The organism is Lysobacter sp. TAB13, assembly GCF_052113885.1.
Taxonomy (GTDB): Bacteria; Pseudomonadota; Gammaproteobacteria; order Xanthomonadales; family Xanthomonadaceae; genus Lysobacter; species Lysobacter gummosus.
Genome location: NZ_JBFRDR010000001.1, coordinates 461,372 through 519,042, shown reverse-complemented (window position 1 = coordinate 519,042; position 57,671 = coordinate 461,372). Strand labels below are relative to the sequence as shown.

The following is a 57,671-nucleotide window of genomic DNA, read 5'->3' as shown; positions in this document are numbered from 1 at the left end:
TTTCCAGGTTGTAGTCGTCGAGGTTGCGGCGGGTGTAGTTGGCCGAGCCGGCGATCAGTTCGATCTTGCCATCGCGGTCGCTGCGCAGCAGCAGTTTGGCGTGGCATTGCTCGCCGTGGGTGTCGCACCAGCGCAGCGGCACGCCGGCTTCGTGCAGTTCGGAGGCGACCTGACGGTTGGGCACGCCGTTCTTCTTGCGGCCGAAAGCGTCTTCGTTCGGGTCGAGCAGCACGCGCACGCCGACGCCGCGTTTGTGTGCGGCGACCACGGCATCGACCAGTCGGCGATGGGAGAAATAGAACACCGCGATGTCCAGCCGGTCGCCGCCATGGGCGCCGTCGATCGCGGCGAGCAGGCCGTCGCGGATCTTGCTTTCGGTGAGGATCTGCACGCGCGGCGCCGAGGTGGTATCGACGATGCTTTCGCGCGGCACCGCGGTCGGCAGGCCTTGCGGCCAGGCGCCGCCCGACAGCGCGACAACGGCGCGCTCGCTGGCCAGCAGGTCCAGCGCGGCGGCGCCGCTGAAGCGCAGCGCGACGTTGCCGTGCAGGCTGCTGGCGTCGTGCGGATTGGCCGAGGCGACCAGCGCGGTCCAGTCTTCGCCCTGATCGACGATCAGGGTCTTGCGATGGTTGGCGTTTAGGTTCAGCAGCGCCAGCCAGCTGCGCAGGCTGACTTTGCCCGGGCCGAGCGGATTGGGCAGCCAGCCGTCGGCGTCGCTGTTGCCGGCCCAACTGCAGCACAGATGCCACAGGCCCGACCAGGTCGGGTTGGGCGTGCGCAGGCTACGCAGATCGGTGATCACCACTTCGACCCCGGCCGCGCGCAGCGCGTCCAGGCGCGGTGAGGGCAGACCGCCGTAGACGGTGTTGATCGGGTCGGTGATCAGCACCGCATGCAGGTCGGGCTGCGCGCGTTTGCGCGCGATCAAGGCATCGGCCAGTTCCTGGCTGAGTTTGCGGTACTGCGCGCCACTGGTTTCGCTGCCGAAATCGTTGAACAGGAACTGGTCCGCGACGATGACGCGCTGGGCCTGTCCGATCAGGCGCAGGGTTTCGTCGAACACGTGCTGATCGCTGTGGCGCACCTGCCCAGCGTCGGTCCAGGTGATGTCGGTCAGCAGTTCGACGTTCGTGGCCGTGCGCAGCGGGCCGGACTGACTGACTCCGGCCGGCAGCGGTTTGTAGACCTGATAGATGCCCATCGCGATCCAGGCCAGCAACAGCGCGGCGAACGCGCGTTTGAGCCAGCGGCGGAAGCGGCGCGGCGGCGGGGCGCCTGCGGTGGAATCGAGTGCGGAATCGGAAAACGACGACATGCGGATGATGAGAAGGTCCGGCCGGGGGAGGGATGCGGCCATGGTGTGAACCCGGGGCGGGTTATGCAACCACCCTCGGCCGGCGTCGCTGTGAAGCCCGACGCAACCAAGGAGCTGGCGAAGCACCACCGCCTCGCCGCGAACCCCTCGGCCCGCGCCTGAACGCCCCTGGCAGGGCCCCGAGAACGGTTTCCCACCCGATTCGGCAGTATTTTCAAGGTTTTGCGCCGATCCGCCACAAATCGGTCATCCGCCCGGCCTAGGCTGGCCGGATGAACATCCTGATGCTGTCGGACGTGTACTTCCCTCGGGTCAACGGCGTTTCGACCTCGATCCGCACTTTCGCCCAGTCGCTGGCGCGCATGGGGCATTCGGTGACCCTGGTGGCGCCGGACTACGGGCCCGGCAGCGGCCAGGAACTGCACGAGAGCGGCGAGTTCGAGATCATCCGTCTCGATTCGCGGGTGATCTTCTTCGATCCGGAAGACCGCCTGATCCGCGCGCCGGAGCTGCGCCGGGTGATGCCGCAGCTGACCTTGCGGCATTGGGATGTGATCCACATCCACACCCCGTTCCGCGCCCATCGCCTGGGCGTGCAGCTGGCCGAGCTGACCGGACGGCCGACGGTGGAGACGTATCACACCTATTTCGAGGAATACATCGGCCACTACCTGCCGTGGGCGCCGGTGGCGCTGCTGCGGCTGGTGGCGCGGCGGCTGTCGCGGTTCCTGTGTCACGGCGTGGATCATCTGATCGTGCCGACCGCGCAGATGGTCGAGGTGCTGAACCGCTACGGCATCACCACGCCCTCGACCGTGCTGCCGACCGGCATCGACCTGAGCGAGTTCGCGCAGGGCGACGGCGCGCGCTTTCGCGCCGAGCACGGGATCGAGGCATCGAGACCGACTTTGGTCACGGTCAGCCGTCTGGCGGTCGAAAAGAACATCGCTTTCTTGTTGCAGGTCGCCAAACGGTTGGTCGCGGATTTCCCCGAGCTGATGTTCATCATCGCCGGCGAAGGCCCGGACGCCGAGCGGCTCAAGCGTTTGTCGAAGGACTACGGTCTGGAGCGCAACGTGCGCTTCTTCGGCAATCTCGACCGGCGCACGACCTTGCTCGACGCCTATCGCGCCGGCGATGCCTTCGTGTTCGCCTCGCCGACCGAAACCCAGGGGCTGGTGCTGATCGAAGCAATGGCGCTGGGCGTGCCGATCGTATCGACCGCGGTCATGGGCACCGCGACGGTGCTGCGCGACGCGCACAGCGCGGTGATCAGCGAAGAGGACGTCGAAGCCTTTGCCGGCCATGTGACCCGGGTGCTGCGTTCGCCGCAGTTGCGCGCGCAGTTGTCCGCGGCCGGGCCGGTCGATGCCGGCGGCTGGAGTACGCAGGGGTTGATGGAGCAGGTGGTGGCGCTGTACCAGCGCCTGGCGCAGGCCGCGCCGCAACGCGCGTTGGCCTCGCAGCAGGCGACGCAGACCGCGCGCTAGGCGCGCGGCCTGACCCGCGCCGCCAGCAGCAATCCCAACAGCGCCAAGCTCATGGCGATGGCGAATCCGCACACGTAGGCCATCGTGTGCGAGCGGCTCAGCAAGGCGGCGAACAACGAACCGCCGATCGCCAGCGCGGTGGCGGTGTAGATGGCGTCGCCCAGATGCAGCGCCGAGGAATTGACGCCCTGCCGCTCCGGCGGCGACAGCTCCAGCATCAGCACGGACAAGGTCGGATAGAACAGGCCCATGCCCAGGCCGGCGAGAACCCAGCCGGCGATGCCGAGCATCAGCGGCGTTTGCGGCGCGATCAGCGTGGCGACCGCGCCGATGCCGAGCGCGACCATCGCCATGCCGGCCTGCAGGAACCGCTGCGGCTTGCGCGCATCGGTGGTGCGGCCGCGGAACCACGCGCCGCACGACCAGCCCACCGCGCCCAAGGTCAGCACCAGCCCGCTCCAGGTCGGCGACAGCGCGCGTTCCTGCGACAGCAGCAAGGGGATGTAGGCCTCGGTCAGGAAGAACGCGCCCGAGCCGATGCCGCGCAGCGTGACCACGGTCGGCAGCCCGCGCGCGGCGCGCAGGGTGCCGCTGGGCAACAGGCGCGACGCGGCCAGGGCCAGCGCGGCGGTCGCCGGCAACAGCCACAGCGGCGCCGTCCAGCCGCGCTGTTGGCCGCCGTAGTGCAGGGCCAGCAGGCTGGCGGTGGTCAGCAGCGCCCACAGCAGGCGCGTGGATTGTTCGCCGTTGGACAGCCCGCTGCCGGCCGCGGCCGAAGGCCCCAGGCCGCGCAGCGCCGGCAACACCAGCGCCGCGGCGAGCGCGGCGGCGATCGGCACCGACAGGAACACCCAGCGCCAGCCGGCGTGTTCGACGATGGCGCCGCTGATGGCCGGGCCGACCACCGCAGGAACCACCCAGGCGGCGGCGAAGGCGGCGAAAATCTTCGTCCGCAACTGCGCCGGGTAGACCCGTCCGACCACGACGTACAGCGCGACCGAAATCAATCCGCCGCCGAAACCTTGAACCACGCGGCCGGCGATCAACCAGCCCATCGACGGCGCCAGCCCGGCGGCGATCAGACCCACGGCGAACCAGGCGATGCCGTGGCCCAGCGGCGCGGCCGGCCCGCGCGCGTCGGCCCAGCGGCCGGCGGCGACCATGCCGATCACGCTCGCGGCCAGCGTGCCGCCGAAGGCCAGCGCGTACAGCGACAGGCCGTTGAGCGCGCGTGCGACGGTGGGCATGGCGGTGGTGATGGCCAGCGCTTCGAACGCGACCAGCGCGACCAGGGCGATCGCGCCGATGGTCAGGCTGCGGTAGCGCGGGGCGAACAGGCTGCTGTGTTCGGTTTCGTCCGTGTTCGCGCGGTCCGGCGCGGTGTCGGTGGTTGCATTCACTGCGAAGTCTTGTGTTGTTGAGGCGTCGGGACCGGTGTCGCCGGGGCCGCGAGCGTCGGCTTGGGTCATCGGATCGCGCGGCCGTGGCGAAGAAGGGGCGCCATCATCGTCGATCGCCGGTGGCGGCGTTGTATGCGTTCGATTCGCTGCCCCAGGCGCTCCAGCCGCGACCGGACCGCTCCGCAGCGCCAGCGTGCTTTCGTCGGGTGTCGGGGCTGGAGCGCCTGGGGCAGCGGACTGCGCGGATGTTTCACTATCGCCGATGGACGCGTCGAGCGGCCGCGCGCGATCGAGCGCATCGGCGTTCATGCGCTCAACCTCAGCAACGGCAGCGGTATCGCCTCGTAGACCATCAGCACCACCTTGCCGCGCGCCGGGCCGCGTTCCACCGCGCGATGCGCTTCGGCGGCGCGGGTCAGCGGAAACATTTCGCGCACGTGCACCAGCAGGCCGTGGCGTTCGTGCAGGCTCGCCAGTTCGGCCAGGCGCTCGCGGCTGCGCTGGCTGCGCAGGGTCCGCAAACCCAGGCGGCGCGTGCGTTCGCAATCGCACAGCGTGACGATGCGCGCGGCGTCCGCGCCCATGCCGATCCAATCGGCGAAGGTTTCTTCGCCGCAGGCATCGAACACCGCATCCATGCCGCGCGGCGCCAGCGCGCGCGCCTGGGCGATGCCGGCTTCGCCGTCGCCCACCGGATGCGCGCCGAGCGAATGCAGATAGTCGTGATCGGCCGCGGCGGCGCTGGCGATCACGCGCGCGCCCCAGATCCGCGCGAGTTGCACGGCCACGCTGCCGATGCCGCTGGCGGCGCCGTGGATCAACACCGTTTCGCCCGCGCTCACGCGCAACTCGCGCAAGGCGGCGTGCGCGCTCTGGCCGGTGGAGGGCAGGGCGCCGGCCACGGCCCAGGACATCGTCAGCGGTTTGCGCACCACTTGCGCGACCGGCACGGTCAGGGCTTCGGCATAACTCATCGCCGCGGCCCAGCCCATGACTTCGTCGCCGAGAGCGAAGTCGCGCACGCCGTCGCCGAGCTGATCGACGACGCCGGCGAATTCGTTGCCCAGGCGGCGCGGAAACGCGGTCAGCGCGTCGCCGCGCGCGGCGTCGTTCGCGCCCGGGCCGCGGCGCAGGGCGATATCGCCGGGACGCACGCCGGCGGCGCGCACGCGCACCCGGATTTCGCCGGGACCGGCCTGCGGCATCGGCAGGTCGATCGCGCGCAGCACATCGGCCGGGCCGTAACGGTCGAATACCACCGCCTTGACTCGCGGCGGCACCGGCGCGGTGTGAGATGCGCGCGGCTCAGCATGATGAAGGGCCATGACTTGACGCCGTGAGGGGATGGCCGCCAGGATAGAACCTCAATGTAACTTGAGGTCAAGCGCCAATGTGTCGCACCTTCAGTCCGCATCCGCCCCATGCCGGCAGCGCGCGCCGATGAGCATCGCCGCCGAACTCAGCGTGGGCCAGGTGGCGGAACGTTCCGGCGTGGCCGTGTCGGCCCTGCATTTCTACGAAGCCAAGGGCCTGATCCACAGCCTGCGCACCGCCGGCAACCAGCGCCGCTACGGCCGCGACACCTTGCGCCGCATCGCGATCATCCGCGTCGCCCAGCGCGTGGGCATGCCGCTGGCGACGATCCGCGAAGCGCTGGACACCTTGCCCGACTCGCGCGTGCCTTCGCGCGCGGACTGGGCGCGGCTGTCGGCGTCGTGGAAAGACGAACTCGAACAACGCATCGCCAACCTCAGCCTGATGCGCGACACCCTGGACCAATGCATCGGCTGCGGCTGCCTGTCGCTGGATCGTTGCCGTCTGGCCAATCCCGACGATACCTGGGGCGACCAGGGCGCCGGCGCGCAGCGCTGGGCGGCGGCGTTGAAGCAGGCCAAGCCGCGGCGGGGCGCGAAGAAGGCGGATTGAGCCCGGCGGGGGTGCGCACGGCGAGGTCGTTGGCCTTGCGAAGACGGGCGTTTGATCTGCGAGCGCGCGCCGCGTCGTACCATGGGCGCTTCCCTCCGCCTGACGATGTCGCCATGACCCTTTCGATTCACTCCGCCTGCGTTCCGGTGTTCAAGCAACTGCTCGGCAGCCTGAGCGAGATTTTGGCCCGCACCGAGGCCCACGCCGGCGAGCGCAAGATCGACCCGGACGCCTACCTGCAGGCGCGCCTGTTCCCGGACATGTTCCCGCTGCTGCGCCAGGTGCAGATCGCGTGCGATTTCGCCAAGGGCGTCAGCGCGCGCCTGGCCGATGTCGATGTGCCGGTGTACGACGACAAGGAGCGCAGCTTCGCCGAGTTGCAGGCGCTGATCGCCAAGACCCAGACCTTCATCGACGGCCTGGAGCCGGCCTTGTTCGAAGGCGCGCAGGATCGCGAAATCGTGCTGCGTCCGGGCACGCCGAAGGAACGCCGCTTCGGCGGACACGACTATCTGATCCATTACGGCCTGCCGCAGTTCTTCTTCCACGTCACCACCGCTTACGCGATCCTGCGCGGCAACGGCGTGGAAATCGGCAAGCGCGATTTCATGGGCAAGTACTGAGCATCGCCGCGCGCAACGCGATGGATTGAAACATCGCGATCGCGTCGCCCCAAAGCCCGCTTCGGCGGGCTTTTTCGTGGTCGCGACAAAGCCTTCGGACGGCGATTTCTTCGCCCCGAAATCGACGTGTTCGAAGACGATTTTTTCGATCGCCGTCGCCTCTGATCTCGGCCTGTGCGACGCCTTGCTGCGATCATGTTTTCCCGTTGACGACAGGACGTCGTAAGCGGGTCCGGACACTCTCAGGACCTCGACCGCGGAGCGGTCGGCGCAAGGACGCGCGGTCCGGAATCCCCCATCCGTTGCAACCCAGAAGGAGTTGGCATGCCGTACAAGAGTATCCAGGGGCCCTTCGTACTGAGTCTGGCGCTCGCCGCGCTGGTCGCCGGTGCGTCCGGTGCCCCGCAGTTGGACGATGTTCGCAAGCAAGCGGCGCAGCCGCTGCGATCGCAGTCTGCCCACACAGCCTCGCAGTCTTCGCGCGATGGCGGCTTCGACACCTCCGCCCTGGCGCCGATCGAGCGCGACCTCGCGCGCCTGCGCCGTTACGAGCCGCTGGCCGCGTCGGATCTGGTCACCAACAGCGTCGATGGCGCCGATTCGACCATCGCGCTGCGCGGTTCGATCGGCAACGGCGATGCGCTGAGCTACAGCCTGGCGGTGGCGCCGCGCCATGGCCGGGTCACCATCAACAACGGTCGCGCCACCTATCGGCCCGATCCGGACTTCGTCGGCGTCGACACCTACACCTACCGCGTGCATGCCGGCCAGGACAGCGCCGAAGCGGTGGTGGCGGTGACTTCGATCCGCGAACGCAGCCTGCCGGCGACGGCAGCCGCGGCCTTGTAACGGCCGCTCACCTTGCCGCCGCCGCGCGCACCGCGGCGGCGCTACCGGTACCCCTCGGAAAGGGGTAGGGGACGGCTTCGGGCGCTGGGCGCGCGAGCCGATACGCAGTGCTTCGGACCGGTCCGCGCGATGCGCGGCCGTTTCGCCGGCCCTCTCGTCGTGGTGATGGCCGGGCCGATCGCGCCGGCGCGTCAGCCGCGGATCGGGACGAGGATTGCGCGATCCCCGGTGTCGGCCGGTCCGCGGCGTTCGCAGGTCTTCCGCCTGCGGCGTCGCGGCCCGGTACGGACCGAAACCGGCGGGCACGGCCCGGTCGGAGAGATTCGAGTCAGGACGCCTTTCATCTCCTCGTCAGTGATGAAAGTCGAAGCGGGCAGGGACGCCCGCGTGTCGGCGGCTCCGGTCGCCGCCCGCCGCACTGGGCTTGCGGCGCGGCGGCCGGAGCCGGGGCGGTGCGATGCTCGCCGCCGGCAGGTTCGCGATGAACCATCCCGCGGCGCACAAAGCCGCGCCGCCATCGCGCGATTGCGCGCACAGGCGCACGGCGTGCGGCGAACGACAGCGGATTAGCCGAATGCATCGCAGATTCGCGCSGGGGGCTTGCATCTTGCCGCCGGCGCGACGACGATGCGGCCTCGGCTTGGGGAGGCCCTGAACGATGGAACTGCTGACGCTGGAACACTTCGCCGGGCATGTGAACGAGACCTACTCGGCGCAACTCAACGACAGCGAGGTGCCGTTCGTGCTGGTCGAGGCGCGCGCGCTGAGTACGCGGCCGCAGCAGGCGGCGCGGGCGCCGTTCTCGCTGCTGTTCCGCAATACTTCGGCGTTCCTGTTTCCGCAGCAGATCTATGTGATGCGCCACGATTCGATCGGCGAGGTCGGCATTTTCCTGGTGCCGGTCGCGCGCGAACGCGAAGGTTTTCTTTACCAGGCGATCTTCAACTGAGATCGGATCGGGCCGATCCGCGGATCGGCCTGTTCGAAGATTTTCATCGATGACCGCCGCGTGCGCGGATCGCGGCGCGCAGTCGTATCGCGCGCGGCCGCGGCCACGCGCTTGCCGGCGATCGATTGCCGGCGTGCCACTCCCACTCAACGCATATCCGATTCCCAGCGCATCAACGCATGCGTCGGCATCGCGTCCACCACCACGAAGCCCAACCGCTCGTACAGACGCCGCGCGCCGTGATTGCCGTGTTCCACATGCAGGCGCATGCCGCGTCCGAGCGCGCGCGCCTCGTCCTGCGCCCACACGATCAGCGCCCCGCCGATACCGCTGCCGCGCGCGGATTCGTCCAGGCTGATATCGACCAGCAGATGCTCCGGCGCGGTGCGTTGCAGATAGATGCGTCCGAGCCGCTGGCCGTCGCGTTCGACCATCAGGAAATCCGCGCGCTGGTAATGGCGGATGTAGTGCACGTGCTGCATCGTGAACTGTTGGTCCAAGAACGCATGCAGCGCCTGCGCCGGCCAGCCCATCGGCGCGAACTCCTGCGCGCGCAGGCGCCGGTACATGCCGCGCAGCCAGTCGATGTCGTGGGTGCGCGCCGCGCGCACGGCGATCCCGCGTCCGCTCAGGGACGCGGGAAGCTCCAGGGCGCCGCCGTGCGCGTCGGGAAACGCGAGCGGCGGAGCGGACTGCAAGGCGTGCATCCGGCTCAGGGGAACGAGGGGAAGATGCCTTCCAGCGCGATGCAGAAATTCATCGCGAGGTAGGGCTGCCGGTTTTCGTGCGGCTGGCTGTTGCCGGTGGGCAGTACCGTGGACGGCGAGAACGACGTGTTCGGCGTGCCCGGGGCGAAGGCGAAGCTCGCCGGCGTTCCCAGGCTGTTGCCCGAACTCGGCGAACCGGCGCGCTTGCTGGTGTCGTTCTGGCCGTAGAGCTGGACGATGTGGTTGTGCGCCGGCATTTCGTTGGTGGTCAGGGTGACGCTGTTGGAGCCGAAAGTCTCGCCCATCGAGCGCGGGCTCAAGCCCGGGCCCTGGCCTTGTTCGCAACCGGTGCGGTTGACGAAGTTCGGCAACTGGAACGTGGTCGTGCCGTTGCCGCCGTACTGGGTGCCCAGCAGCGCGAACAAGGCGGTGTTCTGCTGGATCGGCAGGGTCTGGCCGGCGCAGAAGGCCCATCCGCGCGGGGCGAAGTTGAAACCGAAGATCTGGATCTGGCCGATGAAGGGCTCAGTCATGGGTGTGTCCTCTTGAATCTGTCCCGGGCCGCGCGCAAGGCGCGCCGGCCGGAGAGCGGGCGAATGGGATCAGGACTGCGACGGGAAGATGCCGGCCCAGGCGATGCAGTACTGCACCGTCAGCGTGGGCATCGTGTTGTCGTGCGGCTGGTTGTTGCCGATCGAGCTCGTGCAGTTGGTCGCCATCGGAATCGGCACCAGTCCGGTGATGTCGGTGACGTACATGGTGTCGCCGCTCAACGCGCCCAGTTGCAGATTCGTCGCCGGTACGTTGGCGGTGGCCGCGGTGGTGGTCGCGAGCAGCGTGTGCGTGTGCGCCGGCATCTGAGTGCCGATCAGGGTCACCGACTCGCTGCCGGACCTCTGGCCGATGACGTAGTTGCTCAGGCCGGGGCCGGTGCCCTGGTGGATCGGCACGCGGCCTCGCAGGTCGGGCAGGTTGAAAAAGCTCTGGCCGTCGCCGCCATAGGTGGTGCCGAGGAGGGTGAACAGCACTTCGTACTCGGCGATGGACACCGAGGCGCCGTTGCAGGCAAACCAGCCGTTCGGTGTGCGGCCGAAGGCGAATAGGCGGATTTCTCCGACGAAGGGTTGGCTCATGAGATGAACTCCGTAAACAGTGAATCGTGCAAGTGGATCGCGGTCGGCGCTGACGCTGTTGCGCGTCGATGGCGTGGCGTCAGTTGCGCGACGGATAGATGCCTTGCAACGCGATACAGAAGTTGATCGTCAGATACGGCTGGATATTGGAATGCGGCTGGGTGTTGCCGGCCTGCGCGAGGGTGTTCTGGCCCAGCGGAATCTGCGGGCCGCCGGTGTTGGCGTAGATCTGGGAAGTGTCGTTGCCGTACAGCGCATCGCGCGGGCTGCGGGTGGTCGCCGCGGCGGTGATGCCGGACATGACGTGGGTGTGGGTCGGCATCTGCGGCGGCAGCAGGGTGACGTTCTCGACGCCGCCGGTTTCGCCGATGTTGTACGGCGCCGGGTTCCAGCCGCCGTCGGCCGACTGGCCGGTGCCGACCGGCGTGCGGCTTTGCATGTTGGGCAGCGCGAAGTTGGTCGTGCCGTTGCCGCCGTACTGGGTGCCCAGCAGCGAGAACAGGGCCTGGTTTTGCGCGATGGCCAACAGCTGGCCGTTGCAGGTCGCGAATCCCTTGGGCGCGAACGCAAAGCCGACCGTGATGATTTGTCCTACGAATACTTCTGTCATCTCTTCCCCCAGAGGATGGTTCCGGGCGCCGTGCGCGCTTGCGGACGAGAATCCCGGGCCACCGCTCGGCCCCTCCGCGCACGGCGGGTAGGGCCGGTCCGATCGGCTCGGGCATGGCGCACTGGGCGCCATGACCTTGCTTAACGCAATGTCGCGGCAAAGGCGGCCGGTTTTGTGATCGAACTGCGTATTTGGTCATGAAAGGGGCGTGCCGGGAGCCGTGGGCACGCGGACGAACGACCTATCCAGACAGCGGGAACGTCGGCAGAACGCGCCAGAAGGCGGTTTTGCGGACATCAGGGGATCACAGCCATGCAGCAGCAGTCAGCGCGTCATTCGGGCGTTTCGTTGGCCCGTCCGGCCGTCTCCTCGGGACCGGATCGGTTCGCTATTGGTGGGTTCGGGTCGGCCCTGCGCCGGTTCGCGCTGTTGCTGATCTGCCTCGGCCTGACGGCCTGGTCCAGCGGTGCCTGGGCGGCGCCTTCGGTCTTTTGCGGACCGTTCAATATCAGCGTGACCAACAACGGCGCGCACATCATCGACGCCAGCGCCTGCGACGGCCCGGACAACCTGGGCATCGGCGGCGTCGGCGCGCCGGGCTATGTTCCGCCCACGCACGGCATCGTCACCATCTCGCAGTTCAGTCCGCAGACCGTCACCTACACCCATAACGGCGACAGCGCGACCAGCGACAGTTTCGTCTTCAACGACGGCACCGGCGGCACGGTCAACGTCAATGTGACCATCGCGCCGTCGGCGAGCCCGATCGTGGTGTCGCCGGCGTCGATCGCGCCCGCGCTGGGCCTGCCCTTCACTCAGGCGCTGAGCGCCACCGGCGGCGTTGCGCCGTACGTGTTCAACCTCAGCGCCGGCACGTTGCCGACCGGCATGACCTTCAGCGGCGGCGCCTTCAGCGGCACCCCGACCCGGCGCGGCAGCTTCACCGTCAACATCGGCGTGACCGATTCGACCGCGCCGACGCCGCTGACCACCACCAAGTCCTACACCTTCACCATTCCCAACACGCCGCCGGCGATCGGCCCGGCGGCGTTGCCGACCCCGGCGCGCACGGTGCCGTACTCGACCACGCTGACCAGCAGCGGCGGCGTGGCGCCGTACACCTATACCCTGGAAGCCGTGCCCGGCCCGCTGCCGAACGGATTGAGCCTGAGTTCGGGCGGCGTGATCAGCGGAACGCCGACGGTCTCCGGCACGTTCACGTTCCGGATCAAGTCGAAGGACGGCAGCACGGCCAACGACGGCTCGGATAATTTCGGACTCAAGGACTACACGGTCACGGTCATCGAACCGCCGACCATCGTGGTCAACCCGGCCACCATCCCGGGCGCTACCGTCGGCGTCGCCTACAGCCAGGCCTTTACCGGTAGCGGCGGCACCGCGCCGTATACGTTCTCTCTTGCCGCCGGCGCGCTGCCGGCAGGGCTCGCGCTCAACACCACCACCGGCGAGCTGACCGGCACGCCGACCGCGGCGGGCACGTTCAACTTCACCGTGCGCGCCACCGATAACGCCAACTTCTCCGGTACCCGCGCCTATAGCCTGGTGATCGCTCCGCCGACGATCTTGATCGCGCCGGCCACCTTGACCAACGGCACGGTCGCCGCGGCCTACAGCCAGACCATCACCGCCAGCGGCGGCATCGCGCCGTACACCTATGCCATCAGCGCCGGTGCGTTGCCGGCCGGGATGAGCCTGAGCAGCGCCGGCGCACTGAGCGGCACGCCCACCGCGGGCGGCACCTTCAACTTCACCGTCACCGCGACCGGCAGCAGCACCGGCACCGGCGCGCCGCATACCGGTTCGCGCGCGTATACGCTGGTCATCGCCGCGCCGACGATCAACCTGCCGGCGACCACGCTGGCCAATGCGACTCAGAACCAGGCGTACAGCGCGACCTTGAACGCCGCCAGCGGCGGCACCGCGCCGTACACCTATGCGGTCACCGCAGGCGCGCTGCCGGCGGGCATCGCCCTGAGCAGCGCCGGCGCCTTGTCGGGCACGCCGACCTTGGCCGGCACCTACAACTTCAGCGTCACCGCCACCGACACCAGCACCGGCAGCGGGCCTTACAGCTCGGCGCCGCGCGGTTACACGCTGCAGGTGATCAACATTCCGCCTGTGGCCAATCCGGTCACGCAGTCGGTGAGCTACAACGCCGGCCCCACCGCGATCGCGCTGAACACCACCGGCGGCGGCCTCGCCACTTCGGTGGCGATCGGCACCGCGCCGGCGCACGGCACGGCGATCGCGTCGGGTCTGTCGATCACCTACCAGCCCACCGTGGGCTACGCCGGTCCGGATACCTTCACCTACACCGCGACCAACAGTGCCGGAACCTCGGCACCGGCCACGGTCACCATCACCGTGCTGCCCCCGGGCATCACGGTGACCGCGTCGGGCCCGTTGACCGCGCAAGTCGGCACCGCCTACACCCAGACCTTCACCTGGAACGGCGGCGCGCAGCCGTTCAGCGGTTACGCCGTGACCGGTCTGCCGGCCGGCTTGAGCATCACCGGCAACACCGCCAACAGCGTCACCGTGAGCGGCACGCCGAGCGCGGCGGGCAGCTTCACGCTCAACGCCAGCGCGACCGACAGCAGCACCGGCAGCGGTCCGTTCACCACCGGCCAAGCCTTCACCCTGACGGTGAGCGCGCCGACGCTGAGCATGACCCCGGCCGCGGGCACCTTGAGCGCGACTTACGGCGCTGCCTACAGCCAGGCCTTCGTCGCCAGCGGCGGCACGCCGACCTACAACTACACCGTTTCGGCGGGCGCGTTGCCGGCCGGCCTGAGCCTGGCCGGCGCCACCGGCCTGTTGTCGGGTACGCCGACCGTGACCGGTCTGTTCACCTTCTCGGTGCGCGCGACCGACAGCTCCACCGGAGCCGGCGCACCGTTCTCGCGCACGCAGAACTACGTGCTGCAGGTGGCCGCGCCGACCATCGTGATCGCGCCGCCCACCTTGCCGGGCGCGCAGATCGCCGCGAGCTACAGTGAAGCGTTGAGCGCGAGCGGCGGTATCGCTCCGTACACTTACACGCTCAGTGCCGGTGCCTTGCCGGCCGGCGTGAGCCTGAGCAGTGCGGGCACGATCAGCGGCACGCCGACCGCGGGCGGCACCTTCAACTTCACCGTCACCGCGACCGATGCGCACGGCCAGACCGGTTCGCAGGCCTATCCGGTGGTGGTGGCCGCGGCGACGATCGCCATCGTGCCGGCCGCGCTGCCCAACGGCGGCGTCGCGCAGGCCTACAGTCAGGCGTTGACCGCGTCGGGCGGCACGCCGGGCTACAGCTTCGCGCTCAGCGCCGGCGCCCTGCCGGCCGGCGTGAGCCTGAGCAGCACGGGCACGATCAGCGGCACGCCCACCGCGGGCGGCACCTTCAACTTCACCGTCACCGCGACCGACAGCAGCACCGGCAGCGGCCCGTACACCGGTTCGCGCGTTTATTCGCTGACCATCGGCGCCTCCACCATCGTGCTGCCGCCGACCTCTCTGGCGAACGCGACCGTGGCCTCGGCCTACAGCGCCAGCCTCAATCCGGCCACAGGCGGCACCTCGCCGTATTCCTACGCGCTGGCTTCGGGCAGCTTGCCCGCGGGCATCAGCTTCAGCAGCGCCGGCCAGCTTTCCGGCACGCCCAGCGCGCCGGGCACTTTCAACTTCACCGTCGTCGCCACCGACAGCAGCACCGGCACCGGTCCTTACAGCTCGGCGCCGCAGAGCTACACCCTGGTGGTCAACGACATCGTGCCGGTCGCCAATCCGCTGACGCCGCCGCCTGTGGCTTACGACAGCCCGCCGGTTTCCTTCGCCGCGAACACCAGCGGCGGCATCGCGGCGTCGATCGCGATCGCGGCTCCGCCGGCGCACGGCACCGCCAGCGTCAGCGGTTTGAACATCATCTATCAGCCGAACCCGGGCTACGCCGGACCCGATCCGTTCACCTATACGGCCAGCAACAGTGTCGGCACCTCGGCTCCGGCCGCGGTGAATGTCACCGTGGCCAATCCGGTCATTTCGGTGACGGCGTCGGATCCGATGACCACGCAGGTCGGCGCGGCCTACACCCAGACCTTCACCTGGAATGGCGGCGCGCAGCCGTTCAGCGGCTACAACGTCGCCGGTCTGCCGGCGGGCCTGAGCATCACCGGCAACACCGCCAACAGCGTGACCGTCAGCGGTACGCCGACCGCGGCCGGCACCTTCCCGCTCAACGCCAGCGCCACCGACAGCAGCACCGGCAACGGGCCGTTCTTCCAGGCGCAGGCCTTCGTGTTGACGGTGAGCGCACCGACCATGGCGATGACGCCGGCGGCGGGCAATCTGCCGATGAATTACGGCGTCGCCTCGACCATCAACTTCGCCGCTTCCGGCGGCACCGCGCCGTACAGCTTCAGCCTGGTCAGCGGCTCCTTGCCGGTCGGCGTGAGCTTCAGCTCGGCCGGCGTGCTCAGCGGTACGCCGACGGTGCCGGGCAACTACAACGTCGCGGTGCGCGCGCAGGATTCCAGCACCGGCGCCGGCGCTCCGTTCTCGGTGCAGCAGAGCTACACGATCGTGGTCGCGACTCCGGTCATCGCCATCGATCCGCCGACCCTGCCCAACGGCACCGCCGCGGTCGCCTACAACGCCACCTTGAGCAGCACCGGTGGCGTCGCGCCGTACAGCTATTCGCTGCTCAGCGGCGCGTTGCCGGTCGGCGTGAGCTTCAGCTCGGCCGGCGTGTTCTCCGGCGTGCCGCGCTCGGACGGCAACTTCAGCCTCACCGTGCAGTCCACCGACAGCAACGGCCAGACCGCGTCGAAGGTCTACACCTTCACCATCGACCCGGCGACCGTGGTGATCGCGCCGGCGACATTGCCCGGCGGCATCGTCGGCGTGGCCTACAACCAGACGCTGACCAGTAGCGGCGGCATCGCGCCGTACAGCTACGCGATCGTCTCGGGCAATCTGCCGATCGGCTTGAGCTTCAGCTCGGCGGGTGTGCTCAGCGGCACGCCGACCACGGCCGGCAGCTATACCGCCAACATCCGCTCCACCGACGACGCCGGTTACAACACCACGGTGCCGTACACCATCGTGATCGCCGATGCGGTCCCGGTGGCGGTGAACGACAGCGCGACCACGCCGTCCAACCAGGCGGTCACCGTGAACGTCACCGCCAACGACACCGGCATCATCACCGCCGTCGCGGTGGCTTCGGCGCCGGCGCACGGCACCGCGACCGCCAGCGGCATCAACGTGATCTACACGCCGGCCGCGAACTACTTCGGCAGCGACAGCTTCACCTACACCGCCAGCGGTCCGGGCGGCACCTCGGCGCCGGCCACGGTCAGCATCACCGTGACCGCCCTGCCGGTGCCGGTGGGCCAGCCGCAGAACGTGACCACGCTGCAGACGCAGGCGGTCACCATCGACGCCGCCAACGGCGCCAGCGGCAGTCCGTTCACCGGCGTGACCTTGCTGACGCCGCCGAGCTCGGGCACGGCGGTGGTGCAGGGCACGCAGATCCTCTACACGCCCGCGGCCGATACCGTCGGTGCGATCGCGTTGACCTACACCCTCAACAACGCCTTCGGCCCGTCCGCGCCGATCACCTCGACCATCACCGTCAACGCGGTGCCGGTCGCGCAATCGCGGCGCGTGCGTACCGTGGCCGGCGCGACGATCACCGTCGATCTGACCCTGGGCGCGCGCGGCGGCCCGTTCACCGCGGCCAATCTGGTCTCCCTGACGCCGGCCAACGCCGGCACGGCGACGGTCGGCGCATCGGGCGGCACTTACGAGCTGCGCTACACCTCGGTGATCGGCTATTCCGGCGTCACCGTGGCCAGCTTCACCCTCAACAATGCCTATGCCACATCGGCGGTGGCGACGATCGAAATCGAAGTCATGCCGCGCAGCGATCCTTCCAAGGATCCGGAAGTGCTCGGCATCCTCAACGCCCAGACCGAGGCGGCGCGCCGCTTCGCCAGTTCGCAGATCGGCAACTTCCAGCAGCGCATGGAAGGCTTGCACGACGGCGGCACGGCGGGCACGCGCTTCGACAACGGCCTGAGCTTCTCGATCGACTCGCGTTGCCGCGACGAAGCGCGGCGCACGCCGGGCAGCGATTGCCGTCAACCGATGCTCGGCGACGAGCGCGCCTCGCTCGAACCCAAGCCGGCGGTGGAAGGCACCGGTCCGCAGTACGGCATCTGGACCGGCGGCACCATCAACAGCGGCAACCGCGACGGACGCGGCGGCGGCTCGGCCGGGCTGGACTTCGAGACCAGCGGCATCAGCCTGGGCGCGGATTACCGCCTGCGTCGCGACTTCGCCTTCGGCGGCGGCATCGGCTACGGCCGCGACGACACCGATGTCGGCACGCGCGGCAGCCGCAGCAAGGGCGAGAGCTACAGTGCGGTGTTGTACGCCAGCTACCACCCGGGCGAGAGCTTCTATCTCGACGGCTTGCTGGGTTACCAGTGGATGTCGTTCGACTCGCGCCGCTACGTCACCGACACCGGCGGCATGGTCCGCGGTAGCCGCGACGGCAACCAGTGGTTCGCATCGGTCTCCGCCGGCATGGACTACCAGCGCGATCGCCTGCGCGTGTCGCCCTACGCCCGCGTGGACGTGGCGCGCGCCACGCTCGACGGCTACACCGAGAACGGCGATCCGCAGTACGTGCTGGCTTATCGCGACCAGAAGGTCGATACCACCACCACCAGCCTGGGCCTGCGCGTGGATTACCGTTACCCGGTGCGTTGGGGCACGTTCTCGCCGCAGTTGCGCCTGGAATACCAGCACGACTTCCAGGACGACAGCTTCGCGACGATGAGCTATGCCGACATGATCGGCGGCCCGTTCTACCGTGCGCGCCTGCAGGGCCTGGACCGCAACCGCTTCGTGTTCGGCCTGGGGGCTGTGTTGCAGAGCGAGCGCGACTGGGCGCTGCGGTTCGAGTACCGCGGATTGTTCGGCAGCGGCAATGACGACGACAACAGCTTCATGATCAACTTCGAGAAGAAGTACTGATCGGCGTGGGGCCGGTCTGGATCGGAAGGTGGTAGGTATGTGAAGCGGGCGCGGCCTCAGGGTCGCGCCCGTTTTGTTTTGCGGGGCGGACTAGCCCGTCACCCAACCAAAGCCCGTGCTGTTCCCCCCTTTGAAAAAGGGGGGCAGGGGGGATTCGCTTTTGCTCTAAGCAACAGCAAAAGCAAATCCCCCAGCGCAGCAGGCAACGCCCTCTTCGCCAATCAACGCAGGCGCCAGCCCCCTTTTTCAAAGGGGGCAATTTGTCGACGCATTCCGTACACCAGGCCAACACAACCGCCACGCCGCGACAACGGCAAAAATGCCAAGATGCCGCACCCCTCCGTAGCAGCCTCGCCGCTATGTCCGAAATCGCCGCCGCTCCGTCCGATTCCAAAGACCGCCTGCCCGACACCGCGCTGGCGCAACTGTCGCTGCAACTCGCGCCCGAACAGCGCGCCGCGCTCGAAGCCGCCTACGCCACGCCGCCGCGCGCTTACCACAACATCGGCCACGTCGCCGAAGTGCTGCGCCATTACGCCGACGTCGCCGCCGGCCCCGGCTGGACGCAGCCGCGCGAGGTGGCGTTGGCGGTGCTGTACCACGACGCCATCTACGAAGCCGGACGCCGCGACAACGAAGCGCGCTCGGCGCTGCTCGCGCGCGAACACATTGCCCGCTGGATGGCCGGCGCCGGCATCGACAGCGATCGCGTCGTCGAACTCATCGAACTCACCGCGCGCCACGGCGCGATCGCGCGCGAGGATGTGGACGAACAAACCCGCCTGTTCCTCGACGGCGACATGGCCATCCTCGGCGCCGAGCCGGCGGCGTTCGACGCCTACGACCGCGGCATCGCCTCGGAGTACCGCGGCCACGTGCCCGGGCCGCTGTTCCGGCTCAACCGCCGGCGCTTTCTCAAAGGGCTGCTGAAACGCGAGCGGATCTTCCTCAGCGACTACTACCACCAGCGCTTCGACGCGGCCGCGCGCAACAACCTGCGGCGTTCGATCACGACCAAGCGTTAAGCGCACACCGCGCCTGAAAACCAAAACGGCCGCTGCGATCGCGCAGCGGCCGTTTGTTGCGATACCTCGTTCGATTACCCGGCGGCCTCATCCAGAACGAATGTCATCCGGACCGGCCGCCCGCGAATAGAACATCGCAGTGCTTCATCCGCCGCGATGCGATTAAAGCGACGGCGAAGACGACTGTGATCGCTCCCATACTCAACCCGACAATCGCCCCAGCGAACTGTCCAGCACCCTCTGCAACTTGCGCGCCGCGCCGCTGATCGCGCCGCGCATGGTGTCGGCGTCTTCGGTCACCGCCACGGGCGGACGTCCTTCCAGGCGCGCTTCCATCGCGCAGTGTTTGTCGCCGCCGCCGGCCTTGGGGCCGTTGACGTCGCGCAAATGCACTTCCACCCGCGTGACCTGATCGCGGAAGCGGCTCAGGCTGTGATCGATCACGCCTTCGACGTGGTGGGTCAGCGATTCGTCGCCGCGCAGGTGATGGTCGGTGTTGAGCTGAATCTTCATGCAAACGCCTCCTTATGGCGCAGATGTCGGGGGCGACGCCGGGCCCCTGCCGCGGCGTCTGCGCGGTCCGTCGGCTTTACCAGCCTTCGCGATACGGCCACGCAAAACTTGGGACCGCGGCTGTCGCGGAAGGTTCGCGGCGCGGTTCAGCTTCGGCCCAGCGCCGCCGTGTCAGGCTCGCAAAGGCGCCGCCGCCCGGGGGTGCTTTAGAATGGCGGCATGATCGTCAACATCGCCGCCTACCATTTCACCGTCATCGACGATCCGCCGCAGCTCGCCCGGCACCTGCGTGAACAGGCCGAAACCTTGCAACTGCGCGGCACCGCGCTGGTCGCGGGCGAGGGCATCAACCTGTTCCTGGCCGGCCCCGGGCCGGCCATCGAAACCCTGCTCGACGGCCTGCGCGCCGATCCGCGCTTCCAGGCGCTGGCGGTCAAGTACAGCCACAGCCAGGCCCAGCCGTTCGCCCGGCTCAAGGTGAAGGTCAAGCGCGAGATCATCGCCTTCCGCCGCGATCAGGCCTCGCCGCTGCAAGAACGCGCGCCGACTGTGACGCCCGACACACTCGAACGCTGGCTCGACCGCGGCGTCGATGACGACGGCCGCCGCGTCGTGTTGCTGGATACGCGCAATCGCGAAGAGGTCGGTTACGGCAGTTTCGAACACGCGCTGACCCTGCCGATCGACAACTTCACCGAACTGCCCGAAGCGCTCGCGCCGCACCGCGAAGCCTTGCGCGACGCCACCGTGGTCAGCTTCTGCACCGGCGGAATCCGCTGCGAAAAAGCCGCGTTATGGCTGCGCGCGGACGGCATGGACAATCTGCTCCAGCTCGACGGCGGCATCCTGGGTTACTTCGAGCGCGTCGGCGGCAAGCACTATCAGGGCCATTGCTTCGTCTTCGACGAACGCGTGGCGCTGGACCCGCAGTTGCGGCCTTTGCGCGACGCGGCCGCCTGATCGGCAATTTTTGCCATTTATTACAAACTATTAACCCGTCCAAACGCGGCCTGCGGTTAGGCTGCGCGTTCGCATCGCGCCGGCGCCCGCGCGCCGGATCCCCTTCGCGTTGCGGATGGATGCCAGGCCGGGCGCCGTTGCCGGCCGAATTTGAATCGAATTGAGGACCCTCGATGAACCGACGCTCGTTACCCGCTCTGAGTCTGCTCGCGCTCGCCGTTATGGCGTTGGCCGCCTGCAGCCAGAGCGCGCCGGTCAACACTGCCGCCCCGCAGGAAACCACCGCCGCTCCGCCGCCGCCGCCGCAGGCCGTGCCCGATCCGGACGCCGATCCGGTCTCGCGCGCTTCGCCGCCGATGCTCACGCCGGTCGCGCTGGGTGTGTTCGAACCTGGTAATCCGGTGGCGCAGGCCACCACCGGCAAGCTGACCATCGACGATCTGGAGCTCAAGGGCGAGAACGGTTCGCTGTACAAGACCGAGCGCGTGGCGATCGTGCGCGGCGGCGACCAGTATTCGGCCGGCCAGACCTACGGCGCGACCATGCAGGTCGAAGCCAGCCAGGCGGTGGAACTGCGCCGGGTGATCGAGCAGACGCCGCCGAAGGAAATGCCGGCCAATGCGTTCTGCGGCACTACGCCGACGGGTTTCATCGCCTTGGCCAAGGTCAGCGAGCCTACGGGCGATGTGGTCAAGCTGATGGCGTTGCAGGGCGGCGATCTGCCCGCGGCGACGGCGCAGGGCGTGGGTTTGTGCGCGTCGATGTTTTATATGGGTAAGGCGGTGGAGAAGGCAGCGTCGTAAGGCGTTGTCGATGTCGTGTCGCCTGATCGAAAAGAAGCCGCATCAATTCGCCCCCTTTGAAAAAGGGGGCTGGCGCCGGCGTTGATTGGTGAAGAGGTTTTGCTTGCTGCGCCGGGGGATTTGCTTTTGCTGTCGCTGAGAGCAAAAGCAAATCCCCCCTGGCCCCCCTTTTTCAAAGGGGGGAACTCATCTTGAGGAGGCGCTCAAGCCTTCGGCATTTCCAACAACCGCTTAGCCCTGCCCGCGGCGACGGCGCAGGACGTGGCTTGTGCGCGTTGTCGATGTCGCTATGCCTGATCTATACAAAGCCGCGTTAATTCGCCCCCTTTGAAAAAGGGGGCTGGCGCCCGGCGTTGATTGGCGAAGAGGGTTTCGCTTGATGCGCCGGGGGATTTGCTTTTGCTGTTGCTGAGAGCAAAAGCAAATCCCCCCTGGCCCCCCTTTTTCAAAGGGGGGAACTCATCTTGAGGGGCGCTCAGGCCTTCGGTGTTTCCAACAACCGCTTCGCCGCCGCGCGACCTGCGATCAAGCCACTGGCGAAGCACGCGGTCAGCAAATAGCCGCCAGTCGGCGCCTCCCAATCCAGCATTTCCCCCGCGCAAAAAACGTTGTCCGCCAGCGCCGACACCCGCAGCGCGGAATCCATCGCCTCCAAGCGCACGCCGCCGGCGCTGCTGATCGCTTCGGCGATCGGGCGCGCGCTGCGCAGGCGCAGCGGCAAGCGCTTGATCGTGCGCGCGACCACCGCCGCATCGTTCAATCCGTCCTTGCCCAACACCTCGAACACCAGCGCGGCTTTGACGCCATCCAGCCCGGTCTGCCGGCGCAGATGCTCGCCGACGCTGCGGCCGCGGCGCGGTTGGGCGAAATCGTCCTGCAAACGCGCGAGGTCGCGGCCGGGCGCCAGATCGAGTTCGAGCAAGGCCGACCCCTGCGCCGCGATCGCATCGCGCAGCATCGCCGACAAGGCGTACACCAGGCTGCCTTCAATGCCGGTGGCGGTGACCACGCATTCGCCCTGCAGCGATCGCTCGATGCCGTCGCCGTCGCGCCAATGCGCGATCACCGGCTTGAGCGGCGCGCCGGCATGGCGCTCGGCGAAGTGCGCGCTCCAGCCGATGTCGAAACCGCAGTTGGACGGCTGCAAGGGCGCGATGTCCACGCCGCGTTCGCCCATCCACGCAGTCCATGCGCCGTCGGAGCCCAGTTCCGGCCAACTGCCGCCGCCCAGCGCGAACACGCTCGCGCGCGCCTGCGCATGCACAAGGCCCGACGGCGTGTCGAAACGCAGCGCGCCGTCCTGGCTCCAACCGGTGCAGCGATGCTGCACGTGGAAGCGCACGCCGTCTTCGCGCAAGCGCCGCACCCAGCCGCGCAGCAACGGCGCGGCCTTGCGGTCCATCGGAAACACGCGGCCGGAACTGCCGATGTAGGTTTCCACCCCGAAACCGCGCGCCCACTCGCGTAAGGCGTCGGCGTCGAATTGATCGAGCCAGTGCGCGATCGCCGCGCTGCGCCGGCCGTAGCGCTGGTCGAAGGCCGGGCGCGGTTCGCCGTGGGTCAGATTGAGCCCGCCCTTGCCGGCGATCAGAAACTTGCGGCCGACCGACCCCTTGGCCTCGAACAGATCCACCTCCACGCCCATCGCGCGCGCGGCCTGCGCGGCCATCAGGCCGGCCGGGCCGCCGCCGATCACGGCCAGGCCGGGCAGCGGGAGCAGGGAGGGAGCGGGCGGGGTGGGCATGGGCGGGATCAACCGGGTACGAAGAAACGAGCGCCGGCGGAAACCGACAACGGGCGACGGCGCATTATGCCGCGCGCGCGCCGCCGGCCGCCGGCCTGCCCGGTCCGGACGCCCGGCGCCACCCAACTTCCGGCCTCTGGTGCCGCGCCGTGCGATCGCCGACAGTGGGCGACTTGCCGATTGCCAGGGTCATGAAACGATGCGAGCCACCGACTGGAAGGCGCACGGCGCCGGATTGCTGATCTGCGTGAGCGCCGCCGCCGCGGTCGCGCAAACGCCCGTCAACACCGCCACCGCCGAGCCGCCGCTGCCGGAACAACTGCGGGATTTCGACGTCTTTGTTGAATCGGTGCGCAAGCAGTTCGAAGTGCCGGGCATCGCCGTGGCCATCGTCAAGGACGGGCGCATCGTGCTCGAACGCGGTTACGGCGTGCGCGAGCTGGGCAAATCCGAGCCGGTCGATGCCCACACCTTGTTCGCCATCGCCTCCAACACCAAGGCCTTCACCTCGGCCTCGCTGTCGATGCTGGCCGACGAGGGCAAGCTCAGTCTCGACGACCGGGTGATCGACCATCTGCCGTGGTTCCGCATGGCCGATCCCTACGTGACCCGCGAGATGCGCGTGCGCGATCTGCTCGCGCACCGCAGCGGCCTGGGCCTGGGCGCGGGCGATCTGCTGTACTGGCCCGGCACCGACTACAGCAACGAAGAAGTCGCGCGGCGCCTGGCCGAAGTGCCGCTGAGCGGCGGTTTTCGCGGTCAGTACGCTTACGACAATATTCTCTACGGCGTCGCTCAGTTGGTGGTGGAGAAAGCCAGCGGCCGCAGCTATCGCGAGTTTCTCGACCAGCGCATCTTCAAGCCGCTGGGCATGGACGAAACCCGCTACAACGCCGATGCGCTCCGCGCCGGCGACAACGTCGCCAGCGGCCACGCCAAGGCCGATTTCAAGAGTCTGCAGACCGCGCCGCGCATGACCTGGTCCAACGTCGCCGGCGCCGGCGGCCTGTATTCCAGCGTGCACGACATGAGCAAGTGGATGCGCGTGCAGCTAGACGGCGGCGTCTACGGCCGCGAAGGCGACGAGGAACAACGTTTGTTCAGCGCCAAGCGCCAGCGCGAGATGTGGTCGGTGGTCACGCCGATCGCGATCTCGGAACCGGCGGTGCCGGAACTGGCGGCGGTCAAGCCGAATTTCTCCGGTTACGGCGAAGGCTGGCAGCTCACCGACTATCGCGGCAAGAAATTGGTCTGGCATACCGGCGGCTGGCCGGGCATGGTCTCGCGGGTGACCTTGCTGCCCGAGCAGAAACTCGGCGTGGTGGTGTTGACCAACGCCGAACTCGGCGGCGCGTTCCAGGCGCTGACGCTGCGTGCGCTCGACGCTTACCTGGACGCGCCGAAAACCGACTGGAACGCGGCCTATGCCGCCGCCCTGGCCAAGAGCCGCGACAAGGCCGATGAGGATTGGAACAAACATGTCGCCGCGCGCGACGCCAAATCCAAACCCTCGCTGCCGCTGTCGGGCTACGCCGGCACTTATCGCGATCCGTGGTACGGCGATGTGTTCATCGAGCCGGCCGCGGGCGGCAAATTGCGCGTGCGTTTCGGCCGCACCAAGGACTTGGTCGGCGAACTCAGCCACTGGCAGCACGACACCTTCATCGTGCGCTGGGATCAGCGCTGGCTCAACGCCGACGCTTTCCTCAACTTCGCCCTGACGCCGGACGGGAAAGTGCGCGAGCTGCGCATGGAGGCGATCTCGCCGCTGACCGATTTCAGCTTCGATTTCCAGGATCTGCGGCTGACGCCGGTGACGAAGGACGCCGAGGCCAAATCCGATAAGCCGAAGGCGGCGAAGAAGTCCTGAGCCGCGCGAACGCAGTGCCCGTATTTCCTCCCGGCCGATGGCCGCTTACCGTGCTGACAAGGGATGTATCCGTTATGAAGGATCAAGGTTTTCCGCTCGCCGCGTGCTTGCTCGCCGCCGCCTTGTCGCTGTCCAGCCTTGCGGCGAAGGCCGATGAGCCCGATGCCGACGCGGCGCTGCGCCAGACGATCGCCGCGCTCGACGCCAAGGTGTTCGATGCCTACAACCGCTGCGACCTGGAAACCTTCGAGCAGTATTTTTCGCCCGACGTGGAGTTCTATCACGACAAGGGCGGCGCCAGTTTCGACCGCGCCACGGTCGTGTCCAACACCCGCAAGTACATCTGCAACAAAGTGCGCCGCGAGTTGTTGCCGGCGACGCTGAAGGTCTATCCGATCAAGGACTACGGCGCGATCGAGGAAGGCGAGCACCGCTTCTGCGAAGTGAGCAGCGGCAACTGCGAGGGCAGCGCCAAGTTCCTGATGGTGTGGGCGCTCAAGGACGGGCAATGGCGGATGACGCGGGTGATGAGCTACGGCCATCGCGCGCTGAGTGAACAGGAAAAGGCGGAGTTGTCGAAGAAGCCGGGCGGCTGATCGCGGCGGCGGGCGTCTCTGACGTCGCGGCCTGCCTGCGGACGTCGGCGGGCGGAACCGATTACGGGCCGATCGGCGGCTCGGTGGCCCGCGCCGGCGGGGCTGTGCCGGCCGTGTCTATCCACGGCGCCTACCCCGCGAAGATTGTGGCCCGACCGAGGTAGGGGGTCATGCCGCCTGTGCCGTTGTTGCTTATGACTGGGCCCAGTCGAACCGCCGTCATATCTCCAGGATGCCGGCGGCAGCTTGTGGCGGGACGGTACCGTGACCGTCCGCCACTTCCGGCCCTGCACCGCGGCGCTACGCGGTGCAGGGCCATCTTCCTTCCAGATCCCGCTCGCTCGGTTCGCTTGCTCGCTGCGTGTCCGGCGGCGCTCAGGCGAACGCGGCGCGCAGCGCGGCGGCGGCTTGCGCGAGCGCCGTATCGGCGGCATCGACTCTGCCTTGCTGCAGCAGAAAGCCGTGGATCTGCCCGTCCCAGCGCCGGCTGCTGACCGGTACGCCCGCCGCGATCAGCGCCTGCGCATAGGCCTCGGCCTCATCGCGCAACACGTCGTATTCGGCGCTGAACACCGTCGCCGGCGGCAGATCGCGCAGGTCCGCGGCGCGCAGCGGCGACACCCGCGGGTCGGCCGGATCGGCGCCGCCCAGGTACTGGCGCCAGTACCACTGCATCATCGGCGCGCTGAGGAAATAGCCTTCGGCGAATTCGCGATACGACGAATGGGCGCAAGCAGCGTCCAGCACCGGATACAGCAAGAGCTGATGACGCAGACGCGGCCCGTCGCTGCGCGCGCGTTGCGCCAGCGCCGCGGCGAAATTGCCGCCCGAGCTGTCGCCGGCGATGGCGATGCATTCACCGTCGCCGCCGAATTCGGCCGCGTGCCGCGCAACCCAGCACAAGGCCGCGTAAGCGTCGTCGAGCCCGGCCGGGAACGGCGCTTCCGGCGCGAGTCGGTAATCCACAGACACCACCAGCGTGCGCGCGCCCGCCGCCAGGCTGCGGCACAGGCCGTCGGTGGTGTCGGGACTGCCGAGCACGAAGCCGCCGCCGTGCAGATAGACGGTGATCGGCAGGGCGGACGCATCGCCGGGCGCCGCAGCGGGACGGTACAGCCGCAGCGCGATCGGCCCGGCCGGGCCCGGTGCGCTCAGGGTTTCGATGAGCACGTCGGCGCGCGGCGCCGCCGCGGGCTCGGGGATGGCGAAGGACGCGCGCAGTTGCGCGGCGTCCAGTTGGCGATAGTCGAGGTCGGGATCGGGCGAATAGGCCTCGATCATGGCTTGGGCTTGCGGATGCAGGGGCATGCGACTTCCGGTCGGAGACGATGTCCACAGGCTATCGGCGCGCCAATCGGCGATAAACGAGGCGGCAATCCGGATATCTCGGATCGAAACGCTCTAATGCGGTGGGTGACGGCGTCGGGTGGTGGCTGCGCTTTCGGCGCGGCGCGGGTCCTGGTGCGAAGCGGCTCGTGCCCGATCGATTGTGTTCGGACTTGCACCGCACACATTGCCGGAGCGCTTAGAGCCGCTAACAAAACTGCCTCATGACGGGAGGGCCGACGGAGCCCCTCTCCCGCTTGCGGGAGAGGGGTTGGGGTGAGGGCGCGAGAGTCGCCGAACTCCAAGCAAGAGCATTCGCGCCTGCGGCGCTCATCCCTCACCCCAGCCCTCTCCCGCAAGCGGGAGAGGGAGTAGGAGTAGTTCGGTTCTTTCAGCCGCTCTCATTCCCAAGCCGCCTCGCCCCCACGCGGCGCCAGCCGCTCGGCGACGAAGTCGAGAAAACACGCGATCCGCGAGGCCAGCTGGGTGTTGCGGTAGTAGACCGCGTTGATCGGCTGTCGCGCATCCAGGGTTTCGCCCGCGAACAACTGCACCAAGTCGCCGCGACGCCGGTCTTCGCGGGTCATGAAGTCCGACAGGCAGACGATGCCTTCGCCGGCCAGGGCGAGCTGGCGCAGGGTTTCGCCGCTGGAGGCGTGCAGGCGCGGGGCGATGTCGAGTTCGTTGCCGTGGACATCGCGCAGCGGCCAGCGGTTGAGCGTGGCGGTCGGGGCGAAGCCGAGCAGGCTGTGTTCGCTCAGCTCGGCGACTGCGCGCGGCGTTCCGTGCGCCTGCAGATAGGCCGGGCTGGCGAGCACGCGCAGACGGCTGCTCGGCAGCGGCCGCGCGTGCAGGGTCGAGTCGGCGAGCTGGCCGATGCGGATGGCGATGTCGGTGCGTTGTTCCAGCAGATCGATGATCTGATCGTTGGTGTTGAGCTCCAGTTCGATCTGCGGATAACGGCGGCGGAAATCGCCGATCAAAGGCACGATCACGTGCAGCATGAACGGCGATGCGGCGTTGACCCGAAGACGGCCGGCCGGTTGCTGATGGCGCAGCGCCATCTGCTCTTCGGCGTCTTCCACCGAGGCCAGGATCGCGCGCGTGCGCGCCAGCATGGTTTCGCCTTCCTCGGTCAGCTCCAGCCGCCGCGTGGTCCGGCGCAACAAGGTCGTGCCGAGTTTTTCCTCCAGCCGGCTCAAGGCGCGGCTGACCCCGGACACGGTCTGATCCAGCGATTCGGCCGCGGCGGTGATCGAACCGGTATCGACCACGGTGGCGAAGGCGAGCAGCTCGTCGAGGGTGATCTTCATGCGCCATTCTAGACACGCGCCGGGCCGGGATTTCCAGTTGCCGGTTCCGCGGCACGATTACAGACGAATTGCCCGCGGCGTGATTGCTTTCTCATCGTCTTAATAATCGGCGATGCATGCTCGGACCCTCGCCGCGATGAGGATTCCACATGTACCGTCCGCACCGCCGTTGGTGTTCGATTCTGTCGCTGTCGCTGCTGTCGGCAGCGGTGCTGAGCGCCTGCGGCGAGAGCGCGAGCCTGCAGGTCTCCGACGGCACCGGCCCCACGCCGAGATTGCCCGCGCCGAACGCGACGACGCTGCCGACCGTCAACATCGCTCCGGCCATCGGCTGGCCGGCCGGCGCCAAGCCCACGCCCGCTGCGGGACTGGCGGTGCAGGCGTTCGCGCAAGGCCTGGATCACCCGCGCTGGCTGCATGTGTTGCCCAATGGCGATGTGCTGGTGGCCGAGAGCAATGCGCCGGCCGCGGACCCGAAACCGTCCGGCTTCAAGGCCTGGGCCGCGGCGCGGGTGATGAAGAAAGCCGGCGCCGCCGTGCCCAGCGCCGACCGCATCAGCCTGCTGCGCGATGCCGACGGCGACGGCGTCGCCGAATTGCGCACGGTGCTGCTCAAGGATCTGCATTCGCCGTTCGGCATGGCCCTGGTCGGCAACGAGCTGTACGTCGCCAACGCCGACGCGGTGTGGCGTTTTCCGTATCACGACGGCGATACCGGGATCGCCGACAAGGGCGTGAAGATCACCGACCTGCCGGCCGGCATCAATCATCACTGGACCAAGAACCTCATCGCCAGCGCCGACGGCAGCAAGCTCTACATCACGGTGGGTTCCAACAGCAACGTCGGCGAGAACGGCATGCAGATGGAGGAAGGCCGCGCGGCGATCTGGGAACTCGACCGCGCCAGCGGCAAGAAGCGCTTGTTCGCCACCGGCCTGCGTAATCCCAACGGCCTGGCCTGGGAGCCGAGCACCGGCGCGCTGTGGACCGCGGTCAACGAGCGCGACGAAATCGGCAGCGATCTGGTGCCCGACTACATCACCTCGGTCAAGGACGGCGGTTTCTACGGCTGGCCCTACAGCTATTACGGCCAGCACGTGGATACGCGGGTGCAGCCGCAGAATCCGCAACTGGTCGCATCGGCCCTGGCGCCGGATTACGCGCTGGGGCCGCACACCGCTTCGCTCGGCATCGCGTTTTCGCAGGGAACGACTCTGCCGGCGGCGTTCGCCCATGGCTTGTTCGTGGGCCAGCATGGTTCGTGGAACCGCAAGCCCAAGAGCGGCTACAAGGTGATCTACGTACCGTTCAAGAACGGCAAGCCCGACGGCGCGCCGGTGGACGTGCTGACCGGGTTCCTCGACGCGAAGGAAGACGCGCAGGGGCGGCCGGTGGACGTGCGCCTGGACAAGCGCGGCGCCTTGCTGGTCAGCGACGACGTCGGCAATACGGTGTGGCGGGTGACGGCGGCCGGCGCTCGCTGAGCGCGGACGCGTTCGATCGCCGCGCGGGTTATCGCGGTCGCGGGCCGCGCCGGCTCAGTCGCAACCGTCGCGGCCGCCGTCGAACAGCACCACCGCGGCTGAATTCGGCGTGCCCGGTTTATGCGACAGCGCGGCGCCGACGATGCTGAGCTTCAAGTGCTCGGGCGAGACCTCGATGCGCAGATGCTTGCTCGCGCCGCGTTCGCGGTAGTCCAGGGTGTGCGTGTCCATCGATGCGCCAAGCGTCGGCGATGCCGCGGCAGGGATGCGCTCGTATTCGATCCGCGCCTGCGGATTGGCGATCAGCGAGGCCATCGCGTCGGCGTTGGGCTTGATCGCCTTGGTGTGCGGCAATTGCCGCATCGGCGCGGGCTTGGACGCCGGCGCGGGCGTGGGGTCGGTGATCGGGCGGCTGGCCAGCAGCGCGGTGCGCCCGTCGCGCGCGAACCACAATTGCACGCGGCGATCGGGATCGTCGCCGTCGGCGCGCTGCAGTTGGCCGCTGAGCCACTGCGGGTGTTCGCGATCGGGCAACAGGCGCAGCAACAAGGTGGCGCGGCCGTCGGGTTCGACTTTCTGGATCCAGCAGCCGCGCACGCGGTCGATCTCGTCCGGCGCGGCCGGCGACGGCGATGCGGGCGGCGCGGGGCGCTTGGCGGCGTCGGCATGGGAGCAGCCGAGCGCGAGCAGCGACGCGCCGAGGGTGAAAGCAATCAGGGAACGCGGCATGGCGGGGTTCTCGCAAGGGAGCGGCGGCGCACCCGGCCACACTAGGCGTTCGCGCGGTGCTTGTCGTGAAGGCCGGCGCGCGCGGGCACGATGGCGTTCAGCGTCGCGGCTTTGGGACGCGAAGGCCTGATCGCGGCATTCGCGTTTTTTGCCCGTCATTCCCGCGAAAGCGGGAATCCAGTGGCTTTCGTGCAGCTACGTCAAAGTCGCTGGATTCCCGCTTTCGCGGGAATGACGAGCCTATTTCTCGGCAACTTTGAACAGACTCTCATCGCGAAGCCGAAACCTAAGCGAGGCAGCGCTACTGCACCACCGCAACCTCAATCTCCCGCTCATCGCTGCGCCCGCGATCATCGACCACCGACACCCGGAACTGCCCGGTGCGGTCCGGCGTCCAGGCCAGCGCCTTGCCCGGGTCGGCGCTGCCGATGAAGGTGTTGCCGACGAACCAGTACAGTTTCGACACGTCGGCATCGACCGTCGCCGCCAGGCTGAGGTTGACCTGATCGGGATGCGACAGCCGCATCGTGTAGCGGGTGGCGCGATAGGGCGAGGTGATGCTCGGCGCCGACCCCAGCCAATCCTGGGCGCCGCCGCAGTCGTGGCCGGACGGCGGGCGCTTGCGCGGAATGCCGGCCTGCACGAACACCTGGGCCAGATCCGACGGCCAGAACTCGAACACTTCCGTGCGCATGGTGTTGGGATCGAAGCGCCCGCACACCGGTCGGCCGCTGATCTTGTCCAGGGCGATCGCGCGATGCACGGTGCTGATCCGGATCGGCGACTTGCCGGGGATGAACCAGGTCATGCCGCGCTGCGGGCACCAGGCGTTGGGCAGGTCGCCGCTGGCGCGGCAGACTTCCACGCGCTTGATGTTGATCGGCCATTGCCGCACCGGATCGGCCAGATCCACGCGCGCGGCCTGCAGGCCATCGACGATGTCGAAGAACAGCGGCGCCGCCGCTTCCACGCCGACCAGGGCCGGATTGCTGGCGCCGTCGAAATTGCCCATCCACACCACCAGCACGTACGGCCCGACGATGCCGGCGCTCCAGGCGTCGCGGAACGCCCACGAGGTACCGGTCTTCCACGCCACCGGCAAGGGCCGCGAGGCCGATTGCGAACCCGCGTCGGGGCGCGGGTTATGCCGCAGCATGTCGCGGGTGATGAACGCGGCCTCGGCGCTGATCAGGCGCGCGCCTTCTTCCTGCGGATCGCTCTCGCGCCAGCGCAGCGCGCGCAGGCGGCCGTCGTTGCCGAGCATCGCGTACATGCGCGCAAGCTCGTTCATCGTCACTTCGCCGCCGCCGAGCACCAGCGCCAGACCGTAGTGATCCTTGCTGGCCATGCGGCTGACCCCGGCCTGGCGCAGGAAATCGTAGAAGCTGGGCTGCTTGAGCTGGGAGGCGACATACACCGCGGGAATATTGCGGCTGCGCACCAGCGCTTCGGTCGCGGTCACCGGGCCCATGAAGCGGCCGTCGAAATTCTCCGGCGTGTACGGGCCGAACGCGCTGGGCACGTCGCGCAGCACGGTCTGCGGATGCAGCACGCCCTGGTCCAGGGCCAGGGCGTAGATGAAAGGCTTCAAGGTGGAACCGGGCGAACGCTTGGCGTCGCTGCCGTTGACCTGTCCCTGGATCGAGGTGTCGAAGTAATCCGCTGAACCGACCAGCGCGCGCACGCCCATGTCGCGGGTGTCGATCAGGATGGCGCTGGCGTTGCGCAGCCCGCGGCTGCGTTCGCGCTGCAGATGATTGCGCACGCGCTCTTCAAGCAGGCGTTGCAGGCGGGTGTCGAGCGTGGTCTTGAGTTCCGGCCCGGCCTCCGGATGCCAGGCCTGTTCGGCCAGCACGCGATCGACCAAGTGCGGCGCGCGGAACGGCAGCTCGCGCGCGCTGTGCAGGCGCAGCGGCAGGTTCAGCAGCGCGTCCTCAGCCGCGTCCTCGGGATGGCGTTCGCGCCAGCGCGCGTACAGCCGCGCGCGCGCGGCCTGCAGGCCGCGGCCGATGTAATAGGCGTCGTCGTTGCCGTCTTCGTGCACGGCGAGTTTGCCGCGCCGCGACGGCGCTTGCGGCAGCACGGCCAAGGCCAGGGATTCGGGCAGCGTCAGGCGATCGGTGGGCTTGCGGTAATAGATCAGGCTGGCCGCGCCGACGCCTTCGATGTTGCCGCCGTAGGGGGCGAAATTCAGATAAGCCTCAAGGATGTCGTCCTTGGAATAGCACAGCTCCAGCTGCACCGCGCGCGCGATCTGCACCAGCTTGCCGCGCACATCGCGGGTCTGTAGGCGCCAGCGCAGGCGCGCGAGCTGCATGGTCAGGGTGGAGCCGCCGACGCGGGCCTCGCCGCTGCCGTAGGTGGACCAGGCGCCGCGCAGCAGGCTGACCGGATTGAATCCAGGATGCCAGCGGAACCACGCGTCCTCCTGCAGCATTACCGCTTCGACCAGACGCGGCGAAATATCCTTCAGCGGCACCCACAAACGGTAGCGCTGATCGCTGGCGAGGGTCAGCCGCAACAGCCGGCCCTCGCGGTCGCGCACCACGGTCGACAGCGGGATCGCTTCCGACAGCGAGGGGCGCGGCCAAAAGCGCACGGCGCCCCACGTCGCAGCGACGGCAATGAGGCTCAACGCAAGAGCCAGCCACTGCCGCCGCCACTTGCTTATGCGAAACAAGCCGAGATTCATCGCACAGGCTCAAAGTGCAAAACGTTCTCTAACGCGGCGGCGGCAATGACCCGCCGCCGCCACCTTCTCACCGCAACCCGCCACGGATTCATGGCGTGGGCGCGTTCACCTGCAACACGCCCGCCGGGCCGCCCTGCGCGTACACCGAGCGCTCGTACATCGATTCGGCATACACCGGCGGCACCACGAACTTGCCGCTGTTGTTGGCGCGGACCTTGTAGCGGAACTCGCTGGCTTCGCCGCCGACGCTGCCGTACAGGACGATGCGGTCTTCGCGCTGTTCGACATGCAAGGGCGCGAAGGTCGAGCCGGGCAGGGCCAGGGTCTGCTGCGGCGCCGCGTTCGGATCGGGGCCGTCGCGCGAGGGTTGGCCTTCCTCGCTTTCGCCATCGCCTTCGCTTTCGCCGCAGTCTTCTTCGCAGCCTTCTTGCTCCGTGGCTTCGCTTTCGTCCGCGCCGGCGCTGGCCGCGACGTACTGCATCACCGGTTCGAAACCGCCCGGCAGCAGATCGACGATCGCGATGGAATCGCGCATCGGCACGCCGAGCGCGCGGACCCGCACGCGCACCGTGACTTCCTGGCCCTGCTTGATCGTGGCGACCGGCTTGCCGGCGTCGTCGAGGTACTCGCGCACCACTTCCAGCCCCTTGTCCTGCACTTCCTTGGGCAGGGCGCGATCGAAGCCGCTTTGATTGACCAGATACCAGGCCGGCGCCGGGCCGCCCGGCGCGACCCACAGGCGCAGGTCGCCGCCGGCGAAGTTGCCGCGCGAAATCACGCCCTGCGCCGCGCTGATCGGCCGCGACTTGCCGTCCTTGCCGGCCGCTTCCAGCACCGGCAGCGGCTGCTGCGGCTGGGCGCCGGCGTAGGCGTCCATCGCCAGCACGGTCAGCGCCGAGGACAGGGTGTTGTAGCTGTTGTGACGCAGCGGATCGAGCAGGCGTTCCAGCGCCGTCATCTTCAGGCCGTCGCGGGTCAGCGCCGGGAAGTGACGGTTCAGCAGATACACCGTCCAGGCCTGATCGATGCCGTTGTCGTAGTAGGACGCGTAGACGCCGCGCGTGGTCGCCGCCGCGCCGTTGGCGCGGATCAGCGCCTTGTTGACCAACGGACGCGCTGCCTTGTCCTGCTGCAGCAACTGGTAGCTCGATGCGATCAGCAGGCCGGCGACATCGTTCTCCCAGGTCTTGGGCTGATCGCGCTTGATCTGCTCGTGCACCGCGCTGAGCAGGTTGCTGGCGGTGCGGCCCTGGCGGACCAGCAGATACACCGCCAGCGCGCGGCTGCGCAGCGACGGCAGGTCGTTGCCCGAGCGGTCGGCGGCCAGCTGTTCCAGATAGCCGTTGAGCGACTTGAGCAGATCCTGCGGAATCGCCTGACCGCGATCGCGCGCTTCCAGCAGATACAGCGCGGCATACCCGGTGACGAAGTTGTCCGCCTCCGGCGTCGCCGTCCACAGGCCGATGCCGCCTTCGCTGTTCTGGCGCGAACGCAGCACGTCGATGATGTCCAGCTTCGCATCGCCCGGACGGTTATCGACGATCTTGCCCAGTTCCGGATGCGAGGCCAGCACCAGCGCCGGGAATGCGCCGCTGAGCAGCTGCTCGCTGCACTGGTACGGGTAGTCGCTCAGGTACGCGGTCAGCCCGTCCACCGCCACCAGCGGCGACACCGAGGCCGACACCTGCCGCGTGGCGCGCTGGTCGTACATCGCGCGCAGCGGCTGGATGACGACGCGTTTGTCGGCGCGGCCGGCGATCAGGTCCTGACGCGCGACCAGGGCCGGGCGCAAGGACAGTTCGATCCGTCGCTTGGCTGAATACGTACCCGACGCGGCCTGGATGCCGACCGGCAGCGCGCCCAGCGCATTGCCGGCCTTGACCCGGAACCGCACCGTGGTTTCGCTGCGCGGCGCGATCGACACCGCGGCGGGCGCGGCGCCGACCAGACTCAGCGACGCCGGCAGTTGCAGGCTGACCGTCACCTGCGAAGGCTTCTTCGCGCCTTCGATGGTGTTGGCCACGCCGACCGGCAGGTCGAACTCGTCGCCCGGGGCGACATGGGTCGGCACGGTCGGGGTCAGCACGAAATCGCCGCGCACGATCGCATCGTCCTGGATCACGCCGATGCGTCCGGGCGTCACCGCCACCGCGACCACGCGCACCTGGCCGTTGAAGTGATCGGGCAGGGTGAACTTGAACTGATGGCTGCCATCGACATCGACGATGCCCGACCACCACACCGCCGGCTTCTCCGACTTGCGCTTGAACGGATTGAGGTGCTTGGCCATGCCGCCTTCGCCGTCGCCGCCCGGCGCCGCCGAGGCGGCGATGCGGCTGAACTCCGGCAGCAGCAGGTCGAGGATCTGCGCGGTGTCCACCTGCAGCGACTTCTTGCGGAAGAAATGATCCAGCGGATCGCCGACGCGGTAGCGCGCGACCTGCAGGATGCCTTCATCGACCGCGAACAGCACCACCCGCGCCTTGCCTTCGGTGGTGACATCGGCCGTCATCGGCGTGCCCGGCTTGGTCACCTTGGGCAGCGTCAGTTTCAGCGGCTGCGTGCGCGCGCTGCGATCGACCGCGAACGGCGCCACGCCGAACGACAACGGGCTCATGTAGATCTCGTCGGAGTTCGGATCGCGCAGGAACTGCACGTTGATGTAGCCGTTGCCCTCGAAATCGGCCGGCACGGTGATCTTCTGCACGCTGGCGCTGCTGTCGGCGTGGAACCAGGCGTGGGCGTAGACCTTGTCGCGTTCCAGTGTGATCAAGCCGCTGCCGGCATAAGGCGCGCGGATGCTGATCTCGATGGTCTCGCCCGGCTTGTAGCTGGACTTGGACAAGTTGAGGCTGAGCTCGGCGTTGCGTTCCAGCGAGCGCGACAGGTTGGCCGCGCCGGCGATCTGGTAGCCGATCTGGTTGAGCACCTTGCCGTCGGCGCTGCGCACTTCGAGCAGGAAATCGCCCGGCTGATCGGTCGGCAGCGACACGGTCTGACGGCCGCCGGCCAGGGCCAGGGGTTCGTCGCGCTTGTCGTAGCGGCGCTCATGCGAGACATAGCGGTACAGGCCCGAATCCTGCTTGGTCAGCACCGAGACGTAGCGTTTCTCGACCACCACCGCGCGCAAGCCCGTGACCGCCTTGGGCTCGCCGTCCTGGCCGATGGACACCAGTTGCAGCGCCCGCTTGGCGCCGCGCTTGATGTAGTTCAGATCGTCCTGCGGCTTGATGCCGACCAGGAAATCGTTGTTGGATACCAGCGCGCTGGTTTGAGCGGCGACGTTGCGCCCGCTGCCGGGTTCGAAGGCGCGCGCGAGGAAACTCAACTGGTAAGTAGCCCGCTCATACTTGCTCAGATCGAGCTTGAACTCGGCCTTGCCCTCGGCGTTGGTGGTCTGGTCGCTGAGCGCTTCGTCGTAACCTTCCTTGGCCCGCTGCGGGTCGAAGAACTGATAACCCGGATAGGCGGCGAAGGCCGGGAAGAACGGACGCAGCACCATCGTGCCTTCCACGCGGCGCTGCTGCGCGGGCGTGCCGAACAGGTTTTCCGCCGACACCGTCGCCGACAATTGCTCGGGCTTGATCCAGCCCTTCGGATTCTCGGTGGAGAACTTCGCCGTCACCTTCATTGTGTCGGGGGCGAATTCGCGCACCTGCACCGAGGTCGAGCCGAGCGTAGTGCGCTGGTCGTCGCGGCCCAGCAGGAACAACTGGATCTGCCAAGTGCCGCTGGGCGCGCTGTCGCTCGGCGCGAAGCTGGCGCTTTCGAAGCCTTGTTCGCTCAGCTTGAGCTTCTCGCGCTTGGCCACGTTGCCGCGCGGGTCGGTGAATTCCCACTCCAGCGGCAGGCCGGCGAGCGGACGTTTCCAGTCGGCGGCGCGCACGATCATGCCGATGTTGATGGTGTCGCCCGGACGGTACAGGCCGCGATCGGAGAACAGGAAGGCGTTGAGCGCGCCGGCTTCCAGGTCGTTGGGCTCGCCGCCGATGTCGAAACGCGAGTAGTCCAGCTTGCGGCGGTAGTCGTCGATAGGCAGGAAGGAATAGTCCTCGCCCTGGCTGACGGTCAGCATCGCCGGTTCTTTTTCGCGCTTGAAGCCTTTCAGCGAAGGAATCTGCGCGCGGCCGGTGGCGTCGGTGTCGGCCTCGACCAGGGTTTCGCCGTTGCGCGCCACCGCGCGAACGCGCGCGCCGGCGACCGGCGAGCCGTTCGACAGCGATTGCACGAACACGTCGCGGCGTCCGTCCATCGCCTGCTTGACCACGATGCCCAGGTCGGTGAGCACGACCAGGCGGCTGTCTTCCTCGCTGCCGGCATCGTCGGCCAGGGTTTCCTCCGCCGAGCGCTGGGCGTCTTCATCGCTCAGGGTGCGCAGGCTCAGCAGGAACACGCCGCGGCGGTTCGGCTTGAGGTACTCGCCCAGATCCACTCCCTCGTAATGCGCCTTGGCCGGATTGTCGGCGGGCAGGGTCAGGCGTTTTTCCACGCGCTCGACCAGGCTGTCGGCGCCGAGGTTGTAGAAACTGGGCTTGGCGTAGCTGCCGCTGTTGTTGAATACCAGGTGCTGGATCTGCTCGGGCAGCACGCGGGCGATTTCCAGCCGCGCCGCCGGCACGTTGCGCGAGACCACGCTGACCCGGCGTTCGCCGCGCAGCGACAGCAGCGCGCCTTCGCCGACGAAGCGCAGCAGCTTGGGGTATTCGGGCACGGTCTGCACGGCGGTGTGGTTGGCGCCGAGGATGAAACCGCCGAAGGCCTTCAGGCCCTTGTTGACGCGCACATAGATATGCCGGCCGGCGGGGGCCTGGAACTTGAAGCTGTGGATTTCGATGTATTCGCGCTCGGTCGGCACCGCGCTCAGCGGCAGCGCGGTGGCGGCCTTGAGCACGGCTTCATCGACGTTGTCGCGCGACCACGAGTAGTTGCCGCTTTGTTCCTTGGCCGGACGGCGCGGGTCCTTGGCCGGTAGCAGCCAGGCGCGCACCGCGCCGGCGACATCGGTGTCGCGCATGGCGTTGTTGAAGCTCAGCACCAGCACCTGTTCGGGTTCGAAGCGCTCGTTCTCCACCAGGGTGGTATCGATGTTGTCGACGCTGACGCTGTACAGCGAGGGCAGGCGCACCTGGGAGCTGAGTTTTTCCGCGCTGCCTTCGCCGCCGAGCGCGCTGACGACGCCGGGCGCGAGTTCGAGCTTCAGCGTGCCGCCGTTTTCCGGCAGGGTCAGCGGTTCGGAATGGACCCAGGCCTTGAGCCGGGTGTCGTCGTAGGTGAGGGTGTACTTGGGCGCGGCCATCGCGGTGCCGCCGCCGTCGGCCAGCGACAGGGCGACGCGGCGCTGCAGTTGCGCCTCATCGACCGGATGCGAGAACTTCAGCTCGTACACGCCTTTCTTCAAGGCCGGGTCTTGCGGGTCCTGGTAGAACTCGCTGCTGGCGATCTCGGCCTTGAACGGCGCGGTCTGGAATTCGAATTCGTGTTCCTGCAGCAGCACCTTGGGCGCTACGGTCTGTTTGGTGTCGAGTTCGACCTTGTACTTCGTCTTCACCGGCCAGTCGGCGGACGGCGTGAACACCAGGGTCTTGTCGTCTTCCCACTTCCAGGCGCCCTTGAGTTCGGGCGTGAGCGTCACGCCGAGCGGCGCGGAGCCGATCTGCTTGAGCGGCGCGGCCGAGTCGGAGAAGGTCAGGCGCAAGGTATCGACCGTGGCCGGCTTGCGGCTGTAGTCGGTGAGCTCGGGGCCGTGCACTTCCACGCTCAGCGCGCCGGGAATCACCGGCTTGGGCCGGGTGGCGAGCCAGTAACCGAGCGCGCCGACCACGATCAGGCCGAGCAGGCTGCCCAGGTACAACCCGGGTTTTTGCCGGATGCGCGCCAGCAGCGCGGCGAGCCACGCGGGCGGGGACCAGGCGATATCGCCGAAGACGGCGCGGCTGGCGCGCGTCCAGGGCTTAGGGCGGCCGGCGTCGCCGGCCTCCGCGGCGGGAGCCGGTTGCGACGGCGACGAAGAGGTTTGCATTGCGGAAGTTCCGATCCGTGGTGCGGTGGCCAGTGCCGGGCCGAGCGATCCGTTGCTCAGCCGGTCCCCATCAGTTGCGACGTTTCGAACTGCACGCGGGGCGGTTTTTGCTTGTGCGCGTATCGATCGAAACGGTAGACCCAAATGTTAGGAAATTGTTCCTGCCGTTCGTCGGCTTGTCGAGATTTTTTTATCGATGGACTTCCGCGGGCGGTCGAAGCGGGCGGCGGCGGGCGCCCGGGCCGGTCGCTTGGCACTTGGTCGCCGGCGCCGCCGCGGTCTAAGCTCGGGGCCGTTTTGGCTGTCGGAGCCTGCATGGACATCGTTGCGCTTATCGCCGTGGTCGCCGGGTTGTATCTGGCCTTCAAGCTGGTCGGTTTCCTGTTGAAGGCGGCGATGTGGCTGTTGGTGATCGGCGGTCTGTACTGGCTGATCGCGCCGTTGGCGGGCTGGCCGTTGCTGGGCTAGGCCGCACGATAGCGGAGTTTCATCTGTTGGTAGCGTATTCGACCTTCCCAAGGAGCGTGCAGCGTCATGAGCGACCCGCAAACCGTCCCCGCGCATTGGTTCGACGACACCCAGGATATCGGCCGCCTGGTGCGGGCGATCTACGCCTGCATCTCCGGCCCCGCCGGCGCCCCGCGCGACTGGGCGCGATTCCGCTACCTGTGCCATCCGCGCAATCTGAGCCTGCGCACCGTGGTCGAAGCCGACGGCTCCACCTGGGCGCAGGTGTTCGATACCGAGCAGTACATCGCCGATGTCGAGATCTTGTTCGCCACCACCGATTTCTTCGAGGTCGAGACCGACCAGCGCATCGAGCGTTTCGGCCAGATCGCCCATGTGTGGAGCAAGTACGACGCGCGCGCCAGTCCCGACTCGCCGGTGTTGATCAAGCGCGGGGCCAACAGCATCCAGCTGTGCTACGAGAAAGGGCGCTGGTGGGTGTTCTGCACGATCTGGGATAACGAGCGCGAGGGTGTGCGGTTCGATTTGTTTTGAGGTTGGGGCCCTCATCCGGCCTTTCGGGGTGAGCGGACGCCGCTTGCGAGCCACCGGCTCGCGCGTCCGCGAACGCCCAAACGCTATGCGTTTGGGCCGGGGTCGAAACTGGGACTGCGACGGAAGGGCGGAACGGGCGCGCGGCTCCGCAGCCCCCATAACAGCCACTCAGGCAACACACCCGGTCCGATCCGGACCCGATCCCCAACTGGAATCGCCGCGCGCGGTCCCCACATCAAAGGGATCTTCCCCCGAGTCGCCCGCGCATGCTGCCGTTCTCCGTTCTGGATCTGGCCCCCGTCACTCAAGGCAGTCACGCCGGCCAGGCCTTCGCCAACAGTCTCGACCTGGCCCGTCATGCCGAAGCGCTGGGCTACACCCGTTACTGGCTGGCCGAACACCACAACATGCCCGGCATCGCCAGCGCCGCGACCGCGGTGCTGATCGGCCACATCGCCGGCGGCACCTCGACCATCCGGGTCGGCGCCGGCGGCATCATGCTGCCCAACCACGCGCCGCTGCAGGTCGCCGAGCAGTTCGGCACGCTGGCCTCGTTGTATCCCGATCGCATCGACCTGGGCCTGGGCCGCGCGCCCGGCACCGATCAGGCCACCGCGCGCGCCCTGCGCCGTTACTACGACGGCGCCGACAGCTTCCCGCAGGACGTGGCCGAGCTGCTGCATTACTTCGAACCGGTGCAACCCGGGCAAACGGTGCGCGCGGTGCCCGGCGCCGGACTGGACGTGCCGGTGTGGCTGCTGGGATCGAGCTTGTTCAGCGCGCGCCTGTCGGCGGCGATGGGCCTGCCGTTCGCGTTCGCCTCGCATTTCGCCCCCGACGCCATGGACGAGGCGCTGACGCTGTACCGGCGCGACTTCAAGCCGTCCGCGCGTTTGCCGCGGCCGCACGCGATGCTGGCCTTGAACGTGGTCGCGGCCGACAGCAGCGCGCAGGCGCGGCGGTTGTTCACCACTCAGCAGCAGTCCTTCGTCAATCTGCGTCGCGGCATGCCGGGACTGATTCCGCCGCCGATCGACGATATCGAGAGTTTCTGGACGCCTTTGGAAAAGGCCGGGGTTGCGCAGGCGCTGGCTTGCGCGGTGGTCGGCGATCCGGAGGAGGTGCGTGAGGGGATTGCGGCGTTTATCGCGCGGCATCGTCCGGATGAGGTGATGATTACCGCGAACATCTACGAGCATGCGGCTCGGTTGTATTCGTTCGAGTTGGCGGCGCGGGCTTGTAAGGCTGTCGGCTAGAGCAAATCCCCGGGCGCAGAGGGATCGGTGCGAATCGTGGCGGCGCGGGCGCCAGCCCCCTTTTTCAAAGGGGGCGAATTGACGGGGAGATTGCTGATTGGCGGCGCGGGCTTGTAAGGCTGTCGGCTAAGAGCAAATCCCCCGGCGCAGAGGGATCGGTGCGAATCGTGGCGGCGCAGGCGCCAGCCCCCTTTTTCAAAGGGGGCAAATTGACGGGGCGGTTGCTGATTGGCGGCGCGGGCTTGTAAGGCTGTCGGCTAAGAGCAAATCCCCCGGCGCAGAGGGATCGGTGCGAATCGTGGCGGCGTAGGCGCTAGCCCCCTTTTTCAAAGGGGGCAAATTGACGGGGCAGTTGCCGAAATCAAATCGCGCGCCCTCCCAAGCCCGTGCTGTTCCCCCCTTTGAAAAAGGGGGGCAGGGGGGATTTGCTTTTAAATCCCAACCTTCAGCGCGGCACCACCCCAAGCAACTCCACCTCAAACACCAGCGAAGTATCCGGCGGAATCGCACCACCGCCGGCGCCCTCGACGCCGTAGCCCATATCCGACGGAATCATCAGCACGCGCTTGCCGCCCACGCGCATGCCGGCGACGCCGTCGTCCCAGCCGCGGATGACGCGGCCGGCGCCCAGCAGGAAGCTGAAAGGCTTGCCGTGGTCGAAGGAACTGTCGAACTTCGTGCCGCGCTTGTTCTCGGCTTTTTCGTCGTACAGCCAGCCGGTGTACTGCACGACCACTTCCTGGCCCGACTGCGCGACCGCGCCGGTGCCGACGCGTTCGTCGATGGTCTGGAACTGGGCGATGCGGCCGCTGAACACCTTCTTCGGCGCCGCCGCCTGTTCCTGCGCGGCCGGTTTGTCGCAGGCGCTCAGCGCCAGCGTGGTCGAGGCCAGAACCAGGGCCAGCGGCAGGACGCGGGCGAAAGCGCGCAGCCGCGTCAGGAAGTCATGGGAATACGCGCACGGGCTAAGAGCGAACGACACGCTTTACCTCGGAATTTCGCCGACTAGGGACGCACAGCTTAGCCTGCGCCGGCGACAGCCGCGTGGGCCGTTCGCCATGTTCAGTGCGAGGACGACGGCGCCGGTTCCATGCTGGCGCTGAGCACGCGCATCGCCTGAGTGGTGGCCGCATCGGCGGGAAAGAACGATTCGATCGCGATCTCCGACAAGGTCACGTCCATCGGCGTGCCGAACACGGTGGTGGTGCTGATGAACGACAGATCGCCCAGTTCGCTGCGCACCCGGAACGGCACCACGACCAGGCCCGAGGCCGGGATGTCGTTGTCGTCGTAATCGTCGGGCGCCGGATACGCGGCAAGTTCTTCGTACAGCCCCGCCAGCACCGCATCGCCGGTGGCGGCGATCTGATGGCGCAGGCGATGCAGCAGATGCGCGCGCCATTCGCCCAGGTTGATGATGCGCGGCGCCAGACCTTGCGGATGCAAGCCCACGCGCAGCACGTTCGACGGCCGCGCCAGCAGGAAGTCGGGCACGCCGGCCAGCAGCGGCGTCAGCGCGCGATTGTGTTCGATCAGGTTCCAGTGCCGGTCCACCGCCAGCGCCGGATGCGGCTCGTGGCCGTACAGCACCAGTTCGACCGCGGCGTGCGCTTCGCGCATGGCCGGATCGTCGAGCGAACGTTCGGCGTACATCGGCGCCAGCCCGGCGGCGGTCATCAATTGATTGCGCTCGCGCAGCGGCACGTCGAGACGATCGACCAGCCGCAGCAGCATCGCCCGGCTCGGCAGCGAGCGCCCGGTCTCGATGAAGCTGACGTGGCGGGTGGAGATCTGCGCCATGTCGGCCAGATCGAGTTGGGTCAGACGGCGACGCTGGCGCCAATCGCGCAGCAGCTCGCCCACGGGGCGCGGATCGTTCATGCGGCCACGATAGCCCAGCGCGGTGACGGCAGACATTACCTGGCAGGTAATCGACCGGCCGCGAGCGCGGGTGTGTGATGGCTTCGACTTCAGACCCACGACCCTCAGGAGAACGACCATGGCCATCGCCACGCAAACCCCCGCCAGCCCCTTCCTGCGCCGCGTGATCGCCGCCGACGCGGCGGTGTCCGGCGCCGCCGGCCTGCTGCAACTCAGCGCCGCCGAGCCATTGTCGCGACTGCTGGCGATCGACGCCGGCTGGCTGCGCGGCGCCGGCGTGGTGCTGATGTTCTGGCTGGCGTTCCTGGGCTGGGTGCTGAGCCGCCGCACGATCGGCGCGACGGCGACCTGGACCATCATCGGCGTCAACTTCGCCTGGGTCGCCGCGTCGGTGCTGGTGCTGGTGGAAGGCGCGATTACGCCGAACAGCCTGGGACTGGCGTTCGTGCTGGCGCAGGCGGCGGCGGTGGCGGTGTTCGCCGAACTGCAGTTCTTCGGCCTGCGCCGGCAGCAGCGCGGCTGAGCGAACGCTCAGGCCGGGCGCGGCGCGGGACGGATCAACGTCCCGCCTGCGCCGTCGCCGCCGGGCTCAGCCATTCGCGCCGGCGTTGTTCGACCTGCGCGATGAGGCCGCCGAGTTCGCGCCGCTGCGCGCGCTGCAGCACCTGATCGAGCACGCCCGCGGCTTGGTCGCGCTTGCCCTCGGCGGCGAGCACCCGCGCCTGGCTGAGCTGGATGGTCAGCGCATCGATGCCGTCGCCGTGGTTGTGCAGATAGGCGAGCGCCGGTTCCAGCGCGGCGCGCGCGGCCGGAATCTGTTGCAAGGCGACCAGCGCTTCGGCGCGGATGCCCGCGGCCTGGGCCAGTTCGATCTGCGCCTGACTCTCGCGCAAGGCCGGTTCGATCCGGTCGAGTTCCTTCAAGGCCGCGTTCGCCTGACCTTCATCGACACTGAGCGCGGCCAGTTCCAGGCCGGTCACCGAACCCCAGTAATCCTGCTGGTGATCGCTCTGGCGCTCGCGCGCGTCCAGCAGTTGTTTGCGCGCCTCCGCCAGGCGGCCCTGATCGTGCAGCAGCTGGCCGATGCGGAACTGCGCTTCGGCCTGGCCTTCGTAATCGCGGGTGCGCCGTTCGATCGCCAGGGCCTGATCGAGCAATTCGCGCGATTGCACATACTCGCCGCGCAGCCGCAGCACATCGCCGAGGCCGCGCAGCGCCCACGAGCGGCGCGGCTGCAGCCCTGAGCGTTCCGCGATCGCCAGCGCCTGCTTGTAGCTCGCCATCGCCGCGGCGGTTTCGCCCATGTCGAACTGCAATGCCGCCAGCGCGCTCAATGTCCACGACTCGCGGTCGGGATCGCCGAGTTCGCGCGACAACTGCAACAGCGTTTCGGTTTTCTGCCGCGCCGCCGGGCGCCGGTCCTGGGCCCAGTCGATGTTGGCCAGATTCTGCAGCGCGGCGGCCTGCGAGGCTTTCATGCCGGCGCTTTCGAACAGGCCCAGCGCGCGCTGATAAAGATCGCCGGCGCGGGCGAAGTCGCCGCGTTCGTAATACCAGCCGCCCAGGTTGACGTCGCTGCGGGCCTGGCCGATGGCGTCGCCGATCTGTTCGAACTGGGCGCGCGCGGCGCGGTAGTCGGCCAGCGCGCCGGGCTGGTCGCCGAGCGCGTTGCGGCCCCAGCCGCGTTCGAGCAGGGCATTGCCGATCAGGTGCGGCGCGCGCAGCGTGCGCGCGCTGCGCAGAGCGCGGTCGCCGGCGTCGCGTTCGGCGGCGTAGTCGCCTTGCGCTTCGGCGATCGCGGTTTGCGCCAGATCGATGCGCGGGTCGGCGTTGCCGTGATTGCGGCGCAGATCGGTCAGGCTGGCTTGCGCTTCCTTCAGATCGCCGCCCTGCGATTGCGCGCGCGCCAGGCCCAGGCCGTATTCGATGTCTTCCGGATAGAAGCGGTACAGCGCGCGATAGGTTTCGATCGCCTGCGGCCAGGAGCGGTCGGCTTCGTACATCAGGGCTTCCAGCGCCAGACGGATTTCGCGTGGCGCGGCGCCGGCATGGGCCAGCGCGGCGCGCGCGACGGCGCCGGCGCGCGGGTGGTAGCCCTGCTGCATCAAGGTGCGGGTCAGCGCGAGCTGGCCGGGCAGGAACTCGGGCGCGCGTTTCACCGCGGCGTCGAGTTTGCTCTGAGCGGTGCCGGCGTCGCCGCGGCGCAGCGCCTGCACGCCGTCGGCGTAGTCGCGCAGCAGGGCGACGTCGTCGCTGGTGGTGGCGCCGCGGGTGCGTTCGATGGCGGTGCTCAGGCGCGGCAGTTGCAGGCGGTCGCGCACCTGCGCGCCGGCCGCGGCGATCAGCGCGGCCGGGTGGCGGCGGTTGCCGTCGATGCGCAGTTGCTGCAGGCGTTCGCCGCTGGCGGCGTCGAGCACGTCCAGTTCCAGGCTCAAACCGTCCGCGCCTTGCCCCGGCGCGGCGCGGTAGCGCCCGACCATGGCCAGGCGCAGGCCGAGCTGGCGGCTCATGCGCAGCAGCGCGGCGCTGTCGGGCGCGCGCCCGGGCGGCAGCGGCAGCAGTTCGGCCAGGCGCTGGCCGTTGATCACTTGCAGGCCGTCGTTGAGCGCCAGTTCCTGCGCCAGCAGTTCCGGCAACGCGCTGCTCAGCCAGGCATCGCCCGCGGCGGCGCCGGCCGCGGGCAGGAAGTCGAACACCGCGACGCGGGAGACCGCGGCCTCGGCGAGCGGATTGACCGGCGCGACCGCGGCCGCCGGCGCGGCCGGCCGCAGCCACAGATAGCCGCCGGTGCCGGCGGCGGCGAGAAGCAGGCCGGCGGCGAGCGCGGGCCACAGGCGGCGCGGGGGCGGTGGGGCGGGTGTCGAGGTGGGCGCGGGCGCCGGGGTGGGCGAAGCGGGCGGGGCGAGGGGCGCCGGTTCGGTCGCGAGCGCGGGTTCCTCCGGGGCCGGGGCCGGCACCGGTGCGACGGCCGCCGGCGGGAATGCGTCAGGTGCGAGCGCAGGCGGCGGCGCCAGCGCCTCGCGCTCGACCTCGCCGACGAAGCGATAGCCCTGCTTGGGCACGGTCTGGACGTAATCGACGCCGGCGTCGCGTTCCAGCGCCTTGCGCACCTGCCAGATGTGCCGGCCCAGGCTGGCTTCGGTGACCACGGTATTGGGCCACAGGCAGGCGAAGAACTCGTCGCGGGTGATCAGCGAACCGGCCCGGCGCAGCAGCAGAAGCAAGGTGTCGAACACCTTCGGCGGCAGGTCCACCGGCTCTTGCCCATGCCACAAGCGACGTTGGCCGGCTTCCAGGCGGAACCCGCCGAATCGGTAAATCTCGTTATCGGACATGCACTTACCCGTTGCGCCCAACGAGGGGCGGGGGCCCCCTGTGCGCGGCCATTCTCGGGCCTGGCGAGGCAAAAATCACAAAAAAAAGAAGTTTTCTTCCGCGCGCCGGTACCGGCCGGGCGACTACGGTGCGTCCTCACAAGGAAGGACGGCTCAGGACGGGCCGGGACGGAGCGAGGTTTGCAGCTTCGTCCGGCGGGCCAGGGATGGCTCGCGACTTGCCCTCACGCACAGATCAGGAGCGTTGACATGATCCACTCACGGTATGCCGCCGGGCTGTTGCTGATGGCCATGGGGTCGGCGATGGCCGCCGCGCCGACGGTCGCCCCGCCCAAGCTCAAGCCCGGCCTGTGGCAGATGAGCAGCCCGCAGGCCGAGGCCGCCGGCGCGCACATGTATCAATGCCTGGACGAGGATGCGCAGCGCTTGTTCGCCCAGCGCGCGGCCGGGTTGGCGCAGGCGGCCGATTCGGCCTGCTCCGGCGGTGCTACCTATGGCGAGGGCGGGTCGTTCGTCGATGAGCGCAGCTGCAAGATCGGCCGCTACCAGACCCGCACCCGCACCGATCTGCGCATGAGCGGCGACAGCGCCTATCACCTGGAAATGACCACGCATTACGAACCGGCGATGGACGGCAAGAGCGTCAGCACCACGGTCGCCGACGCGCGCTGGGTCGGCCCCTGCGGCAGCGACCAGAAACCCGGCGAGATCTTCGTCCAGGCGCCCGGCCACAGCGAGTTGATGCGGATGCCGGCGATGCCGGGGCGCTGAGCGCACCCATCGCCGCACACCGCAGCGGGCAATCGATCACCACGCAAGCCGCAAAGCCAATCCTGGAGGGTTCCATCATGCTCAGCCACGTCCGTTCCAACCTTTTATTGCTCCTCGCGCTGGCCGCCGCCGTCCAAGGCTGCAGCCGCTCCGGCGAGCCCCCCGCATCGGCCAAGCAGCCGGCGCCTGCCGAGGCGCGGGCACCCTCCAGCCCCGCCGTGGAGGCGCCGGCTGCCCCCGGTGCATCGGATGCCGCGGCCTCCGCCGCCGGCGCCCACACCCAGCCCAGGCTCAAGCCGGGCTTGTGGCGGGTCGAGGACGGCGTGTTCGCCGGTCTGGTCGACAACGGCAAGGCCTTCATCTGCATCGACGCCGCCAGCGAAGGCGTGATCAACCGCGGCCCGGCCCGGTTCGCCGCCGACAAGTGCAGCACCAGCGTGTCCAACAAGGAACACGGCCTTTATCTCGGCCGCACGGTGTGCAAGCTCGGCGACCACAACGTGATCACCCGGCTGCGCATCGACGACGGCCAGATCTATTTCCGCGACGTCATCACCCAGCCGTCCAGCGCCACCGACGACAGCGGCGAAAAAGTCAGCGACTACGCCGAGTGGACCGCCGAATGCGGCGCCGGTCAAAAACCCGGCCAGGCCTTTGCGCAGGCCTACGACAGCACCGACATGAAGCCGGTGGATCTGCCCGAGCGCTTGCAGCCCGCGGCCGCCAACTGATTGCGGATGCGCGCCGAACGGCTGCGATCCGAGAGTTTTTTTCGTCGCCGCACACGGACGTGCGGTCGGCGTTTTTCCGAACGAGGTGACCGATGAAAAAGTGGGCGGCGCGGTTGTTGAAAGTCGTGCTCGGCGTGGCGGCGCTGCTGGCGCTGGCGCTCGGCGGCGCCTTGTGGCGCGGCGCGCAACTGCGCGAGCGGCAGGTCGATGTCGCGGTCGCGCCGCTGGCTTACGCCGAGCCGATGCAGGAGATCTTGCGGCAGGGCGGCTATCTCTATCGCTCGCGCGGCTGTCAGGAATGTCACGGCGGCGCCGGCGCCGGCCGCGTTTTCATCGACGATCCCAACGGCCTGCGAGTGCGCGCGCCGAACATCACCGGCGGCGCCGGCAGCGCGACCGAAGGTTACGGCGAACGCGATTGGGTGCGCGCGATCCGGCACGGGCTCAATCGCGATTCGCATCCGCTGATGATCATGCCCAGCGAGGACTACAACCGTTTCACCGACGCCGATCTGGCCGCGTTGATCGCCTACGTGCGGCAACTGCCGCCGGTCGATGGCGGCGCGGCGGAACTGCGTTTTCCGTTGCCGGTGCGCGTGGTGTACGGATTGGGGCTGATGCAAGACGCGGCGGCCAAGATCGACCACGCCCTGCCGGCGCCGGCGCCGGTCGCGGTGGCGGCGAGCGTGGAGCACGGCGCCTACGTCGCGGCCATGTGCCAGGGCTGCCACGGCGCGGGTTTCGGCGGCGGCAAGATTCCCGGCGCGCCGCCGCAATGGCCGGCGGCGGCCAATCTGACCCCGGGCGCGGGCAGCGCGATGCCGCGCTACGCCGGCTTCGAGGCGTTCAAGGCGATGATGCGCAGCGGCCGCCGCCCCGACGGCAGCGCGATCGACCCGGCGATGCCGTTCGCGACGATGGCCGCGCTGGACGACACCGATCTGCGCGCGCTGCATCTGTATCTGCGGCAGTTGCCGGCGAAGGCGCAGGGCTCGCGCTAGGCCGGCGCGCATCGGCCGGGCGCCCGGACCGGTGGCCTGCAATCGGCGGATTCCGCGTCAGTCGCAATAGCGGCCGAAGGCGCGCAAGCTGCGCGCAGGCATCGTGCGAGCGAGGGGACTGGCGATGAAACCGATCTGTCTGGGGTTGATGGCGTTGTGTGCGTTCAGCGCGCCGGCGTGGGCGCAGCACATCGCGGTACCGAAGATGTCCGCGGAAGAAGTCAACGGCATGCTCGACACCGGCGCGCGCCTGGAAAGCCGCGTGGACGGGGATTTCGACGGCGACGGCGAGATCGATACCGTGTTCGTCGGCCGCGGCGAGGACAAGCGCTCGCTGTCGGCGATGCTGGCGTATCGCAGCGAGGTGGATCTGGGCCATCAGCCGGTCGGCGTGCTCGAACTCGATGTATCTCCGCTAGGCGACGCGCAGGTGTCGATCCGCAAGGGCGTGCTGGTGATCGAAGACCTCACTGGCGGCACCACCGCGACCCAGACCACCTACCGTTATCGCTACGACCCCAAGCAGACCCGCATGCGCCTGATCGGCCTGGACGCGCAGCGCTACAGCCGCACCAACAGCCACGGCACGATCAAGCTGAGCTGGAATCTGCTGACCGGCGACCGGGTGATCGAACGCGGCGAGCCCAACGAGACCGGCAAGGGCGATGAGGCGATCATTTACGCGCCGGCCAAGCGCGACAAGAAGCCGAGCAAGCCGCTGTATATGGAAACCACGCCGAATCCGGATGAGTTGCTGGATTCGTTGTAAGGGTCTGTTCAATGCATCTGCTACGAATGTCGAGCCATCCGTGTTTTTGTTCGTCATTCCCGCGAAGGCGGGAATCCAGAGACTTCAGCGCTATCTACCCAGTCCGTCATTCTCACGAACGCGGGTTCCGCTTTACTTCGGCGGAGCCGAACATCCAGAGACTTCAGCACCATCTCTCCAGACCGTCATTCCCGCGAAGGCGGCTCCGCTTTACTTCGGCGGAGCCGAACATCCAGAGACTTCAAACGTTCTCGCACGAAAGGCCCTGGATTCCCGCCTTCGCGGGAATGACGAGCCCCCAAGACAATCACCGGCGAGGGCACACAGCCCCCGCCGGCGTAGAACTCAGTTCGGATAGCCGCCGATACGGTCGCGGCCCCACAGCGCCCATTGCTGGGCCCAGTACGGGTCCTGCAGCAGACGGTCCGACGGGTTGTAGTACGAACGCGGGAACACGTCGGCGATGCCGGCGCCGGACACGGTCTGGACTTCGCTGTCGTTCAGGACTTTCATCGAATCACTCCTCAGGGTAGTGCCGGGATCGCTTCCCGGCGAAGCTTCCGCCCGCACCGGCGTTCGCCAGCGCGAGGGATACCCTTAGTTCGTAATCCGCGGCGCGAATCCGACAACAGCGCAACGCTGCCGCCGCTCAGCCTTCGATCGGCCCGCCGTAGGACACCGCGACGATCGCGAAGCGGGCCATGCCGCCGGGCAGCATCGCTTCGAATTCGTCGTCGACGCGGCGCTTGAGCATGGCCCGCGCCAACGGCGAGTCGATGCTGATGTAGCCCAGCTTGGCGTCGGTTTCGTCCGGGCCGACGATGCGGTAACGCGCCAGCTCGCCATCGGCGACGTTCTCCACTTCGATCCAGGCGCCGAAGAATACCGATTGCGGATCGGTCGGCGTGGTCTCGATCACCCGCAGCAACGGCAGGCGCTTGCTCAGATAACGCACGCGCCGGTCGATTTCGCCCAGCTGCTTCTTGCGATAGATGTACTCGGCGTTTTCCGAACGGTCGCCCTCGGCCGCGGCCGCGGTCAGCGCCTTGACCACTTCAGGACGGCGCACCCGCCACAGATCGTCCAGCTCGTGCTTCAGGCGCGCGTGGCCTTCCCGGGTGATCAGGGCGGTGCTGTGTTCGGCAGGGGGGCGCCATCGGCCCATCGCAAAGGCATCGCAGCAAGCAGGGCGGCCGTTATCGCAGAGTGGCGCCCGCGGTTCAAGCGCGGCGCCGCGCGGGCGTGGCCCGGCGCGCTTGCAATGGCCCCGATCCATCGGCAAGGCTGTGCGTCGCGAAGACCCGCCGCACGCCGTGTTCCCATGCTGATCCTGCCGCTGCACCGCCCGTTCACCCGCGCCAACTTTCCGTTCGTGACCGTACTGCTGGCGCTGGCCAACGTGTTCGTGTTCCTGGCCCTGCAAAGCGGCGACCGCGCCGGATTGGAGAAACTGCGCCAGTACTATCTGGATTCGGGGCTGGGCCGGATCGAGGCGCCGGCCTATCAGCAGCATCTGCGCAACACCGGCCAAGGCGATGCGACCGCCGCTTTCGCCGCGGCCGGCGAAAGCGAGCGGCTGGCCTATGTCGGCATGCACACCTTGACCGACGTGACCTTCGCCCAGGCGCTGCGCAGCGGCGCCTTGTTTCCCGACGCCGGCACGCTTGCGCAATGGCGGCCGCTGCGCGCGCGCTACGAGGCGATGCAGGACGAGGTGTTCACGCTGCGCCACATCATGCGCAGTTCCGAAATCGATCCGTGGCGGATGTTGTCGGCGGCGTTCCTGCACGGCGATGTGATGCACCTGATCGGCAACATGGTGTTCCTGCTGGCGCTGGGCCTGCTGGTGGAAGGCGCGGTCGGCCCGCTGCTGTTCGTCTTGCTGTACCTGTTCGGCGCTTACGGCTCCAGCGCGGTGTCGCTGTGGTGGCGCTGGGGCGAGGCCGGCGGCGGCCTGGGCGCGTCGGGCGCGATCGCGGCCCTGATGGGCGCGTTCTGCCTGGTCTGGGGACTGCGGCCGGTGCGGTTCTTCTATTGGATCGGGGTGATCTTCGACTACGTGCGCGCGCCGGCGATCCTGCTGCTGCCGCTGTGGCTGGGCTGGGAGTTGTACAACCTGTTCGCCAACCAGAACCTGGGCATCGGCTTCGACGCCCATGCCGGCGGCCTCATCACCGGCGCGCTGATCGGCGCGGTCTTCGTCGCCCTGGGCCGCGTGCGCGAAGAGTTCGTCAGCGACTACGCCGCCGCCGCCGCGCCCGACACGCGCTGGGAGCAGGCGCAGCAGCATTTGGGGCGGATGCAGTTGGCCGAGGCCGATCGCCTGCTGGAAGAACTGCAGCGCGAACAGCCGCAGCGCTTCGAACTGCAACTGGCGCGTTACCGCGTCGCCCGCAACAGCGGACGTCGCGATGTATTGGATCAGCGCCGCCGCGAGTTGCTCGCCGCCAGCGCCGACACGGTGGAAGGCGCGCAGGCGCAGGCCGAGGCCTTGGCCGCGATCGATCAGACCGGCGACAACATCGACAGCGCGCAGCGGCAAAGTCTGACGCGGCGCTGGATCGGCTTAGGCGCGCTGGATGCGGTCGAGGCGATGCTGGATCGGCCGGCCAGCCGGCAGTGGCCGCAGGACACCCAGGCGCAGCTGTGGTTCGAACTTTCGCTGGGTTATCGCGACCGTCAGGCGCGGCCGCAGCAGGCGCGGGTGTTGCGCGCGCTGATCGAGCGTTATCCGCGCCAGCCGCAGGCGGACAAGGCGCGGTTCCTGCTGGAGCACGAACTGGCGGCGCCGGGCTGAGGCCGCGGCGCCGCGGGTTTACGCATCCTCAGACTTTGGCCGGCGCCAGCGGCTTCAACGCCGCCTGCAGTTTCTCGCTCAGCGTCGCGTCCTCGCAGCGGCTCAGGGCCTGTTCGAGCAATGCGCGCGCCTCATCGTCGCGGCCGAAGCGATCGACCAGCAGCAAGGCCGCATCCAGCGCCCAGCGCGGCGCCGACGGGTTGCGCGGCGACTGCCGCAGCAGCGAGCGCAGCAGATCCACCGCCAACTGCGATTGACCGGCCATGCGCGCGCGTTCGGCCAGGCGCTCGGCGTGTTCCATCTGCATCGGAGTGAACTGCGGATCGGCGTCGATCGCCTCACGGATCACGGTGAGCGCGCGGGTTTCCTGCTTCTCGATCATCAAAAGGTTGATGTACTGGCGCGAGTGCTCGGTGCGTTCGGCCGCGTCGCCGTCGCTGCGCAGCAGGCGGTGGTACAGCTCGTGCACCTCCGGGGTCACCGCACGCACGCGGATTTCGCCGCGCAGGGTTTCCTTCGCCGCATCGTTGTGGCCGTCGCGGACCAGGTTCTGCGCGCGTTCGAGCAAGTCGCCGTCGCGGTTGAACAGCGTCGGCAACTGGTGGCGATGGCTTTCCGGGTCGTAGCCCAGTTCCTCGTGGTACTGGTAGACCAGATAGCCCATCAGATGGAACGCGGCGAACAGGCCCCAGAACGACACCAGATTGAGCAGCGGGCCGCCCAGCAGCACCGGCATGAACTTGTTCATCCAGATGCCGGCGGTGGCGACGCTGGCCTGGATCACGAACAGCAGGCCGAACACGGCCAGATACGGCCAGCCCACGCGCGCGACGATGCCGAAGGAGGTGGCCGGATTGAGCGCGTTGCCCAGGCTGCCGTCGATCGCCAGCGACATGATGCAGCCCGGCTGCAGGAACACGATCACCGCCAGCGCGAACAATCCCACCACCGGCCCGCCGAACAGCATCGCCACCAGCACGATGACCATGTAGATCAGCTGCAGCGCGATCAGCCGCCAGACCACGCCGCCATCGACCTTGAGCACGCTCTCGGGCGGGTCCATGCGGCCGTCGGCGGTGGCGCGCAGGATTTCGAAGGCGTACTTGTACGCCGCCAGCCAGGTCACGATGGACAGCAGCCAGCCGATGCCGGGCACGACGCTGAGGAAGGTGCACAGGGTCAGCACCAGCAAGGTGAAGAACGCGGCGCCACGGATGGGGTAAAGCATGATCTGCCGCAGCCGGTGCCAGAACGGGACCGGCTGCGCGAGGGTCGAGGTGGGCGGCATGGCGGAGGCGTCGAAACCGTGATCGTCGTTGTGGTTTGGCTACGTTAGCCGATCCGGTCACGAATTTATCCATGCTTCGGCAAGTGCGCCGGCATGAAAAAGGCGGACCGGATCGACCGGCCCGCCTGGATGCTCGCCAAAGGTGCGGTTGCGCGCTGCCGAGGTTCGCGCTTGCGACCGCCGCGCCCGCCGACCGCGGCGCGCTTACTGCGCGGCGCTGGCGCGCTTGAGGCTGTAGTCGAGCTGCGAGTCGATCGCCTTGCCGTCCTGGTCGAGCTGGCGGATTTCCTCGTGCGAGACCACGTCGAACAGGCGATCGGCGGCGCTCTTGCTGTTGGGGTCCAGGCGCAGGCGCTTGCCGTCTTCTTCCGCGGTCCAGCTGCCGTCGCCCTTGGCGTTGCCGTCCTTCTTGCCCTGGTAAGTCTCGTCGATGGTGTAACTGCCGTCGGCCTTGAACTCGATCTTGGTGTCGATGCCGCTGCAGTCGGCGCAGGGCAGGGTGCCGCTGAAACCGCCGGCGAAGGCGGCGGCGTCGAAGCCGGGCTTGGGGGCTTCGGCGACGGGGGCGGGTTCCGCGGCGGGAGCTGGGGCGGTCTCGGCGGTCTTGGGAGTTTCGGCGGGGGCAGGCGTCACTTCGGTTGGCTTATTGCACGCGCTCAGCGCGAGCGCGGCGAGACAGGCGAGGGCAAGCAGTTTCTGATTCACGTGCGGCTCCTGGTGATGAGTGGAAACGTTCTGAACTCACTGGTTGCAATGGCGGCCGGATCCGATCCGGCCGCCGCGCGAAAGCGATGCGCGATTAGGTTCGGCCTAACGGGTGCGAGCGGCGGCGCGCGACGGTCAGCGCTTGCCGCCGAAGATGCCGCCGAGCAGGCCGCGCAGAATCTGCCGACCGACCTGGCTGCCGACCGTGCGCGCGGTCTGCTTGGCCATGGTCTCGACCATGCCCTGGCGGCGCTTGGTGCCGAACACCGCGTCCTTGACCGCCTGGCCGAAACCGCCTTCTTCCTGATCGTCCTGCTCGCGGGTCTTGGCCGCCGGTGCCTGCGCCTGCTCGGTCGCGGTCTGCGCGCGCTTGACCAGCATTTCGGCCGCCGATTCGCGATTGACCGAGGTGTCGTACTTGCCGCCGACCGGGCTGCCGGCGCGCACCTGCGCGCGCTCGGCCTCGGTGATGGCGCCCATGCGGCAGCGCGGCGGCGCGATCAGGGTGCGTTCGACCGGCATCGGCACGCCCTTGTCCTGCAAGGTTGATACCAGTGCTTCGCCGGTGCCGAGCTTGGAAATCGCTTCGGCCACGTTGAGCGCCGGATTGGGCACGAAAGTTTCCGCCGCGGTCTTCACCGCCTTCTGGTCGCGCGGGGTGAACGCGCGCAGCGCGTGCTGCACGCGGTTGCCGAGCTGGCCGAGGATGTTGTCCGGCACGTCGTCGGGGAACTGCGAGCAGAAGTACACGCCCACGCCCTTGGAGCGGATGATGCGCACGACTTGCTCGACCCGCTGCTGCAACGCCGCCGGGGCGTCGTCGAACAGCAGGTGCGCTTCGTCGAACACGAACACCAGCTTGGGCTTGTCGATGTCGCCGACTTCCGGCAGTTGTTCGAACAACTCCGACAGCAGCCACAGCAGAAAGCTGGAATACAGGCGCGGCTTGAGGATCAGCGAATCGGCGGCGAGCACGTTGACCACGCCGCGACCGTCGCTGGTGGTGCGCATCAGATCGGCCAGTTCCAGTGCCGGTTCGCCGAAGAAGTGGTTGGCGCCGTCTTGTTCCAGGCGCAGCAGCGAGCGCTGGATCGCGCCGACCGACTGGCTGCTGACCAGACCGTAGCTGGTCGAGATGTCCTTGCGCTCGTCGGCGACCAGGCCGAGCAGGGCGCGCAGGTCTTCCAGGTCGAGCAGCAGCAGGCCGCGGTCGTCGGCGAGCTTGAACACGATGTCGAGCACGCCCGACTGGGTGTCGTTGAGTTCCAGGATGCGCGCCAGCAGGGTCGGGCCCATTTCGCTGACGGTGGTGCGCACCGGGTGGCCGAGCTTGCCGAACAGGTCCCAGAACACCACCGGATTGGCCGCCGGCGCCCAGTCGGCGACGCCGATCTCGGTCAGGCGCGACTGCAGCTTGTCGTTGCTGGCGCCGGGCACGGCCAGGCCGGCGACGTCGCCTTTGACGTCGGCGAGGAACACCGGCACGCCTTGGCGCGAGAAGCCTTCGGCCAGGGTCATCAGGGTGACGGTCTTGCCGGTGCCGGTGGCGCCGGCGACCAGGCCGTGGCGGTTGCCCAGTTTGGTGTGCAGGAAGACTTGCCCGCTCTCGGGCGTGGTCACGGCCTTGCCGATCAGGATGTCGTTCTGGTTTGCGCCGGGGGTCGTGGCCATGTCCGTGTCCGTGGTTCAGTGAAAGAGCAGGGGCCGATTCTAGCGGCAGCGGTGAGGGGTTCGTGAACCGTCGTCTCAGCGCGGGTGGGGCGGCTGATCGGCTTGGTGCCTGTGGTGGTGTTCCTGGGGTGATCTTCGATGGAATTGCGGCGCAGGCCGAAACTTATTTTATTTTGACCTTTGCGGTCGAATTTACTGTGGCTGTTGCCATGACCGTTGCCCTTGCTGTCGCTGTCGCTGTCGCTGTCGCTGTGGCCGTGCCCGTGGCTGCTGCCGTGTGCTGTGGCTGCTTCTTTTGCAATTGTTGTTGCCTTAGCCGTTGTTATTGCTTGGTCGTGGCTTGGCGCCGCTAGTAACTCGCGAGACCAGGGACACCCGGAGGGCGGCGCACATGGACGTGCGCCGGGTCCCGCCGTGGGCAGGATGCCCACTGCGGGACCTGCCCGCGCAGGCACCGCACTCGTGGCTTTTGATTCGAAACAGCCAAAGCCCTTTCTTTGGTTACTTTCTTTGTGGCTTTGGACAAAGAAAGTGACCCGCCGCTCCATGGCGGAAGCGTTTGGCGTTTGATTTTTCTTTAGGCGTTTGATCTTGCTTTAGAAGCATTTGATCCGGTTTGAAGCTGCTACGAACCCAACGTCCCTGATCGAAACAATCAAGCCTGCGCATTCCCTCCTGCCGTCATTCCCGCGAACGCGGGAATCCAGCGACTTCAGCGCAATCCTTCCAGGCCGTCATTCCCGCGAAAGCGGGAATCCAGCGACTTCAAGCGTTCTCGCACGAAAGGCACTGGATTCCCGCGTTCGCGGGAATGACGGTAGGAAGGAATGCGGGGGGCTGGTTGTTTCGATCAGGGACTGCAGGTTCCTTAAGAAGCCTTAGAAGCCCCAAGCAAGATCAAACGCAACAAGCAAGATCAAACGCTAAACGCTTCCGCCATAAAGCGGCGGGTCACTTTCTTTGTCCAAAGCGACAAAGAAAGTAACCAAAGAAAACGCATTGGCTGTTTCGAGTCAAAAGCCACGAGTGCGATGCCTGCGCAGGCAGGTGCCACATTGGGCATCCTGCCCAAGGTGGCACCCGGCGCACGTCCATGTGCGCCGCCCTCCGGGTGTCCCTGATCTCGCGAGTAACAAGCGGCGCCCAGCCAAGGCCCAACCAAAGCCAAAGCTCAGAGGCAGAGCAAAGCCTGGAGCCAGGGCCGGATCAAAATCTTGGCAACCGCAACCGCAACCGCAACCGCAACCGCAACCGCAATGGAAAAACGGCTCCGGCCCGGCACCGCCATGACGGCGAAAGAGCGGCAGCCCGCGGCCGTTCGGCCTAACCCAGCCAAAC

At 68.1% G+C, this 57,671-nt stretch carries 43 protein-coding genes (1 of these 43 cut by a window edge); 21 read left to right on the top strand and 22 right to left on the bottom strand.

All coding sequences use genetic code 11. The annotated features are described in order from the left end of the window. Positions 1-1,318 carry the 5' portion of a phospholipase D-like domain-containing protein gene (locus AB4Y92_RS01865; protein WP_441818089.1) on the bottom strand. Its footprint begins 188 nt before the window's first position, so 1,318 of the gene's 1,506 nt are visible here — the first part of the coding sequence; it begins with the start codon at positions 1,316-1,318; its stop codon lies off the left edge, out of view. Positions 1,319-1,590: 272 nt separating this feature from the next. Here AB4Y92_RS01865 and AB4Y92_RS01860 point away from each other — a divergent pair, with 272 nt between their 5' ends. Continuing rightward, entirely contained in the window at positions 1,591-2,808 is a 1,218-nt protein-coding gene (locus tag AB4Y92_RS01860) for a glycosyltransferase (protein ID WP_441818088.1), read from the top strand. On the opposite strand, the gene AB4Y92_RS01855 is transcribed toward AB4Y92_RS01860, so the two are convergent. Both AB4Y92_RS01855 and AB4Y92_RS01850 read right to left on the bottom strand, forming a co-directional pair. Next, entirely contained in the window at positions 2,805-4,208 is a 1,404-nt protein-coding gene (locus AB4Y92_RS01855; RefSeq protein ID WP_441818087.1) for an MFS transporter, read from the bottom strand. The two genes, AB4Y92_RS01860 and AB4Y92_RS01855, sit on opposite strands and share 4 nt — an antisense overlap. A gap of 305 nt (positions 4,209-4,513) precedes the next feature. Further along, positions 4,514-5,533 carry an NADP-dependent oxidoreductase gene (locus AB4Y92_RS01850; RefSeq protein WP_441818086.1) on the bottom strand — a complete coding sequence of 340 codons (1,020 nt, stop codon included), beginning with the start codon at positions 5,531-5,533 and terminating at the stop codon, positions 4,514-4,516. A 115-nt stretch (positions 5,534-5,648) separates the two neighbouring features. On the opposite strand from AB4Y92_RS01850, the gene soxR reads away from it, so the two are divergent. From soxR to AB4Y92_RS01830, 4 genes are all read left to right on the top strand, one after another. Then, positions 5,649-6,134: a redox-sensitive transcriptional activator SoxR gene (soxR, locus tag AB4Y92_RS01845; RefSeq protein ID WP_441818085.1), complete on the top strand. Its 486-nt coding sequence runs from the start codon at positions 5,649-5,651 to the stop codon at positions 6,132-6,134. 113 nt (positions 6,135-6,247) lie between these two features. Beyond that, a complete protein-coding gene (locus tag AB4Y92_RS01840; RefSeq protein ID WP_441818084.1) occupies positions 6,248-6,757 on the top strand; it encodes a DUF1993 domain-containing protein in 510 nt (169 codons plus the stop codon). A 324-nt stretch (positions 6,758-7,081) separates the two neighbouring features. Beyond that, positions 7,082-7,606: an Ig-like domain-containing protein gene (locus AB4Y92_RS01835; RefSeq protein ID WP_441818083.1), complete on the top strand. Its 525-nt coding sequence runs from the start codon at positions 7,082-7,084 to the stop codon at positions 7,604-7,606. A 658-nt stretch (positions 7,607-8,264) separates the two neighbouring features. After that, positions 8,265-8,555 (top strand): DUF6916 family protein, encoded by a 291-nt coding sequence (locus tag AB4Y92_RS01830; RefSeq protein WP_441818082.1) that lies wholly within the window; start codon positions 8,265-8,267, stop codon positions 8,553-8,555. A gap of 146 nt (positions 8,556-8,701) precedes the next feature. Here the strand turns inward: AB4Y92_RS01830 and AB4Y92_RS01825 are convergent, their stop codons facing one another. The 4 genes from AB4Y92_RS01825 to AB4Y92_RS01810 form a co-directional block, all read right to left on the bottom strand. Then, complete coding sequence (locus AB4Y92_RS01825; RefSeq protein ID WP_441818081.1) at positions 8,702-9,253, bottom strand: GNAT family N-acetyltransferase; 552 nt, start codon at positions 9,251-9,253, stop codon at positions 8,702-8,704. 14 nt (positions 9,254-9,267) lie between these two features. Further along, a complete protein-coding gene (locus tag AB4Y92_RS01820) occupies positions 9,268-9,795 on the bottom strand; it encodes a phage tail protein (protein ID WP_441818080.1) in 528 nt (175 codons plus the stop codon). Between the two features lie 69 nt (positions 9,796-9,864). Continuing rightward, a complete protein-coding gene (locus AB4Y92_RS01815; RefSeq protein WP_441818079.1) occupies positions 9,865-10,395 on the bottom strand; it encodes a phage tail protein in 531 nt (176 codons plus the stop codon). Positions 10,396-10,474: 79 nt separating this feature from the next. Beyond that, positions 10,475-11,005 (bottom strand): phage tail protein, encoded by a 531-nt coding sequence (locus AB4Y92_RS01810; protein ID WP_441818078.1) that lies wholly within the window; start codon positions 11,003-11,005, stop codon positions 10,475-10,477. A 429-nt stretch (positions 11,006-11,434) separates the two neighbouring features. Here AB4Y92_RS01810 and AB4Y92_RS01805 point away from each other — a divergent pair, with 429 nt between their 5' ends. Beyond that, entirely contained in the window at positions 11,435-18,052 is a 6,618-nt protein-coding gene (locus AB4Y92_RS01805) for a putative Ig domain-containing protein (RefSeq protein WP_441818077.1), read from the top strand. A gap of 359 nt (positions 18,053-18,411) precedes the next feature. Continuing rightward, the gene (locus tag AB4Y92_RS01800; RefSeq protein WP_441818076.1) at positions 18,412-19,077 is read left to right on the top strand and encodes an HD domain-containing protein; all 666 of its coding nucleotides are present in this window, start codon (positions 18,412-18,414) and stop codon (positions 19,075-19,077) included. Between the two features lie 201 nt (positions 19,078-19,278). On the opposite strand, the gene AB4Y92_RS01795 is transcribed toward AB4Y92_RS01800, so the two are convergent. Beyond that, positions 19,279-19,590 carry an HPF/RaiA family ribosome-associated protein gene (locus AB4Y92_RS01795; protein WP_057942663.1) on the bottom strand — a complete coding sequence of 104 codons (312 nt, stop codon included), beginning with the start codon at positions 19,588-19,590 and terminating at the stop codon, positions 19,279-19,281. A 219-nt stretch (positions 19,591-19,809) separates the two neighbouring features. Between AB4Y92_RS01795 and AB4Y92_RS01790 the strand changes: the two genes are divergently transcribed. Both AB4Y92_RS01790 and AB4Y92_RS01785 read left to right on the top strand, forming a co-directional pair. After that, positions 19,810-20,550: a sulfurtransferase gene (locus AB4Y92_RS01790; RefSeq protein ID WP_441818075.1), complete on the top strand. Its 741-nt coding sequence runs from the start codon at positions 19,810-19,812 to the stop codon at positions 20,548-20,550. A 173-nt stretch (positions 20,551-20,723) separates the two neighbouring features. Continuing rightward, entirely contained in the window at positions 20,724-21,353 is a 630-nt protein-coding gene (locus AB4Y92_RS01785) for a hypothetical protein (protein ID WP_441818074.1), read from the top strand. Positions 21,354-21,828: 475 nt separating this feature from the next. On the opposite strand, the gene AB4Y92_RS01780 is transcribed toward AB4Y92_RS01785, so the two are convergent. After that, positions 21,829-23,097, bottom strand: a complete 1,269-nt coding sequence (locus AB4Y92_RS01780; protein WP_441818073.1) for a TIGR03862 family flavoprotein — start codon at positions 23,095-23,097, stop codon at positions 21,829-21,831. A gap of 199 nt (positions 23,098-23,296) precedes the next feature. Between AB4Y92_RS01780 and AB4Y92_RS01775 the strand changes: the two genes are divergently transcribed. After that, a complete protein-coding gene (locus tag AB4Y92_RS01775) occupies positions 23,297-24,967 on the top strand; it encodes a serine hydrolase (protein WP_441818072.1) in 1,671 nt (556 codons plus the stop codon). Positions 24,968-25,041: 74 nt separating this feature from the next. Then, on the top strand, positions 25,042-25,563 hold the full coding sequence (locus tag AB4Y92_RS01770; RefSeq protein WP_441818071.1) for a nuclear transport factor 2 family protein: 522 nt from the start codon (positions 25,042-25,044) through the stop codon (positions 25,561-25,563). Positions 25,564-25,938: 375 nt separating this feature from the next. Here the strand turns inward: AB4Y92_RS01770 and AB4Y92_RS01765 are convergent, their stop codons facing one another. Next, on the bottom strand, positions 25,939-26,871 hold the full coding sequence (locus tag AB4Y92_RS01765; protein ID WP_441818070.1) for an alpha/beta hydrolase: 933 nt from the start codon (positions 26,869-26,871) through the stop codon (positions 25,939-25,941). A gap of 419 nt (positions 26,872-27,290) precedes the next feature. Further along, positions 27,291-28,202 (bottom strand): LysR substrate-binding domain-containing protein, encoded by a 912-nt coding sequence (locus AB4Y92_RS01760; RefSeq protein ID WP_441818069.1) that lies wholly within the window; start codon positions 28,200-28,202, stop codon positions 27,291-27,293. Positions 28,203-28,351: 149 nt separating this feature from the next. On the opposite strand from AB4Y92_RS01760, the gene AB4Y92_RS01755 reads away from it, so the two are divergent. Beyond that, positions 28,352-29,686, top strand: a complete 1,335-nt coding sequence (locus AB4Y92_RS01755) for a PQQ-dependent sugar dehydrogenase (protein WP_441818068.1) — start codon at positions 28,352-28,354, stop codon at positions 29,684-29,686. Between the two features lie 54 nt (positions 29,687-29,740). Here the strand turns inward: AB4Y92_RS01755 and AB4Y92_RS01750 are convergent, their stop codons facing one another. The 3 genes from AB4Y92_RS01750 to AB4Y92_RS01740 all read right to left on the bottom strand — a co-directional run bounded on the left by AB4Y92_RS01750 (position 29,741) and on the right by AB4Y92_RS01740 (position 39,126). Further along, positions 29,741-30,415: a hypothetical protein gene (locus AB4Y92_RS01750; RefSeq protein ID WP_441818067.1), complete on the bottom strand. Its 675-nt coding sequence runs from the start codon at positions 30,413-30,415 to the stop codon at positions 29,741-29,743. A 301-nt stretch (positions 30,416-30,716) separates the two neighbouring features. Next, positions 30,717-33,050: a penicillin-binding protein 1C gene (pbpC, locus tag AB4Y92_RS01745; protein WP_441818066.1), complete on the bottom strand. Its 2,334-nt coding sequence runs from the start codon at positions 33,048-33,050 to the stop codon at positions 30,717-30,719. A 145-nt stretch (positions 33,051-33,195) separates the two neighbouring features. After that, positions 33,196-39,126 (bottom strand): alpha-2-macroglobulin, encoded by a 5,931-nt coding sequence (locus AB4Y92_RS01740; RefSeq protein ID WP_441818065.1) that lies wholly within the window; start codon positions 39,124-39,126, stop codon positions 33,196-33,198. Positions 39,127-39,441: 315 nt separating this feature from the next. Between AB4Y92_RS01740 and AB4Y92_RS01735 the strand changes: the two genes are divergently transcribed. From AB4Y92_RS01735 to AB4Y92_RS01725, 3 genes are all read left to right on the top strand, one after another. Next, entirely contained in the window at positions 39,442-39,594 is a 153-nt protein-coding gene (locus tag AB4Y92_RS01735) for a hypothetical protein (RefSeq protein WP_187313165.1), read from the top strand. A gap of 66 nt (positions 39,595-39,660) precedes the next feature. Continuing rightward, positions 39,661-40,128, top strand: a complete 468-nt coding sequence (locus tag AB4Y92_RS01730; RefSeq protein ID WP_441818064.1) for a hypothetical protein — start codon at positions 39,661-39,663, stop codon at positions 40,126-40,128. Positions 40,129-40,394: 266 nt separating this feature from the next. Next, positions 40,395-41,384, top strand: a complete 990-nt coding sequence (locus tag AB4Y92_RS01725) for an LLM class flavin-dependent oxidoreductase (RefSeq protein ID WP_441818063.1) — start codon at positions 40,395-40,397, stop codon at positions 41,382-41,384. Between the two features lie 445 nt (positions 41,385-41,829). Here the strand turns inward: AB4Y92_RS01725 and AB4Y92_RS01720 are convergent, their stop codons facing one another. Together AB4Y92_RS01720 and AB4Y92_RS01715 are read right to left on the bottom strand one after the other, a co-directional pair. Next, a complete protein-coding gene (locus tag AB4Y92_RS01720; RefSeq protein ID WP_441818269.1) occupies positions 41,830-42,201 on the bottom strand; it encodes an FKBP-type peptidyl-prolyl cis-trans isomerase in 372 nt (123 codons plus the stop codon). A gap of 245 nt (positions 42,202-42,446) precedes the next feature. Then, positions 42,447-43,301, bottom strand: coding sequence for a helix-turn-helix domain-containing protein (locus AB4Y92_RS01715; protein ID WP_441818062.1), 855 nt, complete (start codon positions 43,299-43,301; stop codon positions 42,447-42,449). Positions 43,302-43,383: 82 nt separating this feature from the next. Here AB4Y92_RS01715 and AB4Y92_RS01710 point away from each other — a divergent pair, with 82 nt between their 5' ends. After that, positions 43,384-43,788 carry a hypothetical protein gene (locus AB4Y92_RS01710; protein ID WP_441818061.1) on the top strand — a complete coding sequence of 135 codons (405 nt, stop codon included), beginning with the start codon at positions 43,384-43,386 and terminating at the stop codon, positions 43,786-43,788. Between the two features lie 34 nt (positions 43,789-43,822). Here the strand turns inward: AB4Y92_RS01710 and AB4Y92_RS01705 are convergent, their stop codons facing one another. Further along, positions 43,823-46,600, bottom strand: a complete 2,778-nt coding sequence (locus tag AB4Y92_RS01705) for a tetratricopeptide repeat protein (protein ID WP_441818060.1) — start codon at positions 46,598-46,600, stop codon at positions 43,823-43,825. Positions 46,601-46,849: 249 nt separating this feature from the next. Between AB4Y92_RS01705 and AB4Y92_RS01700 the strand changes: the two genes are divergently transcribed. The 4 genes from AB4Y92_RS01700 to AB4Y92_RS01685 all read left to right on the top strand — a co-directional run bounded on the left by AB4Y92_RS01700 (position 46,850) and on the right by AB4Y92_RS01685 (position 49,872). Continuing rightward, positions 46,850-47,371, top strand: a complete 522-nt coding sequence (locus tag AB4Y92_RS01700; RefSeq protein ID WP_441818059.1) for a DUF3617 domain-containing protein — start codon at positions 46,850-46,852, stop codon at positions 47,369-47,371. Between the two features lie 77 nt (positions 47,372-47,448). Beyond that, positions 47,449-48,102 (top strand): hypothetical protein, encoded by a 654-nt coding sequence (locus AB4Y92_RS01695; protein ID WP_441818058.1) that lies wholly within the window; start codon positions 47,449-47,451, stop codon positions 48,100-48,102. Positions 48,103-48,194: 92 nt separating this feature from the next. After that, positions 48,195-49,103: a c-type cytochrome gene (locus AB4Y92_RS01690; protein WP_441818057.1), complete on the top strand. Its 909-nt coding sequence runs from the start codon at positions 48,195-48,197 to the stop codon at positions 49,101-49,103. Between the two features lie 124 nt (positions 49,104-49,227). Further along, the gene (locus tag AB4Y92_RS01685) at positions 49,228-49,872 is read left to right on the top strand and encodes a hypothetical protein (RefSeq protein WP_441818056.1); all 645 of its coding nucleotides are present in this window, start codon (positions 49,228-49,230) and stop codon (positions 49,870-49,872) included. Positions 49,873-50,217: 345 nt separating this feature from the next. On the opposite strand, the gene AB4Y92_RS01680 is transcribed toward AB4Y92_RS01685, so the two are convergent. Further along, on the bottom strand, positions 50,218-50,385 hold the full coding sequence (locus AB4Y92_RS01680) for a hypothetical protein (RefSeq protein WP_441818055.1): 168 nt from the start codon (positions 50,383-50,385) through the stop codon (positions 50,218-50,220). A gap of 136 nt (positions 50,386-50,521) precedes the next feature. Next, complete coding sequence (gene greB, locus AB4Y92_RS01675) at positions 50,522-51,037, bottom strand: transcription elongation factor GreB (protein ID WP_441818054.1); 516 nt, start codon at positions 51,035-51,037, stop codon at positions 50,522-50,524. Between the two features lie 156 nt (positions 51,038-51,193). Between greB and AB4Y92_RS01670 the strand changes: the two genes are divergently transcribed. Further along, positions 51,194-52,669, top strand: a complete 1,476-nt coding sequence (locus AB4Y92_RS01670; protein ID WP_441818053.1) for a rhomboid family intramembrane serine protease — start codon at positions 51,194-51,196, stop codon at positions 52,667-52,669. A 28-nt stretch (positions 52,670-52,697) separates the two neighbouring features. Here the strand turns inward: AB4Y92_RS01670 and AB4Y92_RS01665 are convergent, their stop codons facing one another. The 3 genes from AB4Y92_RS01665 to AB4Y92_RS01655 form a co-directional block, all read right to left on the bottom strand. Then, positions 52,698-53,957 carry a hypothetical protein gene (locus AB4Y92_RS01665; protein ID WP_441818052.1) on the bottom strand — a complete coding sequence of 420 codons (1,260 nt, stop codon included), beginning with the start codon at positions 53,955-53,957 and terminating at the stop codon, positions 52,698-52,700. 204 nt (positions 53,958-54,161) lie between these two features. Beyond that, complete coding sequence (locus AB4Y92_RS01660; RefSeq protein ID WP_441818051.1) at positions 54,162-54,662, bottom strand: copper resistance protein NlpE; 501 nt, start codon at positions 54,660-54,662, stop codon at positions 54,162-54,164. 135 nt (positions 54,663-54,797) lie between these two features. Beyond that, on the bottom strand, positions 54,798-56,333 hold the full coding sequence (locus AB4Y92_RS01655; protein ID WP_441818050.1) for a helicase HerA-like domain-containing protein: 1,536 nt from the start codon (positions 56,331-56,333) through the stop codon (positions 54,798-54,800). Positions 56,334-57,671: the final 1,338 nt, after the last annotated feature.

Bases quoted from the DNA above. Each gene is read 5' to 3' on its own strand.
- AB4Y92_RS01860 (WP_441818088.1), top strand. From the start codon at position 1,591: ATGAACATCCTGATGCTGTCGGACGTGTACTTCCCTCGGGTCAACGGC.
- AB4Y92_RS01850 (WP_441818086.1), bottom strand. From the start codon at position 5,533: ATGGCCCTTCATCATGCTGAGCCGCGCGCATCTCACACCGCGCCGGTG.
- soxR (WP_441818085.1), top strand. From the start codon at position 5,649: ATGAGCATCGCCGCCGAACTCAGCGTGGGCCAGGTGGCGGAACGTTCC.
- AB4Y92_RS01840 (WP_441818084.1), top strand. From the start codon at position 6,248: ATGACCCTTTCGATTCACTCCGCCTGCGTTCCGGTGTTCAAGCAACTG.
- AB4Y92_RS01835 (WP_441818083.1), top strand. From the start codon at position 7,082: ATGCCGTACAAGAGTATCCAGGGGCCCTTCGTACTGAGTCTGGCGCTC.
- AB4Y92_RS01830 (WP_441818082.1), top strand. From the start codon at position 8,265: ATGGAACTGCTGACGCTGGAACACTTCGCCGGGCATGTGAACGAGACC.
- AB4Y92_RS01820 (WP_441818080.1), bottom strand. From the start codon at position 9,795: ATGACTGAGCCCTTCATCGGCCAGATCCAGATCTTCGGTTTCAACTTC.
- AB4Y92_RS01815 (WP_441818079.1), bottom strand. From the start codon at position 10,395: ATGAGCCAACCCTTCGTCGGAGAAATCCGCCTATTCGCCTTCGGCCGC.
- AB4Y92_RS01810 (WP_441818078.1), bottom strand. From the start codon at position 11,005: ATGACAGAAGTATTCGTAGGACAAATCATCACGGTCGGCTTTGCGTTC.
- AB4Y92_RS01800 (WP_441818076.1), top strand. From the start codon at position 18,412: ATGTCCGAAATCGCCGCCGCTCCGTCCGATTCCAAAGACCGCCTGCCC.
- AB4Y92_RS01795 (WP_057942663.1), bottom strand. From the start codon at position 19,590: ATGAAGATTCAGCTCAACACCGACCATCACCTGCGCGGCGACGAATCG.
- AB4Y92_RS01790 (WP_441818075.1), top strand. From the start codon at position 19,810: ATGATCGTCAACATCGCCGCCTACCATTTCACCGTCATCGACGATCCG.
- AB4Y92_RS01785 (WP_441818074.1), top strand. From the start codon at position 20,724: ATGAACCGACGCTCGTTACCCGCTCTGAGTCTGCTCGCGCTCGCCGTT.
- AB4Y92_RS01780 (WP_441818073.1), bottom strand. From the start codon at position 23,097: ATGCCCACCCCGCCCGCTCCCTCCCTGCTCCCGCTGCCCGGCCTGGCC.
- AB4Y92_RS01775 (WP_441818072.1), top strand. From the start codon at position 23,297: ATGCGAGCCACCGACTGGAAGGCGCACGGCGCCGGATTGCTGATCTGC.
- AB4Y92_RS01770 (WP_441818071.1), top strand. From the start codon at position 25,042: ATGAAGGATCAAGGTTTTCCGCTCGCCGCGTGCTTGCTCGCCGCCGCC.
- AB4Y92_RS01765 (WP_441818070.1), bottom strand. From the start codon at position 26,871: ATGCCCCTGCATCCGCAAGCCCAAGCCATGATCGAGGCCTATTCGCCC.
- AB4Y92_RS01760 (WP_441818069.1), bottom strand. From the start codon at position 28,202: ATGAAGATCACCCTCGACGAGCTGCTCGCCTTCGCCACCGTGGTCGAT.
- AB4Y92_RS01755 (WP_441818068.1), top strand. From the start codon at position 28,352: ATGTACCGTCCGCACCGCCGTTGGTGTTCGATTCTGTCGCTGTCGCTG.
- AB4Y92_RS01750 (WP_441818067.1), bottom strand. From the start codon at position 30,415: ATGCCGCGTTCCCTGATTGCTTTCACCCTCGGCGCGTCGCTGCTCGCG.
- AB4Y92_RS01740 (WP_441818065.1), bottom strand. From the start codon at position 39,126: ATGCAAACCTCTTCGTCGCCGTCGCAACCGGCTCCCGCCGCGGAGGCC.
- AB4Y92_RS01735 (WP_187313165.1), top strand. From the start codon at position 39,442: ATGGACATCGTTGCGCTTATCGCCGTGGTCGCCGGGTTGTATCTGGCC.
- AB4Y92_RS01730 (WP_441818064.1), top strand. From the start codon at position 39,661: ATGAGCGACCCGCAAACCGTCCCCGCGCATTGGTTCGACGACACCCAG.
- AB4Y92_RS01725 (WP_441818063.1), top strand. From the start codon at position 40,395: ATGCTGCCGTTCTCCGTTCTGGATCTGGCCCCCGTCACTCAAGGCAGT.
- AB4Y92_RS01715 (WP_441818062.1), bottom strand. From the start codon at position 43,301: ATGTCTGCCGTCACCGCGCTGGGCTATCGTGGCCGCATGAACGATCCG.
- AB4Y92_RS01710 (WP_441818061.1), top strand. From the start codon at position 43,384: ATGGCCATCGCCACGCAAACCCCCGCCAGCCCCTTCCTGCGCCGCGTG.
- AB4Y92_RS01705 (WP_441818060.1), bottom strand. From the start codon at position 46,600: ATGTCCGATAACGAGATTTACCGATTCGGCGGGTTCCGCCTGGAAGCC.
- AB4Y92_RS01700 (WP_441818059.1), top strand. From the start codon at position 46,850: ATGATCCACTCACGGTATGCCGCCGGGCTGTTGCTGATGGCCATGGGG.
- AB4Y92_RS01695 (WP_441818058.1), top strand. From the start codon at position 47,449: ATGCTCAGCCACGTCCGTTCCAACCTTTTATTGCTCCTCGCGCTGGCC.
- AB4Y92_RS01690 (WP_441818057.1), top strand. From the start codon at position 48,195: ATGAAAAAGTGGGCGGCGCGGTTGTTGAAAGTCGTGCTCGGCGTGGCG.
- AB4Y92_RS01685 (WP_441818056.1), top strand. From the start codon at position 49,228: ATGAAACCGATCTGTCTGGGGTTGATGGCGTTGTGTGCGTTCAGCGCG.
- AB4Y92_RS01680 (WP_441818055.1), bottom strand. From the start codon at position 50,385: ATGAAAGTCCTGAACGACAGCGAAGTCCAGACCGTGTCCGGCGCCGGC.
- greB (WP_441818054.1), bottom strand. From the start codon at position 51,037: ATGGGCCGATGGCGCCCCCCTGCCGAACACAGCACCGCCCTGATCACC.
- AB4Y92_RS01670 (WP_441818053.1), top strand. From the start codon at position 51,194: ATGCTGATCCTGCCGCTGCACCGCCCGTTCACCCGCGCCAACTTTCCG.
- AB4Y92_RS01665 (WP_441818052.1), bottom strand. From the start codon at position 53,957: ATGCCGCCCACCTCGACCCTCGCGCAGCCGGTCCCGTTCTGGCACCGG.
- AB4Y92_RS01655 (WP_441818050.1), bottom strand. From the start codon at position 56,333: ATGGCCACGACCCCCGGCGCAAACCAGAACGACATCCTGATCGGCAAG.